This window comes from Lentzea sp. NPDC102401 (assembly GCF_044765805.1).
Lineage (GTDB): Bacteria > Actinomycetota > Actinomycetes > Mycobacteriales > Pseudonocardiaceae > Lentzea > Lentzea sokolovensis.
Window position 1 is genome coordinate 951,074 of record NZ_JBIWKS010000001.1, and the last position, 55,140, is coordinate 1,006,213.

The 55,140-nt window shown below is 70.1% G+C and carries 59 protein-coding genes (2 of these 59 only partly in view); 29 read left to right on the forward strand and 30 right to left on the reverse strand.

Going from position 1 to position 55,140, the window contains the following annotated elements; genetic code table 11:
* Positions 1–494 carry the 5' portion of a helix-turn-helix domain-containing protein gene (locus ACIRG5_RS04165; RefSeq protein WP_402899848.1) on the reverse strand. Its footprint begins 1,618 nt before the window's first position, so 494 of the gene's 2,112 nt are visible here — the first part of the coding sequence; it begins with the start codon at positions 492–494; the stop codon falls past the left edge of the window.
* A gap of 88 nt (positions 495–582) precedes the next feature.
* Here ACIRG5_RS04165 and ACIRG5_RS04170 point away from each other — a divergent pair, with 88 nt between their 5' ends.
* Positions 583–1,182, forward strand: coding sequence for a DedA family protein (locus ACIRG5_RS04170; RefSeq protein ID WP_402899851.1), 600 nt, complete (start codon positions 583–585; stop codon positions 1,180–1,182).
* Here the strand turns inward: ACIRG5_RS04170 and ACIRG5_RS04175 are convergent.
* Positions 1,145–1,864 carry an SDR family oxidoreductase gene (locus ACIRG5_RS04175; RefSeq protein ID WP_330274618.1) on the reverse strand — a complete coding sequence of 240 codons (720 nt, stop codon included), beginning with the start codon at positions 1,862–1,864 and terminating at the stop codon, positions 1,145–1,147. The genes ACIRG5_RS04170 and ACIRG5_RS04175 overlap by 38 nt on opposite strands.
* 109 nt (positions 1,865–1,973) lie before the next feature.
* Here ACIRG5_RS04175 and ACIRG5_RS04180 point away from each other — a divergent pair, with 109 nt between their 5' ends.
* Positions 1,974–2,816, forward strand: a complete 843-nt coding sequence (locus tag ACIRG5_RS04180) for an alpha/beta fold hydrolase (protein WP_402899854.1) — start codon at positions 1,974–1,976, stop codon at positions 2,814–2,816.
* Here the strand turns inward: ACIRG5_RS04180 and ACIRG5_RS04185 are convergent.
* The 4 genes from ACIRG5_RS04185 to ACIRG5_RS04200 are packed head-to-tail and all read right to left on the reverse strand — an operon-like array spanning position 2,791 to position 6,782.
* Positions 2,791–3,894, reverse strand: a complete 1,104-nt coding sequence (locus tag ACIRG5_RS04185; RefSeq protein WP_402899857.1) for a macrolide family glycosyltransferase — start codon at positions 3,892–3,894, stop codon at positions 2,791–2,793. The two genes, ACIRG5_RS04180 and ACIRG5_RS04185, sit on opposite strands and share 26 nt — an antisense overlap.
* Positions 3,895–3,917: 23 nt before the next feature.
* Complete coding sequence (locus ACIRG5_RS04190; protein ID WP_402899860.1) at positions 3,918–4,838, reverse strand: Gfo/Idh/MocA family protein; 921 nt, start codon at positions 4,836–4,838, stop codon at positions 3,918–3,920.
* Positions 4,839–4,843: 5 nt separating this feature from the next.
* Complete coding sequence (locus ACIRG5_RS04195; protein WP_402899863.1) at positions 4,844–5,911, reverse strand: ABC transporter permease; 1,068 nt, start codon at positions 5,909–5,911, stop codon at positions 4,844–4,846.
* 1 nt (position 5,912) lies between these two features.
* On the reverse strand, positions 5,913–6,782 hold the full coding sequence (locus tag ACIRG5_RS04200; RefSeq protein WP_402899866.1) for an ABC transporter ATP-binding protein: 870 nt from the start codon (positions 6,780–6,782) through the stop codon (positions 5,913–5,915).
* Between the two features lie 90 nt (positions 6,783–6,872).
* Between ACIRG5_RS04200 and ACIRG5_RS04205 the strand changes: the two genes are divergently transcribed.
* On the forward strand, positions 6,873–7,346 hold the full coding sequence (locus ACIRG5_RS04205; RefSeq protein WP_402899868.1) for an NUDIX hydrolase: 474 nt from the start codon (positions 6,873–6,875) through the stop codon (positions 7,344–7,346).
* On the opposite strand, the gene fdhD is transcribed toward ACIRG5_RS04205, so the two are convergent.
* Together fdhD and ACIRG5_RS04215 are read right to left on the reverse strand one after the other, a co-directional pair.
* The gene (gene fdhD / locus ACIRG5_RS04210; protein ID WP_402899871.1) at positions 7,343–8,182 is read right to left on the reverse strand and encodes a formate dehydrogenase accessory sulfurtransferase FdhD; all 840 of its coding nucleotides are present in this window, start codon (positions 8,180–8,182) and stop codon (positions 7,343–7,345) included. The two genes, ACIRG5_RS04205 and fdhD, sit on opposite strands and share 4 nt — an antisense overlap.
* A 390-nt stretch (positions 8,183–8,572) precedes the next feature.
* Positions 8,573–9,814 (reverse strand): MFS transporter, encoded by a 1,242-nt coding sequence (locus ACIRG5_RS04215; RefSeq protein ID WP_402899874.1) that lies wholly within the window; start codon positions 9,812–9,814, stop codon positions 8,573–8,575.
* A 62-nt stretch (positions 9,815–9,876) separates the two neighbouring features.
* On the opposite strand from ACIRG5_RS04215, the gene ACIRG5_RS04220 reads away from it, so the two are divergent.
* Positions 9,877–11,004, forward strand: coding sequence for a molybdopterin molybdotransferase MoeA (locus tag ACIRG5_RS04220; protein ID WP_402899876.1), 1,128 nt, complete (start codon positions 9,877–9,879; stop codon positions 11,002–11,004).
* On the opposite strand, the gene ACIRG5_RS04225 is transcribed toward ACIRG5_RS04220, so the two are convergent.
* From ACIRG5_RS04225 to pcaH, 6 genes are read right to left on the reverse strand one after another with little or no spacing between them, the layout of a single operon-like run.
* Positions 10,993–12,081: a winged helix DNA-binding domain-containing protein gene (locus tag ACIRG5_RS04225; RefSeq protein WP_402899879.1), complete on the reverse strand. Its 1,089-nt coding sequence runs from the start codon at positions 12,079–12,081 to the stop codon at positions 10,993–10,995. The two genes, ACIRG5_RS04220 and ACIRG5_RS04225, sit on opposite strands and share 12 nt — an antisense overlap.
* Positions 12,082–12,115: 34 nt before the next feature.
* Positions 12,116–13,285, reverse strand: coding sequence for a 4-hydroxybenzoate 3-monooxygenase (locus ACIRG5_RS04230; RefSeq protein ID WP_402899882.1), 1,170 nt, complete (start codon positions 13,283–13,285; stop codon positions 12,116–12,118).
* A 14-nt stretch (positions 13,286–13,299) separates the two neighbouring features.
* The gene (gene pcaC / locus ACIRG5_RS04235; RefSeq protein ID WP_402899885.1) at positions 13,300–13,695 is read right to left on the reverse strand and encodes a 4-carboxymuconolactone decarboxylase; all 396 of its coding nucleotides are present in this window, start codon (positions 13,693–13,695) and stop codon (positions 13,300–13,302) included.
* Positions 13,685–14,806 carry a lyase family protein gene (locus tag ACIRG5_RS04240; RefSeq protein ID WP_402899888.1) on the reverse strand — a complete coding sequence of 374 codons (1,122 nt, stop codon included), beginning with the start codon at positions 14,804–14,806 and terminating at the stop codon, positions 13,685–13,687. The genes pcaC and ACIRG5_RS04240 overlap by 11 nt, the downstream gene beginning before the upstream one ends.
* A complete protein-coding gene (locus ACIRG5_RS04245) occupies positions 14,803–15,297 on the reverse strand; it encodes a protocatechuate 3,4-dioxygenase subunit alpha (RefSeq protein WP_402899891.1) in 495 nt (164 codons plus the stop codon). Before ACIRG5_RS04245 ends, ACIRG5_RS04240 begins: the two co-directional genes overlap by 4 nt.
* Entirely contained in the window at positions 15,290–16,027 is a 738-nt protein-coding gene (gene pcaH / locus ACIRG5_RS04250; RefSeq protein WP_402899894.1) for a protocatechuate 3,4-dioxygenase subunit beta, read from the reverse strand. Before pcaH ends, ACIRG5_RS04245 begins: the two co-directional genes overlap by 8 nt.
* Positions 16,028–16,135: 108 nt before the next feature.
* Here pcaH and ACIRG5_RS04255 point away from each other — a divergent pair, with 108 nt between their 5' ends.
* Positions 16,136–16,708 (forward strand): TetR/AcrR family transcriptional regulator, encoded by a 573-nt coding sequence (locus ACIRG5_RS04255; RefSeq protein ID WP_402899897.1) that lies wholly within the window; start codon positions 16,136–16,138, stop codon positions 16,706–16,708.
* 68 nt (positions 16,709–16,776) lie between these two features.
* Complete coding sequence (locus tag ACIRG5_RS04260; protein WP_402899900.1) at positions 16,777–17,589, forward strand: alpha/beta fold hydrolase; 813 nt, start codon at positions 16,777–16,779, stop codon at positions 17,587–17,589.
* Here ACIRG5_RS04260 and ACIRG5_RS04265 read toward each other — a convergent pair.
* Positions 17,586–18,407, reverse strand: a complete 822-nt coding sequence (locus tag ACIRG5_RS04265; protein WP_402899902.1) for a cellulose binding domain-containing protein — start codon at positions 18,405–18,407, stop codon at positions 17,586–17,588. The genes ACIRG5_RS04260 and ACIRG5_RS04265 overlap by 4 nt on opposite strands.
* Positions 18,408–18,630: 223 nt before the next feature.
* On the opposite strand from ACIRG5_RS04265, the gene ACIRG5_RS04270 reads away from it, so the two are divergent.
* A complete protein-coding gene (locus tag ACIRG5_RS04270) occupies positions 18,631–19,044 on the forward strand; it encodes a ribonuclease domain-containing protein (protein WP_402899905.1) in 414 nt (137 codons plus the stop codon).
* A 4-nt stretch (positions 19,045–19,048) separates the two neighbouring features.
* On the opposite strand, the gene ACIRG5_RS04275 is transcribed toward ACIRG5_RS04270, so the two are convergent.
* Positions 19,049–20,179, reverse strand: coding sequence for a helix-turn-helix domain-containing protein (locus tag ACIRG5_RS04275; protein ID WP_402899907.1), 1,131 nt, complete (start codon positions 20,177–20,179; stop codon positions 19,049–19,051).
* Between the two features lie 162 nt (positions 20,180–20,341).
* Here ACIRG5_RS04275 and ACIRG5_RS04280 point away from each other — a divergent pair, with 162 nt between their 5' ends.
* Positions 20,342–20,566, forward strand: a complete 225-nt coding sequence (locus tag ACIRG5_RS04280) for a hypothetical protein (RefSeq protein WP_402900917.1) — start codon at positions 20,342–20,344, stop codon at positions 20,564–20,566.
* Here the strand turns inward: ACIRG5_RS04280 and ACIRG5_RS04285 are convergent.
* Positions 20,563–21,165 carry an AAA family ATPase gene (locus ACIRG5_RS04285; RefSeq protein ID WP_402899909.1) on the reverse strand — a complete coding sequence of 201 codons (603 nt, stop codon included), beginning with the start codon at positions 21,163–21,165 and terminating at the stop codon, positions 20,563–20,565. The two genes, ACIRG5_RS04280 and ACIRG5_RS04285, sit on opposite strands and share 4 nt — an antisense overlap.
* A gap of 292 nt (positions 21,166–21,457) precedes the next feature.
* On the opposite strand from ACIRG5_RS04285, the gene ACIRG5_RS04290 reads away from it, so the two are divergent.
* The 7 genes from ACIRG5_RS04290 (at position 21,458) to ACIRG5_RS04320 (ending at position 27,855) form a co-directional block, all read left to right on the forward strand.
* Complete coding sequence (locus ACIRG5_RS04290; protein ID WP_402899911.1) at positions 21,458–21,739, forward strand: metal-sensitive transcriptional regulator; 282 nt, start codon at positions 21,458–21,460, stop codon at positions 21,737–21,739.
* 18 nt (positions 21,740–21,757) lie between these two features.
* A complete protein-coding gene (locus tag ACIRG5_RS04295; protein ID WP_402899913.1) occupies positions 21,758–21,964 on the forward strand; it encodes a heavy-metal-associated domain-containing protein in 207 nt (68 codons plus the stop codon).
* Between the two features lie 3 nt (positions 21,965–21,967).
* Positions 21,968–22,807, forward strand: coding sequence for a hypothetical protein (locus ACIRG5_RS04300; protein ID WP_402899915.1), 840 nt, complete (start codon positions 21,968–21,970; stop codon positions 22,805–22,807).
* Entirely contained in the window at positions 22,797–24,989 is a 2,193-nt protein-coding gene (locus ACIRG5_RS04305; RefSeq protein ID WP_402899917.1) for a heavy metal translocating P-type ATPase, read from the forward strand. Before ACIRG5_RS04300 ends, ACIRG5_RS04305 begins: the two co-directional genes overlap by 11 nt.
* A 63-nt stretch (positions 24,990–25,052) precedes the next feature.
* Positions 25,053–25,895: an SGNH/GDSL hydrolase family protein gene (locus ACIRG5_RS04310; RefSeq protein ID WP_402899920.1), complete on the forward strand. Its 843-nt coding sequence runs from the start codon at positions 25,053–25,055 to the stop codon at positions 25,893–25,895.
* A 67-nt stretch (positions 25,896–25,962) separates the two neighbouring features.
* Complete coding sequence (locus ACIRG5_RS04315; protein ID WP_402899923.1) at positions 25,963–26,793, forward strand: SGNH/GDSL hydrolase family protein; 831 nt, start codon at positions 25,963–25,965, stop codon at positions 26,791–26,793.
* Between the two features lie 105 nt (positions 26,794–26,898).
* On the forward strand, positions 26,899–27,855 hold the full coding sequence (locus ACIRG5_RS04320) for a class I SAM-dependent methyltransferase (RefSeq protein WP_402899925.1): 957 nt from the start codon (positions 26,899–26,901) through the stop codon (positions 27,853–27,855).
* 15 nt (positions 27,856–27,870) lie between these two features.
* Here the strand turns inward: ACIRG5_RS04320 and ACIRG5_RS04325 are convergent, their stop codons facing one another.
* Positions 27,871–28,482, reverse strand: a complete 612-nt coding sequence (locus tag ACIRG5_RS04325; protein WP_402899928.1) for a TetR/AcrR family transcriptional regulator — start codon at positions 28,480–28,482, stop codon at positions 27,871–27,873.
* A gap of 71 nt (positions 28,483–28,553) precedes the next feature.
* On the opposite strand from ACIRG5_RS04325, the gene ACIRG5_RS04330 reads away from it, so the two are divergent.
* The 3 genes from ACIRG5_RS04330 to ACIRG5_RS04340 are packed head-to-tail and all read left to right on the forward strand — an operon-like array spanning position 28,554 to position 31,979.
* Positions 28,554–29,411, forward strand: coding sequence for a metal-dependent hydrolase (locus ACIRG5_RS04330; protein WP_402899931.1), 858 nt, complete (start codon positions 28,554–28,556; stop codon positions 29,409–29,411).
* A 55-nt stretch (positions 29,412–29,466) separates the two neighbouring features.
* Positions 29,467–30,363: a PDR/VanB family oxidoreductase gene (locus ACIRG5_RS04335; protein ID WP_402899934.1), complete on the forward strand. Its 897-nt coding sequence runs from the start codon at positions 29,467–29,469 to the stop codon at positions 30,361–30,363.
* Between the two features lie 2 nt (positions 30,364–30,365).
* The gene (locus ACIRG5_RS04340; RefSeq protein ID WP_402899936.1) at positions 30,366–31,979 is read left to right on the forward strand and encodes an SDR family oxidoreductase; all 1,614 of its coding nucleotides are present in this window, start codon (positions 30,366–30,368) and stop codon (positions 31,977–31,979) included.
* On the opposite strand, the gene ACIRG5_RS04345 is transcribed toward ACIRG5_RS04340, so the two are convergent.
* The 7 genes from ACIRG5_RS04345 to ACIRG5_RS04375 form a co-directional block, all read right to left on the reverse strand.
* A complete protein-coding gene (locus ACIRG5_RS04345; RefSeq protein WP_402899939.1) occupies positions 31,965–32,405 on the reverse strand; it encodes a tetratricopeptide repeat protein in 441 nt (146 codons plus the stop codon). The genes ACIRG5_RS04340 and ACIRG5_RS04345 overlap by 15 nt on opposite strands.
* Positions 32,406–32,489: 84 nt before the next feature.
* Positions 32,490–33,941, reverse strand: a complete 1,452-nt coding sequence (locus ACIRG5_RS04350; protein ID WP_402899942.1) for a carboxylesterase/lipase family protein — start codon at positions 33,939–33,941, stop codon at positions 32,490–32,492.
* Between the two features lie 56 nt (positions 33,942–33,997).
* Positions 33,998–34,966, reverse strand: coding sequence for an NAD(P)-dependent alcohol dehydrogenase (locus ACIRG5_RS04355; RefSeq protein WP_402899945.1), 969 nt, complete (start codon positions 34,964–34,966; stop codon positions 33,998–34,000).
* 66 nt (positions 34,967–35,032) lie between these two features.
* Positions 35,033–37,060 carry a hypothetical protein gene (locus ACIRG5_RS04360; RefSeq protein ID WP_402899948.1) on the reverse strand — a complete coding sequence of 676 codons (2,028 nt, stop codon included), beginning with the start codon at positions 37,058–37,060 and terminating at the stop codon, positions 35,033–35,035.
* 10 nt (positions 37,061–37,070) lie between these two features.
* Positions 37,071–37,667, reverse strand: a complete 597-nt coding sequence (locus ACIRG5_RS04365; protein ID WP_402899951.1) for a VOC family protein — start codon at positions 37,665–37,667, stop codon at positions 37,071–37,073.
* On the reverse strand, positions 37,664–39,007 hold the full coding sequence (locus ACIRG5_RS04370) for a dihydrolipoyl dehydrogenase family protein (protein WP_402899954.1): 1,344 nt from the start codon (positions 39,005–39,007) through the stop codon (positions 37,664–37,666). The genes ACIRG5_RS04365 and ACIRG5_RS04370 overlap by 4 nt, the downstream gene beginning before the upstream one ends.
* Positions 39,007–39,453 (reverse strand): VOC family protein, encoded by a 447-nt coding sequence (locus ACIRG5_RS04375; protein WP_402899957.1) that lies wholly within the window; start codon positions 39,451–39,453, stop codon positions 39,007–39,009. Before ACIRG5_RS04375 ends, ACIRG5_RS04370 begins: the two co-directional genes overlap by 1 nt.
* A gap of 107 nt (positions 39,454–39,560) precedes the next feature.
* Here ACIRG5_RS04375 and ACIRG5_RS04380 point away from each other — a divergent pair, with 107 nt between their 5' ends.
* A complete protein-coding gene (locus ACIRG5_RS04380; protein ID WP_402899960.1) occupies positions 39,561–42,233 on the forward strand; it encodes an AAA family ATPase in 2,673 nt (890 codons plus the stop codon).
* 7 nt (positions 42,234–42,240) lie between these two features.
* Here the strand turns inward: ACIRG5_RS04380 and ACIRG5_RS04385 are convergent, their stop codons facing one another.
* From ACIRG5_RS04385 to ACIRG5_RS04400, 4 genes are all read right to left on the reverse strand, one after another.
* Positions 42,241–43,506: a hypothetical protein gene (locus tag ACIRG5_RS04385; protein WP_402899963.1), complete on the reverse strand. Its 1,266-nt coding sequence runs from the start codon at positions 43,504–43,506 to the stop codon at positions 42,241–42,243.
* Positions 43,507–43,590: 84 nt separating this feature from the next.
* Entirely contained in the window at positions 43,591–44,337 is a 747-nt protein-coding gene (locus tag ACIRG5_RS04390) for an SDR family oxidoreductase (RefSeq protein ID WP_402899965.1), read from the reverse strand.
* A gap of 79 nt (positions 44,338–44,416) precedes the next feature.
* Positions 44,417–45,283 (reverse strand): RNA polymerase sigma-70 factor, encoded by an 867-nt coding sequence (locus ACIRG5_RS04395; RefSeq protein ID WP_402899968.1) that lies wholly within the window; start codon positions 45,281–45,283, stop codon positions 44,417–44,419.
* Between the two features lie 72 nt (positions 45,284–45,355).
* Positions 45,356–46,330 (reverse strand): hypothetical protein, encoded by a 975-nt coding sequence (locus tag ACIRG5_RS04400; protein ID WP_402899971.1) that lies wholly within the window; start codon positions 46,328–46,330, stop codon positions 45,356–45,358.
* 123 nt (positions 46,331–46,453) lie between these two features.
* On the opposite strand from ACIRG5_RS04400, the gene ACIRG5_RS04405 reads away from it, so the two are divergent.
* The 4 genes from ACIRG5_RS04405 (at position 46,454) to ACIRG5_RS04420 (ending at position 48,703) form a co-directional block, all read left to right on the forward strand.
* Entirely contained in the window at positions 46,454–46,960 is a 507-nt protein-coding gene (locus ACIRG5_RS04405) for a DinB family protein (protein WP_402899974.1), read from the forward strand.
* Positions 46,961–47,254: 294 nt separating this feature from the next.
* Positions 47,255–47,542 (forward strand): muconolactone Delta-isomerase, encoded by a 288-nt coding sequence (catC, locus tag ACIRG5_RS04410; RefSeq protein WP_330274567.1) that lies wholly within the window; start codon positions 47,255–47,257, stop codon positions 47,540–47,542.
* Positions 47,543–47,580: 38 nt separating this feature from the next.
* Complete coding sequence (locus tag ACIRG5_RS04415; protein ID WP_402899978.1) at positions 47,581–47,994, forward strand: hypothetical protein; 414 nt, start codon at positions 47,581–47,583, stop codon at positions 47,992–47,994.
* Between the two features lie 82 nt (positions 47,995–48,076).
* Positions 48,077–48,703 (forward strand): MsnO8 family LLM class oxidoreductase, encoded by a 627-nt coding sequence (locus ACIRG5_RS04420; RefSeq protein ID WP_402899981.1) that lies wholly within the window; start codon positions 48,077–48,079, stop codon positions 48,701–48,703.
* A 144-nt stretch (positions 48,704–48,847) separates the two neighbouring features.
* On the opposite strand, the gene ACIRG5_RS04425 is transcribed toward ACIRG5_RS04420, so the two are convergent.
* Complete coding sequence (locus ACIRG5_RS04425) at positions 48,848–49,765, reverse strand: trypsin-like serine peptidase (protein WP_402899983.1); 918 nt, start codon at positions 49,763–49,765, stop codon at positions 48,848–48,850.
* A gap of 97 nt (positions 49,766–49,862) precedes the next feature.
* Between ACIRG5_RS04425 and ACIRG5_RS04430 the strand changes: the two genes are divergently transcribed.
* The 6 genes in view from ACIRG5_RS04430 to ACIRG5_RS04455 are tightly spaced (at most 40 nt apart) and all read left to right on the forward strand, a layout consistent with a single transcriptional unit that may run on beyond the window.
* Complete coding sequence (locus ACIRG5_RS04430; protein ID WP_402900904.1) at positions 49,863–50,543, forward strand: response regulator transcription factor; 681 nt, start codon at positions 49,863–49,865, stop codon at positions 50,541–50,543.
* Positions 50,536–52,221, forward strand: a complete 1,686-nt coding sequence (locus ACIRG5_RS04435; protein WP_402899985.1) for a sensor histidine kinase — start codon at positions 50,536–50,538, stop codon at positions 52,219–52,221. The genes ACIRG5_RS04430 and ACIRG5_RS04435 overlap by 8 nt, the downstream gene beginning before the upstream one ends.
* A 40-nt stretch (positions 52,222–52,261) precedes the next feature.
* Positions 52,262–52,786 carry a hypothetical protein gene (locus ACIRG5_RS04440; RefSeq protein ID WP_402899988.1) on the forward strand — a complete coding sequence of 175 codons (525 nt, stop codon included), beginning with the start codon at positions 52,262–52,264 and terminating at the stop codon, positions 52,784–52,786.
* Positions 52,783–53,808, forward strand: a complete 1,026-nt coding sequence (locus tag ACIRG5_RS04445; RefSeq protein ID WP_402899991.1) for a peptidoglycan-binding protein — start codon at positions 52,783–52,785, stop codon at positions 53,806–53,808. The genes ACIRG5_RS04440 and ACIRG5_RS04445 overlap by 4 nt, the downstream gene beginning before the upstream one ends.
* Entirely contained in the window at positions 53,805–54,479 is a 675-nt protein-coding gene (locus ACIRG5_RS04450) for an ABC transporter ATP-binding protein (protein WP_402899994.1), read from the forward strand. The genes ACIRG5_RS04445 and ACIRG5_RS04450 overlap by 4 nt, the downstream gene beginning before the upstream one ends.
* Positions 54,476–55,140, forward strand: the 5' portion of a protein-coding gene (locus ACIRG5_RS04455; RefSeq protein WP_402899997.1) for an ABC transporter permease. 562 nt of this gene lie beyond the right edge of the window; 665 of the gene's 1,227 nt are visible here — the first part of the coding sequence; the start codon lies at positions 54,476–54,478; its stop codon lies beyond the right edge, outside the window. Before ACIRG5_RS04450 ends, ACIRG5_RS04455 begins: the two co-directional genes overlap by 4 nt.

A 55,140-nucleotide genomic window follows, 5' to 3' on the forward strand; every position in this document is an offset into this window, starting at 1 on the left:
CCCAGCACCACCAGCCGCCGCGACCCGATCCCGCGATACACCTCGACGACCTGGTCCAGCCGTCCCCCGAGCGCCGCCTCGCCGCCGATGTTGAGCCAGCTGTCCATCAACGGCGCGGGCGCCGCGTCCCACCGCACCGGCAGCGGCACGGGGTCGTGGATCTGCCGCTGCTCCTCCTCGCGCCGCCACCGCGCCTCGATCGCGACCTTCAACGTCTCGACGGCCTCGTGCAGCGGATCGAACCGCACGGGCTCCACGGCAGCCATGGGTTCATCGCGTCCGGCGGCGGAGAACAGCTCCGTGCGTTCGGCTCCGGTGAGCTCCAGAGCGTCGGCCAACGCGCGCACGGTGCCCATGCGTGGATCGGTCCGTTCGCCGGTCTCCAGCCCACGCACCGTACGAATGCCCACGGCAGCGCGCTGAGCGAGCGCCTCCTGGCTCAAGCCCGCTCGCTGCCGCCACTGACGCAGCAGTAAGCCGAACTGGCTCGCCACAACCGCCCCCTCGTCCTGATGATCAGCAGGGTACCGAGACGGCCGTGTCTCGTGGCCGATCCCATCCGGTTGGAGGAAGATCACGGATGTGCTGACCGAGTGGCTCCACACCGTTCCACCGCTGCTGGTCTACGTCGTCGTAGGCCTGGTGGTCGGTGTCGAGAGCATGGGAATCCCGCTGCCGGGCGAGGTCGTGCTCGTCGCGGCGGCGCTGATGGCCTCGCACCACGACGGCATCTCACCGCTGTGGGTCGGCATCGCCGCGTCCGCCGGGGCGATCATCGGCGACAGCGTCGGGTATGCGCTGGGCAAGCGGTTCGGGCAGCGGATCTTCGGCTGGGCGGGTGAGAAGTTCCCCAGCCACTTCAGTCCCGACAAGGTCGGCCGCGCCCAGGCGCTGTTCGAGCGCTACGGCGCCTGGGCGGTCTTCTTCGGCCGGTTCGTGGCGCTGCTGCGGATCCTGTCCGGTCCGCTCGCGGCCACGATGGGCATGCACTACGGGAAGTTCCTGCTGGCCAACGCGGCTGGCGGCATCGCGTGGGCCGGCGGCACGACAGCGGCTGTCTACTTCGTCGGAGAAGCCGCCGAGCACTACCTCGCGGAGTTCTCGTGGATCGCGCTCGTCGTCGTGCTGGTCGCGGTCATCGGGTTCAGCGTCCGAGGCCGGCTCCGCCGTTCACCCCGATGACCTGCGCGGTGATGTGCCCGGCCTCCGGTGAGGTCAGGAACGCGATCGTCGCGGCCACGTCGGCCGGGGTGCCCGCGCGGCCGTTCGCCGGGTTGCCCACGAGCTTCTTGCGCCGCTCCTCACTCAGGGTGCCGCCGAAGAACTCGGTGTCCTCGACGACACCCGGCGACACGACGTTGACCGTGATCCCCCTCGCCCCCAGCGCGAACGCGAGATCCGCCGTCCACGCCTCCACCGCGGACTTGGCCGCGCCGTAGGCACCCGAACCCCGCCTGCCCGCGATCGAGCCGAGCGTCACCACCCGCGCGTTGTCGGCCAGGCGCGGTTCCAGCGCGGTCGTCACGAGGACGGCGCTGACCACGTTGGACTCGTAGTTCGCGAGCCACAGGTTCCGCACGTCGGTGAGGTTCTGCGGCGCGGGCAGGCGGCGGGTCATGTTGCCGCCCGCGTTGTTCACGAGGACGTCCACTGAGGACGGCAGGTCGTTCAGCGCGGCCTCGACCGACTCCGGGTCCGCCGCGTCGAACACGACCGCCCGTGCGCCGATCTCCCCCGCCGCTGCCTTGAGCACGTCCTCGCGCCTGCCCGTGATCACCACGTCCAGGCCCTGCTCGGCGAGCCTGGCGGCCACCGCCCTGCCGATGCCGGTGCCGCCGCCGGTCACCACTGCTGTTCGTGTCATGCGATCTTTGATAACAGGGGAATACATGCAGGTCGATCGGCCTGTTAGCCCATCGGGGTTCACGTCTGTGACTAGGCTGCTCAGACCCGACTCCACTGGGGAGAACCTGATGAGATCCCACGTTCTGGAAACCGACGAAGCGGCCATCACCTACGACGTGAGCGGCGAGGGCGGCCGTCCGTTGATGATGATCGGCCAGCCGATGGACGCGAGCGGCTTCGTGGCGTTGCGCGAGCAGTTCCCCGACCGCACGGTGATCACCTACGACCCGCGCGGACTCGGCCGCAGCACCCGTTCGGACGCTCGCACCGACAACACGCCCGAAACCCAGGCGGCGGACGTGCACGCGGTGATCGAGGCCGTGGGCGGTCCGGTCGACCTGTTCGCGTCCAGCGGTGGCGCGGTCACGGCCCTCGAACTGGTCGCCGCCTACCCGGACGACGTCGTCACGCTCGTCGCGCACGAGCCGCCGATCATCGACGTGCTGCCGGACGCGGCCGCCGCCCGCCGGGCCCGTGATGGGTTCATGAACGCGTACCAGGCCGGCGGTGGGGGCGCGGGCATGGCCGCGTTCATCCAGATGAGCTCGTGGCAGGGCGAGTACACCGACGAGTACTTCGCGCTGCCGCTGCCGGATCCCGCGCAGTTCGGGATGCCGGCCGAGGACGACGGCAAGCGCGACGACCCGTTGCTCGGGACCGCCTCGCTCGCCATCACCGACTACTACCCGCGGGTGCAGGCGCTGGCCGCCGCGCCCACGCGCATCGTGATCGCCGTGGGCGAGGAGACGGGCGACGCGTTCACCGGACGCACGGCCGTCCACACGGCACGCCTGCTCGGCCAGGAAGCCACCGTGTTCCCCAGCCACCACGGCGGTTTCCTCGGCGGCGAGTTCGGTTACGCGGGCAAGCCGGAGGAGTTCGGCGTCAAGCTGCGCGAGGTGCTCGGCTGAGGATGATCTCGGCGGCCTTCGCGGCGCCGCCGCCGTGAGCGATGGCGGCACGCATCCGGTCGAGGTTCCGCCGGATCGTGCCGCTGGCCGCCACCCGTTCGACCGCCGCCCGCAGGTCCGCGCGGTCGTCGACCCGTTCGCCCAGGCCGAGTTCGGTCACGCGGTCGGCGTTCGCGGCCTGTTCCGGTGTCTGCGGCACGACGACCAGAGGCACGCCCTGGTGCAGCGCCTCCATCGTGGAGTTTATGCCGCCGTGGCTGATGAACGCCTTGGCGTGCTTCAACACCGCGGGCTGCGGGAACCACGGCTGGACGTCGATGTCGTCCGTGCCCTCCACGTCCTTGGCGGTCATCGCGACCTGCCAGGCGCCGTCGCCGAACTGCTCGGTGCAGGCCCGGTAGAAGTCGGCGTCGCTCATGATCGAGCCGAGCGAGACGAACAGCAGCGGCACGTCGTCGCGACGCGGTGACCACTCCTCGTCCAGCCTGCTGCCCAGCACCGGGCCGACGAAGTGGAACGACTCGTCGAACGTCTCCTCGTAAGGCTGGAACTCCCGTGGCACGAACACGATGCTGCACGCTTCGGGTGCCTCGATCGTGCTCGGGATGTCGAGCTCCACGTCGTAGTGACTGGTGAACTTCGCCAGGTCGTCGGCGATATAGCGCGCCAGGCTCGCGTCCATGAGGTTGTAATGCGCATTGGATGCAGTGTGCGGCACCGTGCGTACAGCCGGTATACCGAGTGCGTGCGCCACCAGCCTGGCCGGCCAGTTCGTGGAGTCGTAGCAGATCAGGTCGGGTGCGGCGGTCCGGCAGTGGTCGAGCAGGAGCGGGTAGGTCGCGCTCATCGCCCGGAAGTAGTGCGGAAACCACTCGTCGATCGGGTTGGCGGTGACAGGCCGGAAGTCGGGCAGCGCGGGGAGTTCCACCCACCGCGCGCCCGCTCCGATCACCGCCTCGGCGTGCTCGGCGCCGGTCGCGTAGTCGACCTCGGCGCCGCGTCTGGTCAGCTCCTCGACGACCGCGAGCGTCGGTGTGACGTGACCATGGCCTGAGAGTGTGACGAACAAGATCCCCATTGGCCCGATCCTGCCGAACGGGGTCAAGCGGTTTGTCGCAGGAAGGCCTCGATCACCTCGGCCACGCGCAGCCCACTGGCGAAGTCCGCCAGGTCACGCGGGCGCTCGCCGCGCACAGCCTGCGCGAACAGCGTGAGCCGCGAGTAGTCGGACCCGGTCTGCTCCAGCGGCACGGGTTCCCACGCGCCGCCGTCCGAAGTGGACAGCAGGGCCCACTGGTCGAGGCGCAGCGACCGTTCGGTGCCCCACGCGGTCCACTCGTAGATCTCGGGCCCGGCGAGTCCGGAGAACGCCGACACGTGCACCGGTACGCCACTGCCCCGAAGCACACCGCGTGCCGCCACCTCGGCCGCACCGGGTTCGGGGAAGTCCGACGACACCGACTCGACCGTGAGCGGCCCGAGCATCCGGTCCGTCAGATAGACGAAGTGGGACAACACCTCACGGACGAACCCGCCCTGCTCCGACCTCGACAGCCAGGTCGCCTCCGCCTGGAACGCCCTGGGCCAGCGCGGGAACTGCAGCCGGATCTCCACGCCCCGCAGCGTGCCCAGTTCGGGCAGCCGCCGTTCGATCTCGACCGTCGCCACCATGTCGGACAACGCGAAGTTCACCGCGTTCGGCCGTCCCTGGGCGGCTTCGGCCATCGTGCGGGCCTCCGCGAGGTCGACGGCGAGGGGCTTCTCGCAGAACACCGCCTTGCCGGCCTGGAACGCCTTCGTCGTCAGCTCGGCGTGCGAGGCGGGCGGCGTCGAGACGTACACCGCGTCCACATCGGACAGCACGTCGTCCAGGTTCGTGACGACCGGGACGTCGAGCGTGCGGGGTGCGACGTCGACGCCCGCGACCACGGTGAAGTCGGGATGTGCCAGCGCCGCCGTCAGCATCCGGGTGCCCATGGCTCCCAGGCCGACGACGGCGAGGCGAATCGGATCAGCGATCATGCGCCCTATTCTGCAGGTGCCCAGGCCTTGGAGAGCTTCACCCGGCCGCCGGTCTGCAGCAAGGAGCCGGTGTAGAGCCGCGACGCGACCAGCAGGATCACCACGACGGTCACCGCGAGGATGCCGAGGGAAAGGATCGCCTCCCACGCCGCGGCCTGTTCGGAGAACAACCGGACCGGCATCGCGACGCCGGCCGTGAAGGGCACGAACGACATCCACTTGAGCACGACGGGGTTCTCGTAGAAGAACTGCACGCCGAAGTACGGTCCCATGACCGCGATCATGACCAGGCCCATCGTCGAGCCGAGGTCCTCCTGACGGCTGACGAGCGCGCCCGCCACGGCCCACATGGACGAGATCAGCACGAACCCGAGCATCAGGAACGGGATGAACCAGCCGAGCGCGGGCGCCACCACCCCCAGCAGTTCGCCGAGTCCCGCGACCCGCAACGCGATCGGTGCCACGAGCGCCAGGACGACGACCTGGAGGAGCGTCAGGATCGTGTGCCCGAGGATCTTGCCGGCGAGCAGTGCCCGCACCGGCACGGTCGACACGAGGATCTCCACGATCCGCGTCTGCTTCTCGGTCACGGTGCTCTGCGCGATGGCCGCGCCGCCCATGCCGAACATCAGGAACACCAGCCCGAACACGATCACCGTGACGGATCGCTGGCCGGACGTCACCGCCGAGGCCTCGAGCAACTCCACCGGGGGCGACTCGACGAGCTGGCGGATCACGCTGTTGGGCGGGCTGTTGAGCGCGAGGACCTTGATCCCGGCGCCGTCCGGCACGATCGCGGCGTCGACGTCGTCAGCCCTGACCAGGTCGGCGGCCTCCTGGACGCTGCCGACCTCCTGCACGTCGAGTGCCTTGCCCTGCAGCACCTGCACGGCCGACCCGACTGCGGCGACCTTGGGGTCGTCGCCCCCGAACACCGTCGGCAGGATCGTGAGCGCGAACAACCCGACGACCGTGAAGAGGAAGCCGATCCAGAAACCCTTGGTGCCGACCAGGGTCTTCATCTCACGTTCGGCGACGAGCCACGTCGCCTGGCTGAAGGAGGCGCGAGCCATGTCAGATCACTTCCCTGAAGATCTCGTCCAGCGTGGGCACGACCGGCGTGAACGAGCGGACCTCGCCGCGGTTCAGAGCCGCCCTGAGCACCTGCTGGGGTTCCGCCTCGAACACCGCGCGCGGCCCGTCGAGCTCCAGGATCCTGGCGCCGGGCACGTCGCGCACCCAGCCCGCGTCCTCCTGCACGACGATCTCGTAGCGCTCCCCCGCGTGCCGGGCGCGCAGTTCCTCGCGTGACCCGTTGGCCACGATCCGTCCCTTTGAGATGATCACGACGTCGTCGCAGAGCCGTTCCACGATCGCCAGCTGGTGACTGGAGAACAGCACCGGCACCCCGTTCGCCGCCCGCTTGCGCAGCACGTCCAGCACGGTCTCGACGGCGATCGGGTCGAGGCCGGAGAACGGCTCGTCCAGGATCAGCACGGCCGGGTCGTGCACCAGCGCCGCCGCGATCTGCACGCGCTGCTGGTTGCCGAGCGACAGCTCCTCGAGCCGGTCCCCGGCCCGTTCGGTCAGCTCCAGGTCCGCCAGCAGCGCGTCGGTGTTGCGCTGCGCGGTCTCCCGGTCGACGCCGTGCAGCCGCGCCAGCCACGTGATCTGGTCACGCACCTTCATCTTCGGGTAGAGCCCGCGCTCCTCCGGCATGTAACCGAAGTCGGGCCGGTTCTGCGGCCCGACCTCGGTCCCCTGCCAGCTCACCGTTCCCCCGTGAGCGGCGAGCACCCCCAGCACGATCCGCATCGTGGTCGTCTTGCCCGACCCGTTGGCGCCCAGGAAGCCCGTCATCCGGCCGGGCCGGACGTCGAAGCTCACCTCGTCGAGCACCCTGTGATCGCCGAAGCTCCGGCCGATCCCCCTGACAGTCAACATGGGGAGAACGGTAGGTCGTGGCTTTCAAGATCGCGTCCGCCGTGCGGCATCATCCTCGCGGAGGACCCCTTACGGGCTAACGTGCCCCGCATGACGACCTTCCGGCTGGCCGCCTACGCCGTGAGCATCGAGAACGACCGCGTGCTGCTCGTTCGTTGTACATCAGCGTTCGACGAAGGCCATTGGTCGCTGCCCGGTGGTGCCGTGGAGCACGGCGAGGATCCGTTCGACGCCGTGGTCCGGGAGGTCGCCGAGGAGACCGGGTGCGACGGCGAGGTCGAACGTCTGCTGGGCGTGGACTCCCGGTTCATCCCCGCGGCCGAGCGGCACATGCCGGAGAAGGGGCCGCACCAGAACATCGGCGTCTTCTACCGCGTCCGGATCACCGGCGAGCCGCGGCCGGAGCCGAACGGGGCGACCGTCGATCCTGTGTGGACACCGCTGGCCGTTGTCGCGGGTCTGCGCCGGGCGGCGCTGGTCGACGTCGGTCTCGCGCTCGCCCTGGAAATGCCGTCGACCGGGCACGTCGCCGCGGTCCCGGTCGGCGGCTTGGTCCTGCACTAGCGAGCAGCGGCGGTGACTCCCAGCCGGTGCCCGCCGGTGTAGACGTTCATCGACGTTCCGCGCAGGAACCCGACCAGCGTCACGCCCATCTCCTCCGCCAGGTCGGCGGCGAGCGACGACGGCGCGGACACCGCCGTGAGCACCGGAATCCCAGCCATGACCGCCTTCTGCACCAGTTCGAACGACGCCCGGCCGCTCACCATCAGCACGGTGCTGGTCAGCGGCAGCCGCCCACCGCGGGTGGCCCAGCCGACGACCTTGTCGACCGCGTTGTGCCGGCCGACGTCCTCACGCAGGCACAGCAGGTTGCCCAGGGCGTCGAACAACCCGGCCGCGTGCAGGCCGCCCGTGCGGTCGAAGACCCGTTGCGCGGCACGGAGTTTCGTCGGGAACTCGGTGACCATCCTCGGGTCGAGGCGGATCGGGTCGGCCGCGACCTGCCAGGACGCTGTGGTGCGCACGGCGTCCAGGCTCGCCTTGCCGCACAGGCCACACGACGAGGTGGTGTAGAAGTTGCGTTCGATCGACGGGTCCGGCGGCGCGACGCCATCCGCGAGACCGACGTCGAGGACGTTGTAGGTGTTGCTCCCGTCCGCCGTGGCGCCCGCGCAGTAGCGGATCGACGCGATGTCGGACGGCGCGCGCACCACGCCCTCGCTGACCAGGAAGCCCGCGGCGAGGTCGAAGTCGTCACCCGGCGTGCGCATGGTCACGGCGAGGGACTTGCCCCGCACGCGGATCTCCAGGGGTTCCTCGACCGCCAGTGTGTCCGGCCGCACGGTGACCGCGTCGTCCACCAGCCGCACCACACGCCGCCTGCTCGTCACTCGTCCCATGCCTTGCCTCCCAGCAGATCGCGACGCACTCGTCGAGCAGGCGCCGCAACACCTCGTCCCCGGACATCGCCCTGACGGCCTTGGCCACGACCCAGTTGCGCGGCCACCACTTCGGCGCGACGATCCCGGCCCTGCGCGTGCAGTGCGCGACCAGACGTTCGGCGGGTGCCTTCCGCGTCCCGATCACCTTGGTGACGAACGGAAGGAGCCTCTGGCGTCCGTCGTCTGTGGACTGATCGTTGACGCACCGCGCCACGCACGACAGCACCGGGTGCACGCAGGCGGGCCGGTCCGACCACACCTCGCCCGCGAGCACCGACGTCAGTTCCATCAGGCAACAGCCGTCCGCGGGCGTCTCGTGCCAGCCTTTCGAGAGCCGCGGCAGGCGGCTCACAGGCGGGGCCTTCCCGGTTGCGACAGGTGCCCGGTGAGCACCGCGCCCGCCAGGCCGAGCACACCCGCCGCGATGAACGCGAACGTGGGCCCTTGCGACGCAAGGACAATCGCGGCGATCAACGCCCCGGCGGCTTTAGCGGTGTAGAGGACGCCGAAGTTCTGCGCGCCGTTCGTCTCGCCGAAGTACTCCCTCGTGACGCCGACCAGCAACGAGTAGCAGCACCCGGTGCCGAGGCCTGCGAGCATGGCGCCGATGAGCAGCCCTGTGACGTTCTGGGAGTACAGCAGCACGAACTGCGCCAGCCCTCCCGTCGCCAGCGTCCAGACCAGCGCCTTCCGCCGCCCGACCCGGTCGGAGATCCACCCGACCAGCACGCGTCCGGTGCCCGTCGCCGCGGCCAGCGTCGCCAGCGCGACGGCCCCGAGCACCTCGTCGCCGACGAACAGCGGCAGATAGGCCAGGTCGTAAAGGGACACGGCCGCCGCGAACGCCACACCGCCGTACAGCCACCAGAACGTGCCGCACCGCATGGCCTCGTGGGTCCGGAACTCCTTGAGAGCAGACCGGTTCGGCACCCGCGCGCGGTCGAGCGCCCACTCCCGTGGCGGGATGTGCGGCGGCCACCAGTGCTCGGGCGGATCCTTCATGACCGCGCCCGCCACCGCCACGACCACGGCGATCGCGATCCCGGCCTGCGCGAGGAACCCGCTGCCGAAGAAGATCCCGGCGGCCAGCACGAACGGCACCGACCCGTACGCGAACGCCCCGCTGACGAACGCGACCTTCCTGGTCACCCGCTCCGGATACCAGCGGACGACCGTGCCCAGACACGTCGCGTAGACCAGCCCCGCACCGACGCCGCCAAGAACGGCGTATCCGACCAACTGTCCCTGCCCGAGCGTCAGAAGCCCTGCGCCGCAGAGGATCGCGCCGATCCACATCGCGCCGGTGGACGTCAGCCTCTTCTGTTCTCTGAGCCAGGCCACCGGAAACGCCGTGCCCGCCTGGCAGACGGTCCACAACGCCAGTGCCCAGAACAACTCCGGCACACTCCACCGGTCCTGCAACTGAGGGATCAGCGCCCCGAACCCGTACTGCCCGATGCCGGCCGCGAGCATCGCCGCCCACGCGGCCCACAGCACCGTGCGGCGCGAGCGCCCCGACGCCTCGACGTCGGTCTCCCCCACCCGGTAGAGCCTGCCGACGTGATCACGGACGTAAGTCGCGACCGACATGCCCTTCACCCCGTCCCGAGGATTGCATACAGTATTCGGTAGGCTATACCACGGGAGCCCTGATGAACATGCCCTGGACGCTCGCCCGCCAGACGGCACGCGACGCCGCCAAGCCACTGGACGCGGCCGAACTCGCCCTGCCCGACGCCCTGGGCCTCGCACTCGCCTCGGCCGTGCGGGCCCTCACCAGCCAGCCGACCTGCGACACCTCGGCCATGGACGGCTACGCGGTTTCCGGCCCCGGCCCGTGGACCGTCGTGGGACGAGTGGCCGCCGGGGACCCGGTGCCCGCTCTGTCGCCAGGGGCCGGGGAGGCGTTCGGGGTGGCGACGGGCGCGCCGGTCCCGGACGGCTCGGACGCGGTCGTCCCGGTCGAGCTCTGTTCACTGGACGAATCCCTGCTGATCGCCGACGCCGTGCCCGGCAAACACATCCGCCGCCGAGGCGAGGACTGGTCAGCGGGCGACGAGTTGATCCCCGCCGGTTCCCTGATCTCCCCCGCCGTCCTGGGTCTCGCCGCCGCGGCAGGCCACGACACCCTCCTGGCCCACCGCCGCCCGCGAGTGGCCGTGATCGTCACCGGCGACGAACTCCTCCACACCGGCCCACCCAGGCCGGGCCGGGTCCGCGACGCCATCGGCCCGATGCTCCCCGGCCTGCTCACCAGAGCGGACCTGATCGGCACCACCCACCTGCGCGACGACCCGTCCGCCCTCACAGACGCCCTCAAGCAGGATCAGGCCGACGTCCTCGTCACCTGCGGCGCCACTTCGGTGGGCCCGGCCGACCACCTGCGCGCGGTGTTGACCGACCTCGACGCCGAGATCCTGGTCAGCGGCGTCGCCTGCCGACCGGGCCACCCGATGCTGCTCGCCGTCCTGCCCGACGGCCGCTGCGTCGTCGGCCTGCCCGGCAACCCGCTCGCCGCCCTGGCCGCGGTCCTGACCCTGCTCCACCCGCTGCTCGACACCCTCGGCGGCCACACTGCTCGTCCGCCGGTCACGGCCCGGCTGGGCGATGTGAACGCTCACCCCCGCGACACGCGCCTGATCCCGGTCACCAGGTCCGGCGGCACAGCCGTCCCCGCCGGCCACGACCGGCCCGGTTCGCTCTGGGGCGCGGCGCTGGCGGACGCACTCGCGGTCGTCCCGCCCGGCCATCAGTACGGTGAGGTGGAGCTACTTGCGTGAACGCCAGCTGACCTTCGACGAACCGGTCTCGGGCGGGTCCTTCACGACGGTCCGCACCGGCAGTCCGAGGAAGTCGCCGAACCGCGCGGTGTGCTCGGCGAGCCGGTCGACGTCGAAGCCCGGCAGCGGCCGCAGTTCCACGTCCACCGAGGTCTTCTTCATGACCCGCCGCCACAGTCCCGCGATCTGGCCGTCCTCGATGATCGTCGCGTAGAACATGCCGTTGTACGTGGAGATCGGGATCTCGTCGTACCGGGTGAAGTACGCGCTCCGGTCCTTGTAGCCGATCACCAGCTCGTCGTACGCGGGCAGCACGAACGCGCCCGAGCCCGGCGTGAGGTCCGGCGGCAGCCAGTACTCCTTGCCGTCGAACGTCTCGCACACCAGCTCGTGCTTCACCGCCTCCAGGCCGCGGGAGGCCTCGCGCACGCCGATGCCGCACCAGTTCGCGAAGTCCGCGAGCGTCGCCGGGCCGTGACTGCCGAAGAACCGCGACGCCAGCACGGCCATCGCCTCGTCGCCCTCCAGTGAACGCTGCTGAGGCGCCCATTCGTCCAGCAGCACGAAGGTCTGTTCCTTGCCGCGCGGCGGTCCCGGCACCACCAGGCCCTCCTGGGCGAGGTGGATGAACGTGAAGTAGCTCTGCTGCCGATCGTCCGGGATGCCGACGCCCGCCATCAGGTCGATCATCTCGCGCCGGGTGAGACAGCCCCCTCCGGTCAGCGCCTCCACGAACGTCTTGCGCGCCAACGACATCAGCTCGGGCGTCATGTGGTGGTACTGCCAGGCCTTGGGGGTGAGCCTGGCGAGGTCGCGGGCACCGAACAGGCCCAGCATCCACCGGACGTCCTCGGCCAGGACGTAGTGGATCGTGCCGCGCATCAGCCACGTGCGGACGACGCGTCCGGTCCGCAGCGCTTCCTCGACGTCGGCGATCCTGGCATCCGCCGTGCGCAGGCCGATCGCCCACAGCGACTGGCCGTAGTCCTGGCCCTGCATGGCTCCGAGCGAGCGGACGACGTCCTCCGCCGACTGAAGCCGCCCGATGTTGCCGAGGCGCAGCGCCGCGATGTCCATCAGGACAGTCTGGCGGGCCGCGCTCCAGTCCCGCTCAAGCGGGCCAGCAGCCCGTGTACCCCTCGGCCAGGAACCTCGATCCCGCCTCCGACCCGACCACCGAGCGCAGCTCGCCGAGTTGCCTGCGCACGTCGAAGTCCGTCGCACCGGGCAGGGCGTGCAGCATCGTGGTCATCCAGTACGAGAAGTGCTGCGCCTTCCACACCCGGTCCAGCGCACGCGGCCCGTACTCGTCCAGCGCATCGTCGTCGTTCTTGAGCAACGCGCGTTCGATCACCTCGGCGAGCACCCGGACGTCCTGCAACGCCAGGTTCAGGCCCTTCGCGCCGGTCGGCGGCACGGTGTGGGCGGCGTCGCCGGCGAGCAGCAACTTGCCGTGGCGCATGGGTTCCGCGACGAACGACCGGAAGCGCAGCACGGTCTTCTCGGTGATCGGTCCTTCCTCGAGCGTGAACCCGTCCGGCCCGGCGACCCGTGCCTGCAGCTCCTCCCAGATCTGGTCGGCTGACCACGCCGCGGGATCGGTCTCCGGGTCGCACTGGAAGTACATGCGCTGATGCGTCTCGGTGCGCTGGCTGATCAACGCGAACCCGCGCGGCGAGTGCGCGTAGATCAGCTCTGGTGCGCTGCGCGGCGCCTCGGTGATGATGCCGAACCAGGCGAACGGGTACTCGCGGAAGCTGTGCGTGCGCAGGGCTTCCGGCACCTGGGCGCGGCAGATCGAACGGGAGCCGTCCGCGCCGACGAGCAGGTCGCAGCGCACCTCCTGGCGCACGCCGTCGCTGTCGACGAACCGGATCGCGGGCTCGGTGATGTCGACCGACGTGTCGCCGACGCCGAACCGCACGTCGCCGCCGTCGCGTTCGCGGGCGTTCGCCAGATCCACGAACACGTCGGTCTGCGGGTAGAGCCAGACCGACTCGCCGACCAGCGCGCGGAAGTCGACGCGATGGCTCTCACCACCGAACCGCAGGTCGATGCCCTCGTGCGGATGCCCGTCGCGCAGCACCCGGTCCGACACCCCGGTCTCGGCCAGCAACCGCGCGCTGTCGGCTTCCAGGATGCCGGCGCGGACCGTGTTCTCGATCTCCAGGCGCGTCCTGTTGTCGACAACAACGCTGTCGATCCCGTTGAGGGACAACAGATGCGACAACATCAGCCCGGCCGGTCCCGCTCCGACGATGCCGACCTGGGTGCGCGTCATGACAGCCCCTTCGTTCACACGTCCTCCTTCAGCACCGACCGCGCCACCGAGAACGCGTGATTGGCCGCGGGAACCCCGCAGTAGATCGCGCTCTGCAGGATCACCTCGCCGATCTCGTCCTTGGTCAACCCGTTGCGCACCGCCGCCGCGACGTGCAGCTTCAACTCGTCCCAATGCCCGCGCGCGATCAACGCCGTGAGCGTGATCGCACTGCGCGTCCGGCGGTCGAGTCCGGGCCGCGTCCAGATCTCACCCCACGCGTACTTCGTGATGAACTCCTGGAAGTCGCGCGTGAACTCGTCCGGCGCCGCCCGGTCCACGTGCGCGTCCCCGAGCACCTCACGCCGAACCTTCATGCCGTCGTCGTAGGACACCGCATCTCCTCCAGCCCCTGTCCGCTCAACGGACATCGCGCCCCTCCCACCGCTTCAGCGCCTCGTCCACGAACACCTCGGCAGCCCCGAGATACGAGCCGGGATCATCACCACCGCCGCGCTCCGCCAGCAGTTCCGGCGCCGCTTCACGAGCTCGCCGCGCCATCACGTCGACGTGCACCTCCAAGCCCTCCACCAACTCCGCGGCCTGCGAAGCCGCCACCACCGCCAGCTCCAGCAACGCCCGCAATGCAGGCCACTCCGCGTGCCACGCCCCGTCCGGTCGCTCGTCCACCGCCCGCGCCGCGCACAGGTGCAACCGCGCCCCCAGCCCGGGAGCCTGCAGCGCCGCGCTGTTCACCAGCACCGACAGCACCGGGTTCCGCTTGTGCGGCATGGTCGACGACCCACCCCGCCCCTGCACGAAACCCTCACGGATCTCGCCGATCTCCGGCCGTCCCAGCGTCAGCAGATCCGCCGCCATCACCCCGAGCGCGTCGCAACACCGCACCACCGCGTCACCGAGCCGGGTGACCGGCGCGCGATAGGTGTGCCAGGGCATTCCCGGCCACACCAGCCCGAGATGACCTGCGAAAGCCGACGCGGAAGCAACCGGATCCGCGACACGCGACAACGTCCCCGCCGCACCTCCGCACTGCGCCGGCAGGTTTCGCGCCACGACCTCCAGCTCGCTCAACGAGTCCAGCACTCCGGCGAGCCACCGCGCGGCCTTGAGCCCGAACGTGATCGGCACGGCGTACTGCGTCAACGTCCGCCCGGCCATCACGCTCGACCGGTGCTCGCCGGCCAGCCGGGCCAGCGCGACGCCAACCCGTCCCAAATCCGCCGACACGCGCTCCAAAGCCCCGCGCGCCAGCAACATCAGCGCGGAGTCGAGCACGTCCTGACTGGTCAGTCCAGTGTGGACAGGCGAGGAAACCCTTGCGCGCAAAGCGGACACCAGCGGCAACACCGGATTGCCAGCCGCCTCGACCTCGACCGGGTCCAGCACGGGAACCCAGTCGCCCAACGAGAGCGGGGTCCCCAGCACGCGGGCCCAGGCGACCTCGACCTCCAGCATCGCGCGCACCAGCGCGGCATCGTCGACGAGGCCCGCGGCGCGATGAGAACCGGGCAGCACGATCACGTCCGCGGGAACTTGAAGAACACCGTCTCGGACGGCCCCTGCAGGTGAAGGTCGAACCGCAACCGGCCGTCCTCCTCCCGCTCCGCGACCAGTCCCTCCACGGCGTCGGCGGCTCCTGGCAGGTAGATGCGGGTGAACAACCGGTCGAGCAGTCCGCGCGCGAACACCGTCACCGCGAAGAACGGCAGCCCTGGCTCGACGGTGCTGAACCAGTAGTGCCCGGCTCCGTCGGTGCAGGACCGGCCCCAGCCCGTGAACGCGGCCCCGCGCCGCCGCAACGACCCGCCGATCCGCGGCACCACACCGGCGGCGTCGGACTGGCGGATCTCGATCATCGCGTCCGGCACGGGATCGCCCGCGCCGTCGTGGACGTAGCCGTGCAGCACCACGGATCCGGCCGAGCCGAACGGCACCAGTTCGGAGTCGCCGGGAAACGCCAGCGCGTGGTGGAAGAACGGCCCGACGGTCTGGCCGGGCGTCGAGTCAGTCATCGGACGGCTCCAGGTAGGTCGCATGGCTGCCGGTCAACACGATGTCCCAGCGGTAGCCCAGCAACCACTCGTGCTCGGACTGCGCGTGGTCGTACGACGCGATGAGCCGGGCGAGGGCGGCGGGATCGGTGATCGACTGCGCGATCGGGTCCAGCGCCAGCAGCTGATCCCCCGGGAAGTACATCTGCGTGATCAGCCGCTGGGTGAAGTCCGTGCCGAACAACGAGAAGTGGATGTGCGCGGGCCGCCAGGCGTTGTGGTGGTTGCGCCACGGATAGGGGCCCGGCTTGATCGACGTGAACGAGTACCAGCCGTCGTCGTCGGTCAGGCAACGGCCGACCCCGGTAAAGTTCGGGTCCAGCGGCGCCGGGTGCTGGTCGCCCTGGTGCGAGTAGCGGCCGGCGGCGTTGGCCTGCCAGACCTCGACGAGCTGCCGGCGCACCGGACGGCCGTCGCCGTCGAGCACGCGGCCGTGCACCCGGATGCGTTCGCCGATCGGCTCACCTCCGCGCTGCAAGGTCAGGTCCGCTTCGACGGCGTCGACGTCGGAGTGGCCGAAGACGGGCGCGAGCAGTTCGGCGCCCTCGGGGTCGACGTGCAGCGGTTCCTTGGTGGGGTGGCGCAACGTCGTGCTGCGGTACGGCGCGAAGTCCAGCAGCGGCGCACCACCCGGTGAGTCGGCCTGGATCTTCGCGATCTCGTCGCTGATCTCGTGCTGGCTGGTCGTCACGTCATCGAACGCTAGGCAAGCGCCTCGCCGGAGTCGACCGCGGCTTTCCACTGAACGGAAGCCGTGCACCAACTTGACGACTCCGAGACGACCGCTCATATTGGGAGTATGCCCAGGGCAAGTGTGCGAGAGCAGATCGTCGACGCCGCGTTCGAACAGTTCCACAAGCACGGCTACAACGCGTGTGGCGTCAAGCTGATCACCGACAGCGCGGGCGTGCCCAAGGGCTCGTTCTACAACCACTTCGAGAGCAAGGAAGCGCTCGCCCTCGTCGTGATGGACCGCTACGGCCAGACACGCCACTTGGACAAGCTCCAAACTCCGAAGACCGCACCGCTCACCCGGCTGCGCGACCACTTCGACGCGCTGGCGCAGGACATCGTCGACTTCGGCTACGAACGCGGCTGCGTCTACGGCAACTTCAGCGTCGAGGCCGCGGACCACATCCCCGCGATCCGCGACGGGGTCAGGACCGCCTTCGACCTCTGGGGGAACGCGATCGCCGCCGTGATCCGCGAGGCGCAGGACGCCGGCGACGTGACGAACACCCAGAGCCCCGAGACCCTGGCCAGGTTCCTGCTCAACTCATGGGAAGGCGCCATCGTCGGCGAGCGTGCGACCAAGGACGGGTCGTCGTTCGCCGCGTTCTTCACGGCCGCCTTCGAGGTCGTCCTGCACTGAGACCCACCTCGGCATGACCGACCGTCTTGTCCCTTGACGAACTTAAGACGACCGGTCATATTGGATTCATGAGCGACATCCGACCGAGGTTCCGCACCATCGATGGCCTGTCCATCCGCTACGCCGTGAGCGCTCACAGCAAACCGGCCGCGTTGCTGCTCAGCCCGTGGCCCGAGAGCCTCTACGCCTACGACCCGACGTGGACGAGACTCGCCGAGCACGCGAGCCTGGTCGCGGTCGACCTGCCCGGCTTCGGGCACTCCGACCTGCGCGAGGACCTGTTGTCCCCCAAGGCCATGGGCGAGTTCCTCGTACGCATCGCCGACGCGTTCGACCTCGACCAGCCCCACGTCGTCGGCCCCGACATCGGCACCAGCGCCGCACTGTTCGCCGCGGCGAAGGCGCCGGAGAGGTTCCGCAGCGTCGTGATCGGCGGCGGCGGCGCGGTGTCACCGACGGAGCTGGGCACCCCGCTGCACGAGTGGGTGCACGACGAGGACCTCTCGCCGTACCGGGCACTCGGCCCCAAGGACGTCGTGAACGTCGCCATGGACGCCATCCGGGGCTACGAGCTGCCGGACGAGGTGCGGCAGGACTACCTCGCCGGCTACCAGGGCCAGCGGTTCGTCGAACAGATGGCGTACGTGCGCGCGTACCCGGCAGAGCTGCTGGAACTGAGCAAGCTCCTACCGGGTATCACCACACCCGTCCAGCTGATCAACGGCAAGCACGACACGGTGGTGCCGGTCTCCAACGCGGAGTACCTGCACGAGCGGTTGCCGAACAGCAGGCTGGACGTCGTGGACGCCGCGCACTTCGTGTGGGAGGAGAACGCGGACGAGTACGCCCGCATCGTCACGAACTGGTGGCAGCAGCACTAACCCGTGGTGCAGGCCGCGCCGTTGACGCTGAACGAGGTCGGCGGCGAACTGGGACCGGTGATGGAGCCGTTGAAACCGAACGACACCGAGCCGTCCATGACGATCAGCGCGTTGTAGTCGGCATTGGTCACGCTCACATCCGCGCCGGACTGGGCGACCGTGCCGTTCCACAGCTGCGTCACGGTCTCCCCGCCGGCGAACCGCCAGCGCACCGTCCAGCCCTGGACCAACGCGCCGCTGACGTTGCGAATGGTCACCTCACCCTGGAACGCACCGGGCCACTGGTTGGTGATCCGGTAGACCACGACGCAGGGCGCTCCGGGCGTGACGGCGGCGGTCGAAGAAGGCGGCGGGACGGTCGACGCGGGACAGTCCCGCGCCCACAGACCGAGTTTCGCTTGAGAGGCCTTGGTCTCCGCCTCGACCAGCGGGCCGCCGTCCACACCCGCGGTGCGCAGGATGCCGTACTGCACGGCCAGCAACGCGTAGTCGGTGCCGTCGGGCAGCGCCAGCGAGACCTCGCCGGGGGTGATGCTGGTCACCCGGACTTCCTTGTCCAGCAACGTCTTCGTGGCGAAGTCGAGGGCGGCCGCCGCGGCGCATGCCGGCGGTTCGGCCAGGCGCGCGATGCGGGCGCGCGTGCCGTCGGCCAACTCGACGGTGCGGCCGTCCACAACGGCACGCACCTTTGTGGACGGCTCTTTCTCCACTGCGGAAGAAGAAACGCGTGGTGCGGGGAAAGGTCTGCCGTCCTGCGGGGCCGTGCACCCGGCCACGAGCAAGGTCAACAGCACCACCAAGTGCTTCCGTGCTGTCATTGGACAAACTTATCGCCGGTGGCAGCGTGCGCAATCCACTGTTCGGAGTTGATCAACTCCGGCGTTCAGAGTCGTGGGCGGTCCAAGCCTCGCGGGCCGACGCCCGGTGTGCGAGCGTGGAGAGGCCACAGTTGCGCGGATGGTTCCCTGCCGTTCATCGGCTCGTGGTGATCAACAGCCAGGATCAGGACGTTCCCTCGTTCCCTGCCGATGGAGGTCTGAAGTGCAAACCCTGCAACCGCACCGGACACGTCGTCTCTTCGCCGCTCTCGCCATCGTCGCGTCCGTGCTCGGTGTGACCACGGCCGTCGCACCCGCCGCCGGCGCCGCGGTCTACAACTCCTGCACGCAGTCGCGCTGTTCCGCGGCCGTCTCGGCCAACAAGACGTGGCAGCAGAAGGGCTACCCGAGCACGCGCGGGTGGGTCAGCAACTGGTCGGGCAGCCAGTGCAACTACGCCGGTGGCGTCCACCAGAACCGCGAGGGCCAGCTGCCCGCGGGCCACTACTACCTGGAGTTCGACGTCTACCCGCGTGCCTGCGGCGCGTCCCGGGACGCGTACCGGATCATCGTCGACCGCACCGCCGGCGCGGTCTACTTCTCCCCGGACCACTACGCGAACTTCTACCGTCTCTGAAGCCTCACCGGGCGCTGCGGTCGATCCACGACCGCAGCGCCCACCAGGTGTGCAGCGTGGTCAGCACGTGTGAACGTCCCGCGGCAGGGTTCTCGCCGAGGTCGGCCAGGGTCAGCTCCACCAGCCGGTCGAGCCGGTACCGCACGGTGTTCGCGTGGACGTGCAACGCCGACGCCGTCGCGCTGAGCCGGCCGCCGTTGTCCAGGTAGCACAACGCCGTCACGACCATCTCGTGGTGGAACGTGCTCTTCGGATCCAGCCGGCCGAGCAGCGAGTCGGCGAGCGTGTCCGCCAGCGCCGGGACCGCTGCGAGAGCGGTCTCACCAGCGAGATCGGTCAGCAGCCGCACACCCGGAGAAGCTCCTGCGGCCGCCAGCGCCTGCGCGCACAGGGAGTACGTGCCCCGCAACGACCTCAGCGCGGTCGCCGGTGACACCACGAGCAGGTCGTCCGACCACGACGGCGGCACGGGCGTCAGCCCGGCGAGCCGGCCCTCGACCAGCCCGTACACGCCGCCGAACGTGTGCAGCCGCTGTTCCAGCGTCCGCGCGTGACTCGGGTCGGTCACCCCGGACACCACGCAGTGGTAGCGGCCATCGGGACGCAGACCGGTGCGAGCGAGTTCGGACGCGTCCGGGAACTCACCGGAGACCAGCAGCCGCCGCAGCACCTGGGCGTTCAGATCGCGGGCCGTGCGGGACAGCTGCAGTTCTGCGGTGTGATAGCCGCTGATGATGTGCCGCTCGACCGCGCCGACGTAGTGGTCCAGGTCGATCATGAAGTCGAGGATCGTGCCGTCGGCGACGCCCAGCGACCGCGCGAGTTCGACGCTCGCCCTGATCAGCTCGGTGCGCCCGGCGTGCACGCCGCGCAGCAGCCCCGCCATCGACACGCCCTGAGCGGCGCGGTCGGCCCCCAGCGACAACGCGGCGGAGAAGTCGCCGTCGTCGGGCGAGCCACCGCGTTCGAGGTGCGAGATCCCTTCGGCGAGCAGGAAGGCGATGTGCCTGCGGTTCTCCTCCGCTGGCAGCCTGGCGACCTCCGGCGAGTTGCCCCGAGCGGCGTCGACGACGCGTTCGACCACCTTCTCGTCGGCGGCGACGGCTTCGAGCACCCGGCGGACCATCGCGGACATACCCGGCACAGCACCTCCCGAACACCACGTTGTATGACGGCCACAACACAGCCGTCGCCGTTTGGTGACGGGCCCCTATCCCCCGCTCTCCGGTTACTGGTTAGTTGCTTAACGCGAGAGTAATTCGCGTTGGCGCCACCCTTCAACGTGGAAGGCCCTGGGATGCCGGACCGGAACATCAACCGCCGCAACCTGCTTGCCGAGGCGGCGCCGCGAGTCGACGCGGACGTGATCGTCATCGGGCACGGCCTGTACGCGGCGGGCGAGGTCGCCGGCTTCGGTGGCGGCGGCGTGCACGGCTACCGCGCGCTGGAAGGCACGTTCCTCGGCGGCTGCCTGTTCCCCGGACGCGCGGCAGGCCGTGCGGCAGCAGCGGAAAGCGCCTAACGCCCCAAGATCACGGGGTCTGCGGTCTCCCCTGTTGACCGCAGGCCCCGCACCACCTCCAGGACGCGCTCCAGCGAGCTGTCCGGAGTCTCGACGGCCGAGTCGAGCACCAGGTGGTCGTCCTCCCACGGCTCCCACAGGCCACGCATGCGCTGGACGTGCTGCCACGGAACCGTTGCGTGCCAACCAGGAATCCCCCGGTCGCGGCCTTCGAGCCGCTCCCGATGCAGGACTTCGTCCGAACAGACGCACTCGACGCCGACGAACACGCCCCCAAGCCGTTCGACGAGCTCACGCCACTGGTCACGCTCCTCGCGGGTGTGCCCGGTGGCGTCCACGATCACGTCGATCCCCAGCTGGACGTGCCGGGCCACGGAGGCGCGGAGCTGCAGATCGCCCACCTCGTAAGCGTTCTCCTCGGTGACCGCGCGACCCAGCACCAGCGCCCCCATCACCCAGTCCACGGAGAAGATCGGCGTGCGCAGGCGACGGGCCAACAACTCCGCGAGTGTGCTCTTGCCCGCCCCGGGAATCCCCGCGACCAGCACGACCACGGGCCTCTCGGCCGTCGGTGCCAGTTCCAGATAGAGATCCGTCATCGTTCTACCTAAACATCGATGTGCGCCCTCATGATCACTGTTCGCTCTCGGGGCAATCCGAAGTGCTCGGCCGCGTCGGCCGTGATGCAGGACGTCGCCACAGGCCACCCGCGAAGCCGAAGCCGAGCCGCCCTCACCCCACCGCCAACGCAAGCTGGCCGCCCGCAAGCCAGGGAGCGCGAGCGGCATCCTTTGACATACCCATACCCCCCTAGGGTATAAATGGCGGCAGAGCCCACCGCTCCCCCGGCATGACCATCCGGCCGCGCGGTGGCCGGAGAAGGAGCGAGACATGCCCGGCTACGCCAACACGAAGGCCTCCCACCTGCGCCGCCTCCGCCGAATCGAGGGCCAGGTCCGCGGCTTGCAGCGGATGATCGAAACCGACGAGTACTGCATCGACGTGCTCACCCAGATCTCCGCGGCCACCAAGGCGTTGCAGGCGGTCTCACTGGGGCTGCTCGACGAGCACCTCAAGCACTGCGTGAGCCAGGCCATCACCGAGGGCGGCACCACGGCGGACGCGAAGATCGCGGAAGCCAGTGACGCCATCGCCCGCCTGGTCCGCTCCTGAACCGCGAGGAGAAGACCCATGAGCGAGTCAGTCCACACCGTCACCGGCATGACCTGCGGCCACTGCGCGAGCAGTGTGACCGAGGAACTCACCAGGATCGACGGCGTGCAGAACGTGGCAGTCGACCTGCCCACCGGCAAGGTCACGATCACCAGCACCACCCCGGTCTCCCTGGACGACGTGCGCACCGCCGTCGCCGAGGCCGGCTACGAACTGGCGGGCTGACCGATGAAGACCGGATACAAGGTCGCTCTCTACGGCACCGCACTAGCCGTGATCTTCGGCGGAACCTGGGCAGCGGGCGCGGCGACCGGCCCACCCGAAACACCGCCGGCGCACGCTGAAGAAGCCTCGCACGGCGGCACCCACGACGAGACGCAGTCCAAGCTCCCACCTGGACTGTCCGTGTCGGACAACGGCTACACGTTACGACTGGACGAGAACAGGTCGCTGGCCTTCCAGATCGAAGGCCCGGACGGGCTCCCGATCACGAAGTTCGCCGTAGAACACGAAAAACGCCTGCACCTGATCATCGTCCGCCGCGACGGCTCGAACTTCCAGCACGTCCACCCGGACATGGCCCCGGACGGCACGTGGTCGATACCTCTGACCCTCACGCAGGCAGGCAGCTACCGGGTGTTCGCCGACTTCAAGCCGGAGGACGGCCCCAAGACCACACTGGGCGCGGACATCCAGGTAGCGGGCGACTACCGCCCCCAGAACCACATCAACAGCAGCACGTTCACCGTGGACGGCTACGAGGTGTCCCTGACCGGAGAACTCAACGCGGGCAAGGCGTCGACCGTCACCATGGAGATCACCAAGAACGGCACGAAGGTGACAGACCTCCAGAACTACCTGGGCGCCAAGGGCCACCTGGTCGCGCTGCGGGCATCCGATCTGGCCTACCTGCACGTGCACCCCGAACAAGGCGACCAGGTGAAGTTCGCGGTCGAGGTGCCGACAGCCGGAAAGTACCGGCTGTTCCTGGACTTCCAGCACGACGACGTGGTCCGCACGGCGGAGTTCACGCTCACCACCCACGGGGAGGGCGGTCATGGCCACTGACACCATCGAACTCTCGATCGGCGGCATGACCTGCGCTTCCTGCGCGGCGCGGATCGAGCGCAAGCTCAACAAGCTGGACGGCGTCGAGGCATCGGTCAACTACGCGACCGAGAAGGCGCGTGTCAGCTACGCGGGCGACCTCACGCCCGCCGACCTGGTGAAGGTCGTCGAGGACACCGGCTACACCGCCGAACTCCCAGCCGCGCCGACTCAAAAGTCCGAGGACGACCCGACGAAGACGCTGCGGCAACGGCTGATCACGTCCGCCTTGCTGTCGATTCCGGTGATCGCGCTGGCGATGGTCCCGGCGCTGCAGTTCACGTACTGGCAGTGGTTGTCGCTGGCTCTCGCCGGACCGGTCGTCACCTACGCCGCGTGGCCGTTCCACAAGGCGGCGTGGACGAACCTCAAGCACGGCGCCGCCACGATGGACACGCTGATCTCGATCGGCGTGGGCTCGGCGTTCCTGTGGTCGCTCTACGCGCTGTTCCTGGGCACCGCGGGCACTCCCGGCATGACGCACGGGTTCACGTTCACCATCGAACGGATGGCCGGGACCGGCAACATCTACCTCGAGGTCGCGGCGGGCGTCACGACGTTCATCCTGGCCGGGCGGTACTTCGAGGCGCGGTCCAAGCGGCGCGCGGGCGCGGCGTTGACGGCGTTGCTCGAACTCGGCGCCAAGGACGTCGCGATCATCAGGAACGAACGCGAAGTCCGCATCCCGACCAGCGAACTCGAGGTCGGCGACCGGTTCGTCGTCCGGCCTGGCGAGAAGATCGCCACCGACGGCGTCGTCGAGGAAGGCAGCTCCGCGGTCGACGCGAGCATGCTCACCGGCGAGTCGGTGCCGGTCGAGGTGCGGCCCGGCGACGCGGTGGCGGGCGCGACGGTCAACGCGGGCGGGCGGCTCGTCGTGCGGGCAACGCGGATCGGGTCGGACACGCAGCTCGCACAGATGGCGAGGCTGGTCGAGGAGGCGCAGAACGGCAAGGCCGAGGTGCAGCGCCTCGCGGACCGGATCTCCGCCGTGTTCGTGCCGATCGTGATCGCACTCGCCGTGGGCACGCTGGGCTTCTGGCTCGGCACGGGTGGCGGTGCGGGGGCGGCGTTCACGGCGGCGGTGACGGTGCTGATCATCGCCTGCCCGTGCGCACTGGGCCTGGCCACGCCGACCGCGTTGCTCGTCGGCACCGGGCGGGGAGCCCAGCTCGGCATCCTGATCAAGGGGCCGGAGGTGCTGGAGTCCACCCGCCGGGTCGACACCGTGGTGCTCGACAAGACCGGCACCGTGACGACCGGGCAGATGAGCCTGGTGAGCGTTCACACCGCGGAAGGCGAGGACGAGGACGAGGTCCTGAAGCTCGCCGGGGCGCTGGAGAACGCGTCCGAACACCCGATCGCCAGGGCCGTCGCCCAGGCAGCGGGAGACGTGCCGCCCGTCGAGGACTTCCAGAACGTCGAAGGCCTTGGCGTGCAAGGGGTGGTGAACGCTCACGCGGTTCTCGTCGGCCGGGAACGCCTGCTGAACGACTGGAGCGTCAAGCTCGACGCACGCCTGACCGAGGCCAAGGAAGCCGCTGAACGGCAGGGGCGCACGGCGGTCCTGGTCGCGTGGGACGGCAAGGCCCGCGGCGTGCTGGTGGTCGCGGACACGGTGAAGCCCACGTCGAAGGAGGCCGTCGAGGGCCTCCGCAGGCTCGGGCTGCGTCCGGTGCTGCTGACCGGCGACAACAGGGCGGCGGCGGAAGCCGTGGCCGCCGAGGTCGGCATCGACGAGGTCATCGCGGAGGTGCTGCCGGCCGACAAGGCCGACGTCGTGAAGCGCCTGCAGGGCGAGGGGCGCGTCGTGGCGATGGTCGGCGACGGCGTGAACGACGCCGCCGCGCTCGCCCAGGCCGACCTGGGCCTCGCGATGGGCACCGGCACGGACGTCGCGATCGAGGCCAGCGATCTCACGCTGGTGCGCGGCGACCTGCGGGCCGCCGTGGACGCGATCAGGCTGGCACGGCGCACGCTCACAACGATCAAGGGCAACCTGTTCTGGGCGTTCGCGTACAACGTCGCCGCGCTGCCGTTGGCGGCGCTGGGCCTGCTCAACCCGATGATCGCGGGTGCGGCGATGGCGTTCTCGTCGGTGTTCGTGGTGAGCAACAGCCTGCGGTTGCGCGGCTTCCGCTGACAGGACCCACACGGGCGGTTCCGTAGCCTCGGTACATCAGCCTCCGAAGAACAGGAGTCAGGTGTGCCGAGGTTCGCCCTGGTCGCGGCGTTGCTCGTAACGCTGACGGCGTGCACCTCGACGCCGCCCGCGACCACTCCCGCGCCCGCGTCCAGCAGCAGCGCCCCACCACCGGCCGAGCAGGTCTACGTGTCGATCGGCGACTCCTACGCGACCGGCTTCGGGCCGAGCGGCACGAGCGAGAGCTTCGCCCAGATCGTCGCGAAGCAGTCCGGCCTCAAGCTGATCAACCTGGCCTGCAACGGCGCCACGTCGGCCGATCTCGCCTCGAAGCCCGCCTGCGGGGCCGACGCCGGTGGCAGGACCCAGCTCGACGCCGCGGTGGAGGCGTTGCGCGGCAAGAAGGCGGGCCTGGTCACGGTGGTGATCGGTGGCAACGACCTGGCGCCGTGCGCGCTGTCGCAGGAACCGCTGGAGTGCGCGACCAGGACGGTCGCCGACATCCAGACCAACGTCGCCGGCACGCTCACCGAGCTGCGCGAGGCCGCGCCGGACGTGAAGATCGTCGGACTGACCTACCCGGACGTGTTCCTCGGCGCGTGGGTGAACCCGTCGTTCCCCAACGGCAAGAACCTCGCCCGGTTGTCGGTCACGATGTTCCAGGACTTCAACACCAAGATCGCGGCCCAGTACGGCAGGTTCGGCGCCGAGTTCGCGGACGTCACGAACTCCACCGGCGGCTACGGCGCGCTGACCGAGCTGACCCAGGACCCGAAGTACGGCCAGATCCCCGCCTCCGTGGCCAAGGTGTGCGCGCTCACCTACTTCTGCGACCGCACCGACGTGCACCCGACGCCCGCCGGTCATCAGGCGATCGCGGAGGCCGTCACCACCGCGGGTCGTTGATCACGACGGCCTCACGGAAGATCTCGTACCCTCGGCACGTCGGTTCGCACAGGGACGAGGAGCAGGTGTGCAGAGGTTCTCGCTGGTCCTGACCTCTGCGTTGACGCTGCTGGTGGCCTCGTGTTCCACGAGCGCACCTTCCGCGACCAGCACCTTTCCGGCCGGGCAACGGCTGTACGTGTCGCTCGGCGACTCCTACGCCACCGGGCTCGGGCCGAACGGCACCGGCGAGAGCTTCGCCCAGATCGTCGCCAGGCAGTCCGGTCTCGGGCTGGTCAGCGTCGCCTGCAACGGCGCCACCTCCGCCGACCTGCTCTCCTCGCAGGCGTGCGACCCGGAGGCAGGCGACCGGACCCAGGTCGACGTCACCGTCGACACGCTGCGCACCGGCCAGGTCGACCTGGTCACGATGGTGATCGGCAGCAACGACCTGCTGGAACCGTGCGCGGTGGCCCAGGACCCGGCCGAGTGCGCGACCTCGGCGATCACCGACACCAGGATCAACATCGCCACCGCGCTGACCAGGTTCCGCGACGTGGCGCCGGACGTGCGGATCGTCGGTCTGGGCTACCCGGACGTGTTCCTCGGCGCGTGGGTGAACCCCGCGCTCCCGAACGGCGAGGACCTCGCGCGCACGTCGGTCACGTTGTACGAGGACTTCAACAGCGAGATCGCGGCGGAGTACGCGAAGTTCGGCGCGAAGTTCATCGACGTCACCGGCACGACCGGCGGCTACGGGGCGCTGACCGAGCTGACCGAGGACCCGAAGTACGGCCAGATCCCGGTCTCGGTCGCCGAGGTGTGCACGCTCACCTACATCTGCGAGGACACGGACGTGCACCCGACGCCGGCAGGCCATCAGGCGATCGCGGACGCCATCACCGCCGCGGGCCGCTGAACGCGAACCGGAGCACCACCGGCCGCGTATTACCCGAAAGACTCTGTTGATCAGCGTCCGCGCCTGACAAGCTCTCGAACCGTTGCCGCACCGAGGAAGTGTTCGATGACCGTGCTCCCGCACACCACAGACGTCCTGCACCGGCTCAGCGACGCCGTTGACGGTTTCCTGCGCAGTGAGAGGGAGTTCAACCTCACCGACCCGTCGACGCACATGCTGGTCGGAGGCCGGTTGCGCACGCTCGGCGCGCAGATCGGCGCCGGCGTGGCCGCGGGCATCCCGGACGAGGACATCGCCGCCATCGTCCAGCCCGCGCGGTCGGCGTGTTCACGCTCACCCTTCATGCGCGACGAGAACGAGTGGGCACGCGGCTACCCCAGCGACTTCAAGCTGGTGGAGCACGTGATGGCACAGGCCAACGAGGCCGCGCCGGGCACGCTCGGCTGGCACGTCGAGACGAACCTGCAGAACTCGGCGATCACCCAGCAGCAGCGCAACCGGGTGATGCACCAGGCCCGGCTGATCAGCGACACCCTCACCGCACCGCGCAACGGCCCTCGTTCGATCCTGGTGATCGCCTCCGGTGCCGCGCCCGACCTGAGGCTCATCCCGCCCGGCATCGTGCGGCCCGGCGACAGGTTCGTGCTCACCGACGTCGACCCGGACGCGCTGGAACTGGCCGAGAAGCGACTCGGGCCGCTCAACGACGTCACGACCTCGGTCTCCGGCAACGTGTTCCGCGCGCTCCCGAAACTCGCCGAGCTCGGCCCGTTCGACCTCGTGCTCGTCAACGGCCTGTACGACTACCTCAACGACCGCGCGGCCGTCCGGCTGACCGAGGCCGTGCTGACCAGGCTCTGCCGTCCCGGTGGCACGTTCTACTTCTCCAGCATCACCTCCGGGAACCCGTTCCGGTGGTCGCTGGAGTACCTGATGGACTGGTCGGTGATCGAACGCGACGAGCCCGCCGTGCGCGCGTTGCTGCCGGGCTACGACGTGTCGGTCGGTCACGACCCGACCGGACTGGCGCTGCTCACGCACGTCCGCACGAGGCGGGGCTGACGGCCCGGCCGCAGCTCAGCGCAGACCGTGCGCGATCCGGGTCACGAAGGCCGCAAGCCGGTCCGGCGTGAACTTCTCCGGGTCGGTGAGCACCAGGCGGCCCGACATCTCGGCCAGGGCGAGCATCGCGTGGCCGAGCAGGGCCGAGTCCAGGTCGTCCAGGCGGCCCAGTTCCTTGAGGCCCAGCGCGGCCAGGTCCTCGATCTGGGCCAGCACGCCCGCTCGCACCAGCTCCACCTGAGCGCGGAACTCGTGGGGAGTGCCCTCGGGCGGGAGGAGCACGAGGCGCCAGCGGTCGGGGGCCTCCACGACCGCGTTCACGAAGGCTCGGACGGCGTCGGCGAAGGCGTCGTCCGGTGAGCGCGTGGCGAAGTCGGTGGGCAGGGCGGCGATGACCTGTTCGGTCGCGCGGCCCGCCTCGCGGTCGAGCAGGGCGCTGATGAGTTCGCCCCTGTTCGCGAACAGGTCGTACAGCACGGGCTTGGTGACCTGGGCTTCTTTGGCGACCGACTCCATCGTCACGGTGTCGAAGCCCGCCGGGATGAGGCTCAGCGCGGCGTCCAGCAGCTGCTCGCGGCGCTGCTCGGGCGGCAGGCGGCGGGCGTACTTGCGACGCGTTGTGCTCACGGGACCATATTGCTACGGTGGCGTAGCTTTCACAAAGCTACGCTGGCGTAGTAATTGGCGGAGGTACTGCGATGGAGCCGGACAACCTCGTTCTGCAGCCGCGTGACGTGCAGTTCGACTGGTCGACGCTGCCGATGCACTGGGTCCCGGACGAGCCGGTGACCACGCACGTCATGAACGTCCTGCACCTGTTGCTGCCCGAGGGCGAGCGGTGGTTCGTGCGGACGTTCCAGCAGGCGGTGCCGCTGATCACCGACGACACGTTGCGCGAGGACGTGCTCGGGTTCATCGGGCAGGAGGCCATGCACGCCGAGGCGCACAGCGAGGTCCTCGACCACCTGCTGGCCAACGGGCTGGATCCCCGGCCGTTCACGCGGCAGATGGAGCACGTGTTCCAGCGGATCCTCGCGCCCACACCGGGACTGAGCGAGGAGCGGGCGCGGGACCAGCTGCTCGAACGGGTCGCGATCGTCGCCGCCGTCGAACACTTCACCGCCTACCTGGGCGACTGGATGCTGAACGCCGACGCGCTCGACAAGGCCGGCATCCACCCGGTGATGCTGGACCTGTTGCGCTGGCACGCGGCCGAGGAGGTCGAGCACCGCAGCGTCGCGTACGACCTGATGTGTCACCTCGACCGCCGATATGTGCGGCGTGCGCGCACGATGTTGCTCGTCGCGCCGGTGCTGTTCTGGCTGTGGGTGCGCGGGGCGCGGTTCATGGTGCGCGCGGACAAGACCACGAGGGTGCGGCTGACCTGGCGCGAGTCCATGCGGGCCGGGCGGCGCGGGTTGCTGCCGAAGCTGTCGGAGATCTTCCGGGCGTTCCTGCGGTACTTCCACCCCGCCTACCACCCGAAGCAGGAAGGCTCGACGACGCAGGCGATCGCGTACCTCGCCTCCTCCCCTGCCGCCCGTGAGGCGCACTGATGCGCCGCGACTCGACCGGCGCCGCCCACTCCACGCCGCGCGGAGAGGCGGTTCGATGCTGAACGGTCTCACTCGGTTCGGCACCCTTTACGACGCCGCGGTCACCCGGTTCGGTGGCCGGGCCCGGCCCGGCATCGCACGGGATGCGTTGTGGCTCAACGTTGTCGAACGCTCACAGGTAGCGGACGGGGTGGTGAGCCTCCGGTTCGGAGGGACCGCGCTGCCCGCCTGGCAGCCGGGGTGCCACCTCGACCTGCACCTGCCGTCCGGACTGCGCCGCCAGTACTCGCTGTGCGGCGATCCCGGCGAGAGCACCTACCGAATCGCGGTGCGCGAGGTCGGCGCCGGTTCGCGCGAGGTGCAGGCTCTGCGGGTGGGCGACCGGATCCAGGTGCGCGGGCCGCGCAACGCCTTCCCGTTCGCCGGGCTCGGGCCCGTCGTGTTCGTGGCGGGCGGCATCGGGATCACCGCGATCCTGCCGATGGTGCACGCGGCCGCACGGGCAGGTCTCGACTGGCGGCTCGTGTACTGCGGGCGGTCGATGGCGGCGATGCCGTTCCTGGACGAGTTGCCCGTCGGCCGCGTCGACGTGCGGATCGGCCGGGGCGAGGCGCTGCTCGGCGACGCATCTCCTCGTGGCGCGGTGTACTGCTGCGGGCCGGCGTCGATGCTCGAACAGGTGCGGGCCGAGTTCTCGTCGCGCTGGCTGCACTTCGAACGCTTCAGCCCGCCGCCGGTCGTCGACGGACGGCCGTTCACGGTCGAACTGGGCCGCAGCGGGGTGTCCCTCGACGTGCCGGCCGACCGTTCGGCGCTGGACGTGATCAGGGACTTCCGGCCGTCGGTCGCCTACTCGTGCCGGCAGGGGTTCTGCGGCACGTGCGACGTCGGCGGTGTGCGGATCTGCGTGGACAGGCCATCCGGTGACCGGCTGATCTTGGAGGAACTGTGAAGGTGCGTTCCGGGGAAGTCGAACTCGCCGTGCAGGTGCGCGGCACGTCCGGCCCGACCGTGGTCCTGGTGCACGGGTATCCGGACACGCACGAGGTCTGGGACCGCGTGGCCGTGTTGCTGGAGAAGGACTTCCGCGTCGTGACCTACGACGTGCGGGGTGCCGGCGAGTCGACGCCGCCGTCCACTGAGGACGGTTACCGGCTCGAGCGGCTGGCCGCCGACCTGTTCGCGGTGATCGACGCGGTCAGCCCCGACGAACCGGTCCACCTCGTCGGCCACGACTGGGGCTCGATCCAGTCCTGGGAGGCCGTGACCACGCCCGGCGCGCGGATCGCCACGTTCACCTCGATCTCCGGGCCGTGCCTCGACCACATGGGGCACTGGTCGCGGAAGGGCCTGTCGATCGCTCACATCAGGCAGTTCCTGCGGTCCTGGTACATCGGCGCGTTCCAGTTGCCGGTGCTCGCGCCGTTGTTCTGGCGGCTGTACCTCGGACCGCGCTGGGGCGGCGTGCTGCAACGGCTGGAGGGCGTGAAGGTCAAGCCCGCGCGCACGATCACCTCGGACGCGGTGCGCGGGATCTCGTTGTACCGGGCCAACATCCGGCAGGTCATGCGCGCGCCGCGGCAACGTCTCGCTTCCATGCCGGTACAGGTGATCCAGCCGACTCGTGACCGGTACATCCGCACCGAACCACTGGACCTCGAACGCTGGGTGCCGTCGCTGACGCGCCGGAAGATCGCCGCAGGACACTGGGCGCCCCTGAGCCACCCGGCACCGCTCGCCCGGATGATCAGCGAGTTCGTCACCGACTCCACTCCCCCGCGCGAGCTCGTCGTGATCACGGGCGGTGGCAGCGGCATCGGCAGGGCGACGGCGGTGGCGTTCGCCAGGACCGGCGCGAAGGTCGTGGTGTCCGATGTGGACTTCACCGCCGCCGAGGAGACCGCCGGCATGATCGACGGCCACGCCTACGAGGTCGACGTGCGCTCCGAGCAGGCGGTACGGGCCTGGGCGCGGCAGGTCGCGGACGAGCACGGCGTGCCCGATGTGGTCGTGAACAACGCCGGCATCGGCCACTCCGGGTCGTTCCTGTCGACCTCGACCGAGCAGTGGCAACGGGTGCTGGACGTCAACCTGTGGGGTGTCGTGCACGGCTGCCGGGTGTTCGGTGAGCTGATGGTGGAACGCGGTGAGGGCGGCCACATCGTGAACCTGTCCTCGGCGGCGGCCTATCTGCCGTCGAAGATCCTCTCCGCGTACGCCACCAGCAAGGCGGCGGTGTTCATGCTCTCGGACTGCCTGCGGGCCGAGCTGGCGCCGCACGCCATCGGCGTCAGCGCCATCTGCCCTGGGGTCGTGAACACGAACATCACCGCGACCACGACGTTCTCCGGCGTCAGCTCCGAGGAGGAACGCCGCAAGCAGGACCGTGCGTCCCGGATCTACGCCCGGCGCGGCTTCGGTCCGGAGGGCGTGGCCACCCAGATCGTGCGTGCCGTGCGGCGCAACAAGCCCGTCGTGCCGGTGACGGCCGAGGCCAGGGCGGCCCGGCTCGCCAGCCGGGTCGCACCGGGCCTGTTGCGCACGTTCGCCAAGCTAGACGTCGGCTAGTTCGCCACCGAACGCGGCGGCGAGCCGGAGCCAGGGCGCGGCCTCCTCAGGCCGGCCCTGCCGCTCCAGGGTGCGTCCGAGGAGCAGGTGGGCGTAGTGCTCGACCGGGTCGCGGTCCACGATCACGCGGAGCTGTGCCTCGGCCTTGCCGAGCTGTGCCGAGTGGTAGTAGGCGCGGGAGAGCAGCAGGTGCAGGTCCGTCTGGAACGGCACCTCGCCGACGACCTCCGCCAGCAGCTGCGCGGCCTTGATGTAGTCGCGGGACTCGAACAGCAGCTGCGCGCGCTCCCACTTGTCAGCGGGAGTCTCGACGTAATCGGCGTCGAACAGGTGCCTCACGGTCGCCCAGCGATCTGCGGCCACCTCACCGTTGGGCTGGTAGCTGTTGAAGCCGGTGCTGTCGTGCACCGAGAACTCGTTGTTCATCGATCCTCCCTTCCGGCGCGTACAACGCCTTCCGGGAGCAGGTATTCCCCACCGGCCCAGGACCGGCCGACGCGCACCGCGGGATCACTGTTGCGGATCGAGCGAAAGCGCGCGGAAAGCGTGGTTCCGCCAGATCATCCGCGAGACCTCTTCCGGGTAGGCGGTCACCTCGTCCTCCACTCCGAACACTCGCGTGAGCCGGTTCGTTGTGTCGTAGGCCGGCCAGGGATCGCCGTGGATCGCGAACCCGCTCCACGCCGTCCGCATCCGCGCCGACACCTCCTCGGTCTCCGCCGTGACGTCGCCCAGGATCGCGGCGGTCCCCCCGACGCCGAGGTTGCCGAACACCAGCGGCACGTCCAGCCCGTGGCACGCCCCGAACCGGTCGGCCGGCGCCCACGTCACCTCGAAGACGTGCGCGCGACCGCCACCCGCGACCTGGGCCTCCGCGAGGTGCAGCGACGGCATGCGGAACACCCAGTCCGAGCACACCACCTCGAACAGCTCCTCCGGCGGCAGATCCGGATACGTCAGGCCGGGCGCGAACACCTCCAACGCCCACGCGGCCTGTTCCGCGGTCACCTGGCCGAGCATTCCTTCCAACGCGGTGAGCAGTCGTTGCTCGTCCCGCGTGTGCCCGGCGATCAGCTCGACATCGCGCCCCGCACCCGCCTCCAACGCCTCCCACGGCGTCATCGGCAGGACCTCGCCGTCCACCACGGCCGCGAACGGGATCTTCTTGTGCGCGGCCTGCCCCCACCGGGCGAACTGGCCGATCTTGGCCATGACCTCGTCGCCCGCGACCGTCAGCAGCTCCGGCTCCACAGTGGACAGATCGGCCACGGTGGGGCGCAACCCGAGTTCGGCGGCGCACGCGACGGCGATGTCCGCGGCCAGATCCGGCGCGAAGAACGCCACCGGCACGCTGCTCGCGATCGCGCGGTGGAACAGGCCCTTGGCTCGCGGCATGGCGAGCAACGCCGCCACCGAACCCCCGCCCGCCGACTCGCCGAAGATCGTCACGCGGGCCGGATCACCGCCGAACGCGCGGATGTTCGCGCTCACCCACTCCAGCGCCGCGACCTGATCCAGCAGACCGCGGTTCGCCGGAGCCCCCTCGATGAGCGCGAAACCCTCGATGCCGACGCGGTAGTTGAACGTCACCACGACGACACCGTCCGACGCCAGCCGCGTGCCGTCGTACTCGGGCAGCCCGGACATGCCGATCATGTAGGCGCCACCCTGGATCCACACCATCACCGGCAGGTCCCCTGCCAGGTCGGGCGACCAGACGTTCACGGTCAGCCAGTCGTCGCCGGCGACCCCGGCACCGTCCCTGCCGAACACCCCGGCCTGCGGTGGCGGCGGCCCGAACGCCAGTGCCTCCCGCACGCCGTCCCACGCCACCACAGGCTGCGGTGCGGCGAACCGCGCCGCACCGACCGGTGGCGCGGCGAACGGGATGCCGCGGAACACCGCCATTCCCGCCTCGGAAGCGCCCCGAACCGTTCCACCGCTGACTCGAACCTCGACCATGGCCGAATCGTCGGCGCACCGCTCCCGAAATAGCCAGGCATTTACCGCTGAGCGGTTCAGGCCGTGACGACGACCTTCGCCCGCGCGTGCTCCGACTCGACGTGCCGGATCGCGTCCGGCGCGTCGGTCAGCGGGTAGGTCCGCTCGATCACCGGCACCAGCTGCCCCGACTCGGCCAGTTCCCGCAACGCGGCCAGGTTCTCCTTGCTGGGCTTGGCCTCCAGCACCACGAGCCGCTGCCGCGAGAACGACGCGAGCAGCCTGCCCTGGATGATCAGCCGGTACGGGCCGAACAACGCCCCTCCGCTGAAGCTGCCACCACCGGACAGCACCAGCGTGCCGTCCGGGGTGAGCAACGCCCGCAACTCCCCCATCGACCTGTTCCCCACCAGGTCGAAGACGACGTCGTAGTGCTGCCCGGTGCGGGTGAAGTCCGTGGTCCTGTAGTCGATGACGTGGTCGGCCCCGACCGAACGCACCTGCTCGACGTTGCGCGTGCTGCACACTGCGGTCACCGTCGCCTTGCGTGCCTTGGCGATCTGCACCGCCATCAGCCCGACCCCGCCGGACGCGCCGTTGATCAGCACCTTCTGCCCCGCCCGCAGATCGCGCAACCCCATCCACGCGGTGTTGCCCGCCAGCGGCAGCGTCGCCGTCTGCTCGAAGCTGAGGTTGGACGGCTTGTGCTCCACCAGGTTCGCGGGCACCCGGACGTACTCGGCGAAAGACCCCTCGACCTCGCCGAACACCTCGTCCCCGACCTGCACCATGCCGCCCACCCCAGGACCGACCTCCTCGACCACGCCCGCGAAGTCCATCCCCCTGATCCGCGTCTTCGGGCCCTTGAACCCGAGGAACAGCCGGGCGAAGTACGGGTCACCGCGCATGATGTGCCAGTCGGCGGCGTTCACCGACGACGCCCGCACCCGCACCAGCACCTCGCCGGCCGCGGGCACGGGCCGTTCGACCTCCTGCAGCTCCAACACGTCCGCGGACCCGTATCTGTCCTGCACGATCGCCTTCATCGCGGCCTCCCTGCCTTGCGAAGGAAGGTAAGCGGCGGCGACGTCCCCGCACATCAGGGACGACCCCTAGGGCGGCCACCCGATGTCGTCCGACGTCATCTTGCGGGCGAACTCCTCGGCGTCGGCGATGTCCTTCGCGTACTTGGCCATGCGTTCGGCGCGGAAGTCCTCCGTGGGCGGATCCGGATCCTGGTCCTCGTCCGGGAGGTACTCGAAGGGTTTGACGTGCGTGAGGAACGCGGCGAGTTCGGCTCGGCCGGTCCTGATCAGTTCTTCGTGCCGCTCAGCGGGAAACCCGCACGAGTAGCGGGCACCGTGGTAGGCGTCGATCACCCCGAGGTACAGCGCGTCCAGGTTCGGGAACGACTCCCGCGCCACGACCTCGGCCGGCAACGGCGCGCTGTCGCGGCGGTGGTGCGCGGTCCAGACGTCCTGTTCCAGGTCGAGTTCCAGCAACCGTTGCGCCGCACGGGAACGGGCCAGGTCGGTCAGGCCGTCGTCGCCGATCACGTTGTCGTGCAGGCCCAGTTTCCACAGCTGCGGCAGCACCGGCCACCCGGCGAGCACGCGGGCGCCGTCGGAGTCGATGTTGTTGTGCGAGAACGAGATGCTCTCCAGCAGCGGGGCTTCCGGCGGCAACGACGTCAGGTCGCCGAGAGCGCAGTCGTCCAGGTTCACCGTCCGCAGGGTGCGCCATGCGAATGCGTCCGGCACGGAAGGCAAGGCGCCCAACGGGTTTGCCGACACGGTCAACGACTCCAGCGGCAGATCCAGCACCGCGGCCAACCCGGCGGCGGTCAGTCCGGTCGCGGAGAGGTTCAACGACTTCAGGCGCTTCGACTCCGCGACGACTCGTGCGCCCACGTCCCCGATCGGCTGCACGTCCGACCGGCCGTAGTGCGGTGATCCACCCGTGCCGCCGCTCAGGTCGAGGTGTTCGAGCACGGGCAGGTGTGCGGCGAACAGCGTCCGCACGCCATCCGGGCCGAGGTGGTTCCCACCGAGGTCGAGGTGCCGCAACCGCGGGTACTCCGCGGCGAACGCGCCGCCGATGCGATCGGTCGCGACGAGGTTGGTCAGCACCATCTTCTCGATGATCGTGGCGTCGACGACGTCCAGCACGCCCGCGATCGTGTCGTCGCCGACGGGCAACGCCGCGAGGGTCAGTTCGGTCAGCTGTCCGAGCACGCCGCCGGCCATGATCGCAGCCAAGCCTCGCGCGCCGAGCCCTTCGCGGCCCATGCCCATTCTGGTGCCGTGCACCGTGAGACCGCGCAGGTTCGTGAACATCGCACGAGAGAAGAACTCCTCGCACGCGACGTCGTCCGCCTCGATGACGTTGCCGAAGTACTGCGCCCACAACGGCTGCTTGCCGTCCTTGCCGCAGCGGAACCCGATCTCCAGGTGTTCCAGCGCGGAGATTCCTCCGCACTCGGCCAGATCACGTGCGTCGGCGGCGTTCTCCACGAGCACGACCGCGGACCTCAGGTCCGGTGCGAGGCCGTTGCGCAGGAGGTGGATCAGGTCGGGCGCGAGCAGGGCGGCGTGCCGCAGCCGGGTCGGCCGGTCGATGCGCAGGGGCGGAATCCTGAAGTGCCACAGGTCTTCCGACACCCGCACCGTCGTCAGCGACTCGAGCCGGGTGACCGCCTCGCTCGCCGCGAACCGGTCGATCACCTTGCCGTCGAGCTCCGACAGGCCCGCGAACTCGACCGAGCGCAGGTGTTCCCAGTGATCGGCGGTCTCGGCCAGTGCCGCCACCTGGTCGTGGTCGTACCAGGCGAGCCGCAGGCCGGTCACCGCACGCACCTCGGGACGGACCCGCGGGTCCGGCAGCGCCAGGTCGCGCATCCCGTCGCGGGCGCTGCGCAGGTCGAGCGAACGGACGAGCGGCCAGGCCGTCGTGGCGAAACCGGAGTTCAGTGCGGCGATCCAGGAGTACGGCGCCTGACGTGTCTCATCGGGCCAGGAGGCGAGCTGTTCTTCGCACCACTCCAGGAGATCCTCACCAGATCTCGTCACGGCAGCACAAAGCGTGCGGAACGCCAAGGGGCTCGGCGTTCCGCGCAGCGCTCTTGCGATTTCCTCGTTCACCCGCCCGAACCTACTGCGGCAGCTGCTCACCCGTCTGCGCTTTGACCATGTACTCGGCGTACCAGTCGGGCCAGTTCTCGTCGTACTCGCCGCCGTTGCGCTTCTCGTGCTCACCATGGGCCACCGCGGCCCTGCGCAACGCCGCGGCCAGGTCGGCGATCGACGCGTAGGACGTGTCGTCGGCGTCGACGCGGCCGGGCAGACGGGTCGTGACCTCCTGCAGGATCCACGTGTTGCCGTCCGGGTCGGCGAACTCGGCGCGCGTGAAGTAGCTGCGGCGTTCGGGGTCGGCGCCCTCGACGGGACCGTCCGGTCCGCCGTGGAACAGCGGGCCGACCTTGACGCCGGCGGCGAGCAGGGCCTCGTGCGTCTCCACGATGTCCGAGACGATCAGGAAGTGCCTGCCGGAACCGGGTTCCGCGGTCGTCGCGCCCTCACCGAAGTGGATGGAGGCGTCCGATCCGCGAGGGGTGAACTGCACGACCCACGGCGGGGTGGCGTCCAGGCGCCAGCCGAGGCGGGAGTAGAACTCCTTGGCGCGCTCGACATCGCTCACGGGGATGACGGTGACTTCGAGCAACATGTCGATCTGGTCGAGGTTCTTCACTTCGCTACTTCCTTCGCGAGATCGCGGAGAGCGTTGAGGAACGCCTCCGAAAAGGTGGGGAACGGCTGGATGACGTCGAGCAGCACGGACAGCGGGACCTTCGCGCGGATCGCGACGGTGGCCTGCTGCAGCCACTCGCCCGCTTCCGGGCCGACGGCGTGTGCGCCGGTGAGGACTTCGCCGTCGGACACGAGGGTCAGGAATCCGGGCCGTGTGGCGTAGTCACGGGTGTAGGTGGCCGTGCGCGCGACACCGGACAGGTGGGCGGTCGCGGTGTACTTTCCTTCTGCCGCACCGACTGCGGCTACCTGCGGATCGGTGAACACGACCCGTGGCACGGCGTCGTAGTTGACGCTCGCTTTCTGGCCGAGGATGTTCGCGGCGGCCACCCGGCCCTGGTACTTGCCGACGTGGGTCAGGTTCCACTGACCCGTGACGTCGCCGACCGCCCAGATGCCGTCCGCCACGTTCATCCGCTCGTCGGTGGCGAGCCCACGCGGGTCCGGTTCGATGCCCACGGTGTCGAGCCCGATGCCGTCGACGCGCGGGCGCCTGCCGGTGGCGACGAGGAGCTTGTCGCCGCGCAACCGCGTGCCGTCCGAGAGGTCGAGGACGTACTCGCCGTCCTCGAACGAGGCCTTGTCGGCGCGCACACCCAGGTGGAGCTCGACCCCGTCCGCGGTCAACGCCTCGCCCAGTGCGTGGCCGGCCGCTTCGGGTTCGCGGGACAGCACCCGGTCGGCGCCGTCGACCAGCGCGACCGAGGCGCCGAGGTGCGTGAACGCCTGGGCCAGCTCGACTCCGGTCGGGCCGCCACCGAGGATCAGCAGCCGGCGCGGGATCTCCCGGACCCCGGTGGCCTCGCGGTTCGTCCACACGTCCAGGTCGCTCAGGCCGGGGATCGGCGGGATGAACGCCGCCGAGCCGGTGGCGATCACGACGTGGTCGGCCGTGTAGGTCCGGTCGCCCACCGCGACGGTGCCGGGGCCGGCGATCTTGCCCTCACCCCGCAGCACGTCGATTCCCGCGCTCTCGGCCCACTTCTGGCCGCCCATGTCGTCGTACGACGAGACCATGAAGTCGCGGTAGGCGAGCACGGCCTTCGTGTCGATCTCGCCGGTGACCGCTTCACGGGCGCCTGGCACCTGCCGGGCCGCCGCCACGGCCTCACCGGCACGCAGCAACGTCTTCGAGGGGATGCAGGCGTAGAACGAGCACTCCCCGCCGAGCAACTCGCGCTCGACCAGCGCCACCCGCAGCCCGCCCTCGGCGACGGCGGCGGCGAAGTGCTCGCCGGGTGAGCCGCCGCCGATGACGATCACGTCGTAGTGCGAGGTCATCACACACGTCCCGGAAGGCGCGTGGTGACCTCCTGCAGCACCCAGCCGTTGCCGTCCGGGTCGCTGAACGAGGCGAACGAGCCGTAGCTGGTGCGGGCGGCGTCCGGGCCGGCGACGCGGCCGGCCGTGCCGGCGTGGTGGAAGACGCCGGTCTTGTCGTGGAAGATCTCGCTGACGTCCACGCCGCGGCCGATCAGGTCCTCGCGGGCGGCCTCGACGTCGTCCACGATCAGGTGCATGCCCTCGGCGCTGCCCGGTTCCGCGTTCGAGACGCCGGTGCCGAAGATGATCGACGCGGGCGAGCCGGTCGGGGTGAACTGGACCAGGCGGTAGCCCTCGTCGTCGGCGAACTCCGCGTCGAAGCGCCAGCCCAGCGTCCGGTAGAAGTGCACGGCCCGGTCGACGTCGCTGACCGGGATGACGGTGACCTCGAACTTGTAGTCCATCGGGTCCAACTCCTTCGTTTTGTCGATGACATGAGACTGCTCCCGCCAGGGGCCCGTTCGAACCCGTGAAACCCCCTGGTCGATCCCTGGTGACTACGCTCGGACCCGTGTCGGACGAAGGTCTGCTGGGCAGACGCGCTGAGGGCGAGACGCTGGACCGGCTGCTCACGCGGGCGCGATCCGGCGCAGGTCAGGTGCTGGTCCTGCGGGGTGAGGCCGGGATCGGCAAGACCGCGCTGCTCGACCACGTGTCGACGCGCGCCGCCGGCTTCCGCGTGACGCGGGCCGCGGGCGTCGAGTCCGAGAGCGCGTTCCCGTACGCGGGGCTGCACCAGCTGTGCGTGCCGTTCCTCGACCGGCTCGACAAGCTGCCACCACCGCAGCGCGAGGCGCTCGGCACGGCGTTCGGCATGGCCACCGGACCCCGGCCGACGCGGTTCATGGTCGGGCTGGCGGTGCTGACGCTGCTCGCCGAGGTCGCCGACGAGCAGCCGCTGGTGTGCCTGGTCGACGACGCGCAGTGGCTCGACTCGATGTCGTCGGCGGTGCTCGGGTTCGTCGCCCGCAGGCTGCTCGCCGAACGGATCGCGCTGGTCTTCGTGCTGCGCGAGGGCAACGACTACCTCGACGGACTGCCGGAGCTGTTCGTGCGCGGCCTGGACGACGCCGACGCCCGCTCGTTGCTGGAGTCGGTGATCAAGGGGCCGGTGGACGGCCGGGTGCGCGACCGGATCGTCGCGGAGGCCCGCGGCAACCCGCTGGCGTTGCTGGAGCTGCCGCGCGCGTGGACGACCGCCGAACTGGCGGACGGACTGGACGGCGGGCCGCTGACCAGCCGCATCGAGGCCGGTTTCGTCCGGCAGATCGCGCCGCTGCCCGCCGACACCCGGCTGCTGATGCTGATCGCCGCCGCCGAACCGCTCGGGGACGCGACCCTGCTGTGGCAGGCCGCCGGTCTGCTCGGGCTGGGCGCGGACCCGGCAGCCGCGGCGCTGGGCACCGGGCTGATCGAGTTCGGCGCCCGCGTCCAGTTCCGGCATCCGCTGGTGCGGTCCGCCGTGTACCGGTCGGCGTCCACTGTGGACCGGATGCGGGTGCATCGGGCGCTGGCCGACGTGACCGATCCGGCCATCGACCCGGACCGCCGGGTGTGGCACCGGGCGCAGGGCACCGCCGCGCCGGACGAGGAGGTCGCCGCCGCGCTGGAGCATTCGGCCGGTCGCGCGCAGGCCCGTGGCGGGCTGCTGGCCGCGGCCGCGTTCCTCGAACAGGCCGCCGTGCTCACCCCCGAACCCGGCCGCCGGGCCTCCCGTGAACTCGCCGCCGCGCGGGCCAAGCGTGACGCGGGGGCGCTGGACGCGTCGTTGCGGCTGTTGTCAGCGGTCGAGGCCGGGCCACCGGACGAGCGCCGCAGCGCCGAGATCGAGCACCTGCGCGGCCACATCGCGTTCGACCAGCGCCGGGTCGCCGACGCCGCGCCGCTGCTGTTCAGCGCGGCCCGCCGGCTCACACCGTTCGACGCCGACCTGGCCCGCGAGACGCACCTGGAAGGCCTCTCGGCCGCGATCTGGGCCGGTGCGCCGCTGGCCGACGCCGCCCGCACCGCTCCCCCGGCGCGCACCCCGGCCTGTGCGTTGGACCTGGTGCTCGACGCTCTGACGACCCGCATCACGGCGGGGTACGCGGCGGCCGTTCCGCAGATGACGCGGGCGCTGGACGAGGTGCGGGCGCTGAAGGTCGGCGCCGACGACATCAGCCGGGTGCCGTGGCTGTTCGGCAACCGCGCGGGCGGGATCGTCGCGAGCGAGATGTGGGACTTCGACACGCGCCGCGCGTTCGCCCAGCAGCAGGTCCGGCTGTCCAGGGACGCCGGTGCGCTCGTGCAGCTGCAGTTCGCGCTGAACTTCCTGGCGGACAACGAACTCCTCGCCGGCGAACCGGCGGCCGCGCAGGCGTTGATCGAGGAGGACCAGCGCATCTCCGAGGTCACCGGCATCCCGCCGGTCGGCTACGCGGTACTGCTGCAGGCCGCCTACCGCGGCGAGGACGTGGCCACCACGGCGCGGGCGGGGGCACTGGCCGCGGGTCAGGGACGACTGGCCGTGATCGCCGACTGGACCGCCGCGATCCTCCACAACGGACTGGGCCGCCACGACCTCGCCCGGGACGCCGCGCTGCGCGTGTTCGCGTCGGACACCCTGGTGTACAGCTGCCTGATCGCGTCCGAACTGGCCGAGGCCGCCTCCCGCACCGGCGACACCGCTCTGGTCGCGGAGGCCCTGGAGCGTTCGAAGCCATGGGTCGACACGCACTGGTCGGCGGGCATCAAGGCCCGGCTGCGCGCGTTGAACGGCGACACCGCCGCGTTCGCCGAGTCGATCTCTTCCTTGGAGCGCACGGCTTTGCGCGGTGAACTCGGCCGGGCCCACCTGTTGTTCGGCGAGTGGCTTCGCCGCGAGGGCCAGCGGGTCGAGGCACGGGAGCATCTCCGCACCGCGCACGAGATCCTGACGGCCAGTGGCATGAAAGCGTTCGCTGACAGGGCTTTCCGCGAACTGCAGGCGACCGGTGAGACGGCTCGCAAGCGCACCGCCGAACCCACCGACGAACTGACCGCGCAGGAGTACCAGATCGCCCGGCTGGCCCGCGAGGGCTACTCGAACCCGGAGATCGGCACGCGCCTGTTCATCAGCCCGCGCACCGTGGAATGGCACCTGCGCAAGGTGTTCGGCAAGGTGGGCGTGACCTCGCGCCGCCAGCTGCGCGACGCGAGGTTCTAGCCGATGGTCAGCTGACGGTCCACTTGCAGGCCATCGCGCCTCCATGTCCGACGATCACGCCGGCGTTGTTGATGTCCCGCGGGTACGCGAACTGAGTGCCGCCGGGAAACCCGAGGTCGAGCTCCTCGCCCTCGTTGCTCCAGCGGTACGGGACGTTCTGGTTCGGGGTCGTGCTCCACCCGACCGCCACACCGTGGTCGTTGATGCTCCACGGCGTGAGGTTCGGGCCGAACTTGGTCATCGACCCGTCGAGGTTCCAGCGCACGCCGAAGGACCCCTCGTTCCAGAACTCCGCGGTGCCGACCACGTCACCGTTCCGGTTCACCGCCAGAGCCGCGGACTCGGCGCCGTCTTCCAGCCTTTGCAACGGGGTCACGGTGCCGCCGGGATTCCACCGCACCGCCAGGCGGTTCATGCCCGGCCCGGAGACCACCCCGGTCGCGTACCCGTTCGACGACGCGCCCGTCACGCGGCCCCAGGTGGCGCCCTCCGGCAACTTCAAGGCGGCGAGCACGCCGTTCGGCCGCCAGCGCACCGGGATCTCGCGATCGTTGTTGCGGCCCGCCGCGGTGCCGTAGACCGTGCCGGAGTCGTCGATCGCGACCGCTGCCGCGGACCAGAAGCCGAACGGCACGGACAGCTCCGCGTACGAACCGTCCGCGTTGTAGCGAAGGGCCCTGCCGCCGACGTCAGGACTGGTACCGGTGGCGGTGCCCGCGGCGAGACCGTTGTTGTTGATCGCTTCGAGCTGAGTGTGGCGATCGGCCGGTCCGGCGAGCTCGGTCACCCCGGCGCCGTCGAACTTCACCGGCCGGTTCAACCCAGCCCTGTTGGACGTCCCGACCGCGACGCCCGAGTCGTTGATCGCCGCGGCAACGCTGCCGGTGGAGCCCGGCAGGCCGCCCAGTTCGGTGATCGTCGTGGCGGCGTGAGCCTGTGGCGCGGCGATGACCGACGCCAGAAGTGCTGCGGACAAAGCGAAGGAGAGTCTTCGACTCATTCCCAATCCCCCAAGTTCGTGAGCCATGCGGTGGCCACGATATAGCGGAATGATCGGGTCAACCAGCCGCCCCGGTTCAACCGACGCCCCCTCCGGCAACTTCAGACCGGCGAGCACGCCGTCCGACCTCCAGCGCACCGGGATCTGGCGGCCGTCGTTGCTCGCGGCGATGCCGTAGGCGGTGCCCGAGTCGTTGATCGCCACCCCGTTCGCGTACTCGTAACCGAACGGCACGCTCAACACCGCGTGCGTCCCGACCGGGTTGAATCGCACGACCTGGTGCTGCCACTGGAGATGGTGGTGCCCGCGGAGGAACGGAGAGTGCGGCAAACGGCCGCACTCTCCCCGCAACGCAGGTCAGTTCCCGGCGTCCAGCCACTGCCGCAGGCTGGTCGGCTGCAGTTGCGCGCCCGCGTTCGGCACGAGCTGCTTGCCGGTCAGGAACGTGCCGAAGTACTTGGCCTGCGGGTCGCTCAAGACCTCGCGCTCGTCCTTGCGCCGCGTCAGCACCGTGCGGATCCAACCGTCCATTGTGAACTCTTCGGGCCCGCCGATCTCCAGCACGCCGTTCACCGGCTCGGTGGCGGCGGTCCTGGCGACCACCGCGGCGACGTCCGAGGCCGCGATCGGCTGGACGCCACCGTGCGGGAGGTGCACGGCGCCGTCCTGCTCGGCCGAGTTCGCGATGGCGCCCGCGAACTCGAAGAACTGGGTGGCGCGGATGATCGAGTACGTGAGGCCCGACTCGGTGATGAGCTTCTCCTGCGCCACCTTCGCGCGCAGGTAGCCGGACTCGGGCAGTTCGTCCGTGCCGACGATCGACAGCGCGACGTAGTGACCGGCTCCCGCGTCGGCGGCGGCCTTGGTCAGGTTCGTCGTGGCGGTGGTGAAGAAGTTCATGACGTCGTCGTCGGCGAACGACGGCGAGTTCGACACGTCGATCAGCACGTCGGCGCCCTGCAGCACCTCCTCGACGCCTTCTCCGGTCAGCGTGTTCACGCCGCTGTTCGGGGAGGCGGGCACGGCGTCGTGGCCGTGCTCGCCGAGCCGCTTCACGACCTGGCTGCCGATCAACCCGGTGCCGCCGATGACAACGATCCTCATGGGTCCGTCCCTCTCGTGAGCCCGCCGCGTGCGGGTGTTCACGAGCTAAGACAGGACAGCCCCCGAAGTTGTGACAGGCCTACTGGAACGCGGCCAGCTTCTCGGGGTTGACCAGCCACAACACCTGGTCGATGCCCTCGTCGGAGGCCGTCACGGTGATCACGGCGTAGGTGCCGGAGTCCCTGCGCAGCCGGATGGCGGTGAGCCCGTTCGCCTCCACGAACGACGCCTCGGCGCCGGCCCAGAACGACGGCGCCCACCACGAGATGATCTTCGCCAGGGAGGCCGCGCCGGCCAGCGGACGACCGGCCGCCCGGATCGCGCCGTTGCTGTCGGACCAGCTCACGACGTCCTGCGCGAACAGCTTCTCGAGTCCGGCGAGGTCACCGGCCTGTGCTGCCGCCACGAACGCCTCCAGCAGCTTGCGCTGGTCCGCGCGTCCGACGGGCACGCGGCGTTCGTCCGCGAGGTGCTTGCGCGCCCGGCTGACCAGCTGCCGCGTCGCGACCTCGCTGGTCTGCACGATCTCGGCGATCTCCCGGTACGGGTAGTCGAACGCCTCACGCAGCACGTACGCGGCCCGTTCGGTCGGAGTGAGCTTCTCCAGCAGCATCAGCACCGCGAGTTCCAGCACCGCGCCCTGTTCCGCACCGACCTGCGGGTCGGCGGAGGTGTCGACGGGCTCGGGCAGCCACGGCCCGACGTAGGTCTCGCGGCGGGCCCGCGCGGTCTGCGACTCGTTGATCGCGAGACGGGTGATGGCGGTGGCCAGGTACGCCTCGGGATTCAGCACGGCGGCGCGGTCCGCGAGCTGCCAGCGCACCCACACCTCCTGCACGAGGTCCTCGGCGTCGGCCACGCTGCCGGTCATGCGGTAGGCGATGCCGAACAGCCTCGGCCGGGCCGCCGCGAACACCGACTCGGCCTCGTCCAGCTGCTGCGTCATCCGCCACCCCTTCTCCCACCGGCCACCGTAGCGCCGATGGGAGAAAGCGGTGATGTGGCGCCTCACACGGAGTTACTCGCAGGTCCAGCGCAGGGGGCCGGAACCCGACTTGCTGAAGAGCGTTTCGTCGTCACCCGCCACGAACATCTCCGACACACCGGAAACCCCGCTCGGCAGCGGCAACTCGGTCTTGAAGGTGGTGTCGCGCCAGATCGCCGCCTTGCCCGTCAGCGACGACCGCTGACCGGTGACCAGACCGCCTCCGGTGATCGTGTACGCGGACGCGGCGCCCGCGATGCGCTTCACCACACCGTTGCCGTCCCACAGCAGGGCCTGCGCGTTCGGCCAGCCGCCCTCGAGCTGGTAGCCGACCACCTTGCCGCCCCGGATCGCCTGGACGTACTGCGGCTTGCCCTGGTGCTCAAGGGGCGTCACGACACCGTTGCGCCACAAGAGTCCACCGTTGCCGGTCGGGTGGCGCAGCAGCACCGTGCCGTCGTCGTCCAGGTCCTGAACCAGGCCGACGGACCGTTCGATGATCTGGGGCGCGGTCCCGGTCGCGGTCCACAGGACCGTCACTCCCTCGCCATCGGAGATCCGCGTGGCGCCGCCCAGCACGTCGCCGCGTTCGTTGAGCGCGACGGCGGGGTCGAGCCGGTAGCCCTCCGGAGCGGGGAGCTCGGTGATCGTGCCGGTGGCCTCGTGCGCGCCGGAGTACAGCAACACCGCCGCACGGTCCGGGAATCGGCCGAACAGCAGCACGGTGCCCGAGCGATTCTCGTCGGACACGTGCAGGTTCTTGAGGTTCTCCACCTCGCGGAGCACCCTCGGCTGTCCGCCGGTCCAGATCACGGCGTCGTACGAGTTGTCCGTCGAGCCCTGCCGGAGCGCGTTGCCCGAGTAGTTGCCGTTGCTGTCCGTGCCCTTCACCGTCGTGAAGCGGACGTCGTAGCCGGACGGCACCGGCACGTTCGACACGACCCACTCGCAGGCTGCCTGATCGGCGGCCGCCACCGCCGCCGGTGCCGTGAAAGCCGTGCACGCCAAGCCAATTGCAGCGACAAGCGCTGATCGACGCATCATTGATTCCCCCAGAACCACGTAGACGACGTGACAACACATACACCAAATCCGGATGCGCGAGACCCTCTTTGTGCTCAAACTGACGCCGTGACCACCGACCGCCCCAGCCCGCCGATGCAGGCGGGCGAACGCGAGACCCTGCGCGCGTTCCTCGACTTCCACCGCGCCACGCTCGCGATGAAGTGCGACGGCCTGTCCGACGACGACCTGCGCCGCCGCTCGATGCCGCCGTCCACGCTCACGTTGCTCAGCCTCGTCCGGCACATGGCCGAAGTGGAGCGCACCTGGTTCCGCAAGGTCATCAACGGCGAGGACATCCCGCTGGTGTGGTCGGACACGGGTGACTACCAGGTGGCGTACGACGCCTCGAAGTCCACGCGGTCAGAGGCGTTCGAGGCGTGGCAGGCCGAGGTCGAGCACTCCCGCCGGATCGAGCGCGAGGCCGAGTCGCTCGACGTCACGGGCTATCAGCCGCGCTGGGAGGAGCAGGTGTCGTTGCGGCTGGTGATGAACCACCTCTGCCACGAGTACGCCCGGCACAACGGCCACGCGGACTTCCTGCGCGAGGGCATCGACGGCGTCACAGGGGCATGAGGTTCCGCCGCCACGGCCGGGTCGCGCGGCGAGCAGATCAGCCAGTTCGTCGTCCAAACCGGACGCGGCGGCCACGCCGAGATCTCCGCCGGGTGCAACGCCTCCGGCGCGTCCAGGCCGATCCGCAACACGCAGGCGACAGTCCGTACGCGCGCAACGCCAGTGCGCGCACGTCGCTGTCACGGAGTGCGACCAGCAACTCCAGCTGCCGTCCCTGGGCCACCGCTCTCCACCCAAGGCGGTTCAGCTCCCGGTCGTGGCGGGTATTCCCCGTCACGACCCCAGGAGGTGACCGTGCTCTTCCACGTGCGGATGGACGTTTCCCTGCCCCACGACATGGACCCCAACGATCGCGCCGAGTTGGTCCGAGCCGAGAAGGACCGGGCGTTGGAACTGCAGAAGCTGGGCGTGTGGCCGCATCTGTGGCGCGTCGTAGGCCAGTACAGCAACATCAGCGTCTTCGACGTGCCGTCCAACGACGAGTTGCACGCGTTCCTGTCCTCGTTGCCGCTGTGGGAGTACATGCGGGTCGAGGTGACACCGCTGGCGACTCATCCCTCCGATCTGGCGGCACAACCGTGATTTACCGCTGACTAACCGGCCCGCGGCACCGTGGGGGCATGCGCAAAGTGATGTTGCTCCTGCCCGCCGTGGCGCTGACGGCGCTCGCCTCCGTCGGCACGGCCCAGGCCGAGTCGGCCCCCGGATGCGCCGGCACCGTGCAGATCGGCTCCACCGGGTACGTGAAGAAGAACGGCACGATCATCGCCTCGGTGAAGCAGTTCAAGGGCTGCGGCAAGAACTGGGCCTACACCTACGTGTGGGACTCCTACGCCGCGCAGCCCGGCAGCTTCAGCTCCAGCGCCGCCATGGTCGTGAACGGTTCGCGTGACTTCAACAGCAACGTCAACGGGACCAACAAGCAGGACGTCTGGTCCAAGGGCACCAACACGCTCACCAAGTGCACGCGTGCGTACGGCGAGGTGTGGGGCGACGGCAACGTCTACTGGGGACAGACCGACGAACGCTGCTGAGCCGTAACCTCCAGGGCATGGGGTTGCGGTTGTCGGTGCTGGACACGTCACCGATCGTGCAGGGTCGACGCCGCGCGAAGCGTTGCGCGACACGGTCGATCTCGCGGAACTGGCGGAAGAGCTGGGGTGTCACCGGTACTGGGTGCCGGAGCACCACGGCATGCGAGGGGTCGCCAGTTCCGCACCGGCCGTGCTCGTCGCGCACCTGGCGACCGTGACGTCCCGCCTGCGCGTGGGTTCCGGCGGTGTCCTGCTGCCCAACCACCCGCCGCTCGTGGTGGCCGAGCAGTTCGGCACGCTCGCGGCCCTGCATCCCGGCCGGATCGACCTCGGCGTCGGCCGTGCACCGGGCGGTCCGCCGTCTGTGGTCTCAGCCTTGCGCCGCACCGATCGGCCGTACCGCGATCAACTGCGAGACCTGCAGGCTGCCGGTCGAGGGCGGCAACCTGCCGGAACTGTGGTTGCTGGGCTCGTCTCCGAGCACGGTGACGCTGGCCGCCGAACTGGGCGTGCCGCTCGCGTTCGCTCGGCACCTCAGCCCGGAGCTGACCTGCGCGGCGGACCTGGTCAGCGTCTCGGTGTTCTGCGCCGAGGACGATCGACGGGCCGAGTGGCTCGCCGGGCCGATCAGGACGAAGGTGCGCGGCAGGCAGGAAGGCAACCGGATCCTGTTGCCCAGCCCGGAGGACGCGGCCACGCTCCCCGATGACGGCCGCGTCCTCGTCGGTGGCCCCGCGACGATCGCGCGCAAGCTCCAGGCGGTGCTCGACGAGACCGGCGCCGGAGTTATGAGCTGATCGCCGCCATCGCCGGCGAGCTCAAGACTGCCGGGTGAGGATCGCGGCCGCTCCGGCTAGCCTCGCTGCGCCCGCTGATACAGCGGAGCCGTGATCCTCCTGCTGAACCGGGCCCCGCCGAGGTGCCGCACGCCCTCACCGGGCGGGACCCACCGACCGTTCGCGTCCAGATGGAAGCTCTGGATGTTCACGCCCACAACGGCGTTGTCGCTGATCCTCGGCCCGCCGCTGGAGCCGCCGCCCATGTCGCACGGCACGCCCCACTGGTTCTCGTCCGCCTGCTGCTCGGGATGGCCGGGGTTGTGGACAGGCGTACCCCAGCACTGCGCCAGCCGCTGACCGGTGAACTCCGGCCTGCCCTGGTGGCCGGGCTGCCCGGCGGCGCGCGGGTAGCCGTACTCCCGTGCGAACCGGTCGGCGGGCCGGTCGAAGGCGATGTTCTCGCTCGCGCCGGACGGCTTGTCCAGCACCAGGAACGCCTGGTCGTGCTCGGACTGCTGGTCGTCGGTGATCCAGGTCCTGTTCACGATCGCCTTGCGCACCACGAACTCACCGAACGGCCGGGCGCCGTCGCGGAACCCCGGCACGAAGAGCATCTTGGAGTGCCACCGGGGGTCCTGGCCGATCAGGTTCGCCGTGTGGACACAGTGCCCGCCGGTCACCGCCGTGCGCCTGTTAACGCTCACCACGACGGTCGCCGTGCAACTCGAGTCCTCGCCGTCGCGGTCGACGAAGAACAGGCGGCCGATGGACCTGCTGTTCGGGGCCGGTGCACCGGTCGGATCGTCGACGGCGGGCGTTCCGGGTGGTGCGGACGGCCCGGTCGGCATCGCCGCGATCCGTTCCGGTGTCCAGTAGGCCGCCACACCGTCCGTGTCGAGATCGTGCACGACCACGTCGGAGCCGGAAGGAGAAGCCGCCGCCAGGCCCGGCACACCGAGGAGCAGCAACGCGACCACGCTGAGTATTCGCATGCGGCCGACCGTGGCAGTCAGTTGTGAGGATCCTGTGCGGAACGAGTCCTCATCCCGTGCGGCGGCGGCACGAGTGACTATGTTGCGACGCATGGGCATGTGCGTGCTGGTGGCCGAGGACAACGTGATGCAGGCCGACATGCTCGGGAGATACCTGCGCCAGGAGGGCTACCGGGTGCGGATCGTCCACGACGGATCCGCGGCGCTCGACGAGATCCGCCGCGACCCGCCGGATCTGCTCATCCTCGACGTGATGATGCCGAAGGTCGACGGGCTCGAAGTCGTGCGGACGTTGCGCAACGAGACCGAGATCCCGGTGCTCATGCTCACCGCGAAGTCCACTGAGGACGATCTGCTGCACGGGCTCGACCTCGGCGCCGACGACTACGTCACCAAGCCCTACAGCCCGCGCGAACTGATGGCCCGCGTGCGCACGTTGCTCAGGCGCGTCCAGCGCACGGCCGCGAACGACATCGCGCTCGGTGACCTCGTCATCGATCCCGACCGCCACGAGGTGCGGGTGCGCGGCGACGCGGCCGAGTGCACCGCGTCGGAGTTCCGGATCCTGCACACGATGGCGGCGAGCCCCGGCAGGGTGTTCAGCCGCGCGCAGTTGCTCAGCGCGGTGCACGGACTCGACGGGTACATCACCTCCCGCACCATCGACGCCCACGTCATGAACCTGCGCAAGAAGATCGAGGTCCTGCCGCGCAGGCCCGCGTACCTGCTGACCGTGCACGGCGTCGGCTACAAGCTGGTGGACGGGTCCGGTGCATAGCGTCCTGGCGCGGCTGCTGGCCGCGTCGGTGCTCGTCGCGCTCTGCTCGATCACCGCGACCGCGTGGCTCGCCGCCCAGAGCACGTCGACGTCGATCAGGCAGGAGCTCGGCGACGCGCTGGCGGGGGACGCCGCCACGTACCGGGAGCTGGTCACGTTCGCCGTCGAGCACCGCGACTGGAACGGCATCGCGCTCAAGCCCGGCAAGGGCCGGCTGATCCTCGCCACGGCCGATCGCAAGGTCATCTCCGACACCGGCACGAACCTCGACCCGGGCCAGCTGCCCGCCGTGCCGTCCGCGGTGATCGACCCGCTGGAGCTCGACCTCGCGCAGGCACCGGACTCCCCCGCCGACCGGGTCGACGCCAGGATCGCCGGCCCGTTCCAGCTCACCGACCGCGAGAAGGGCAGCCTGGCCCAGGACGCGGAGATCTACCGGACGCGCTGCCGGAATCCGGACGAGGCGGCGCAGGCGGAGACGACGCCGACGACCGCCTGGGGCCGTCCGATCGTGAACGTGGACAGGACGACCGCCGCCCCGGCCACGCCGTCCTGCACCGAGATCCAGACCCGGTTGACCACGCTCACCCTCGGGGAGTCCGCGGCGTTCAACGAGCTCGACCTCCTCGTCAACGACTGCCTGAAGCAGCGCGGCCTGCCCGCCGAGCGGATCAAGATGAACGCGTCGTGGCAGCCCACCGCCACGAACACCGAGTGCCTGGTGAACGCACGCCGGACCCAGCTGCGGCCCTACGTGGCGCCGCCCGCGCTCCTGTTCGTCACCGACCCCGCCGGCAGAACGACCCAGGCGACCGTCGTGAAGTTCGACGTCGGCCGGATCGTGCTGGTCGCCGCGATCGTGCTGGTCCTGACGGTCGGGGTCAGCGTGGTCGTCGCACTGCGCATGACCAGGCCGCTGCGCACGCTCACAGCCGCCGCCGAACGGTTGCGGCACGGCGACGACGCCCAGGTCGACATCCGGTCCCGCAGCGAGATCGGCCAGCTCGCACGGGCGTTCAACGACATGGCCGCGCACCGGGCCCGCACCGACGCTCAGCGCAAGGCCATGACCAGCGACATCTCGCACGAGCTGCGCAACCCGCTCGGCACGATCCGCAGCTGGCTGGAGGGCGCCCGCGACGGCATGGTCGAGCTGGACCGCCCGACGCTCACGTCGTTGCTCGACGAGGCCCTGGTGCTGCAGCGGCTCATCGACGACCTGCAGGACCTCGCGCTGGCCGACGCCGGCGAGTTGCGGCTGCATCCCGAGCCCGTCGACCTGCGGGACCTGTTCGACCAGCTCGTCGCCGCACATCCCGGGCTGATCGCGGAGGGTGGCGGGGTGGTGCACGCGGATCCGGTGCGGTTGCGGCAAGTGCTCACGAACCTCGTCACGAACGCCTTCCGCTACACGCCTTCGACCGGCATGGTCCGCCTCGCGGCACGAGATGGCCGAATCACCGTGAGCGACACGGGTTCCGGCATCTCCGCCGAGGACCTGCCGCACGTGTTCGACCGGTTCTGGCGCGCGGACCGCTCGCGCACCCGCGACACCGGCGGCAGCGGGCTCGGCCTGGCGATCGTGCACGCGATTGTGAGCGCTCACGGTGGCACGATCACCGTGGACAGCGCGGTCGGACGCGGGACGACGTTCACGATCACGCTGCCGGCACGCTGAGCGCATATTCTCCTCACAACCGCCCGGCAGCATCGCCGCCATGAATCCCAGGCTGTTGATCGGCGCCGCCGTGCTGCTGCTCTCCGCGTGCGCCCAAGCCGCGCCTCCGTCGTCCTCGAACGTCGCGTCCCTGCAGTCCTCCGGAGCCGGCACGCCCTCGTCCTCCACCGCCGCCACACCGAACGACGGTGAGCAGCCGCGGTTGCGCATGGACATGACCGAGGAGGAGAAGCAGCGGTTGCGCGACGCTCACACCGCCTGCCTGGCCGAGAAGGACCCGAACGCGAAGGGTGACATCCCCACCCGCAGGCAGTACAGCGAGGAGGCGTGGAAGGCGTGCGCGAAGAAGTGGCCGCTGCCGCCGTGGGAGATGGACTCGAAGAACCCGACCTTCGCGGACAACTGGCACAAGAACGTCCAGTGCCTCAACAGCCGTGGCATGAAGGTCATCGAGACCGAGCCCGGCAGCTGGACCTACGACGGCGAGCAGACCCTGCCGGAGGACCAGCGCCGCAAGATCGAGGAGGACTGCGAGCAGGAAGTGTTCGGCGGAGGACGTAGGTGAAGCGGTGGATCATCGCGGGCGTCGCCGCTCTCGTACTGGTCAGCGGGGTGTTGGCGCTCACCTGGACGCGCCGCGCGCCCGCCAGGTCCGCGCCACCACCGGCACCGCAGACCGTCGCCGTGGTGAAGACCGACCTGACCGACGTCCGGGAGTTCAAGGCCACCCTCGGTTTCGGTGCCTCGCAGGAGGTGACGGGACGGCGGGCGGGCACGCTCACCTGGCTCCCCGCCCCCGGCGCGACCGTCGATCGCGGCGCCGCCGCGTACAAAGTGGACAACCGCCCGGTGTGGTTGTTCTTCGGTGACACCCCGTTGTGGCGCAAGCTCGACAAGGCCGGCATCAAGGGCCCGGACGTGAAGATCGTGAAGGACAACCTGGGCGCTCTCGGCTACAAGCTCGGCGGGGCCCCGGACGAACTGACGCAGGCCACGATCGACGCGGTCAAGCGGTGGCAGAAGGCCGAGAAGGTCGAGGAGAGCGGTGCGCTGGATCCCGGTGACGTCGTCGTCCTGCCGGGCAAGGTGCGCGTCGAGTCGGTCACCGCGAAGCTGTCGGCGTCCGGCGAGGGCCCGCTGATGAGCGTGACCGCGACCGGCAAGGCCGTGGACGCCTCCGTCGACGCACGGCAGGCCGAAGTGTTCAAAAAGGACCTGAAGGTCACCGTCGTGCTGCCCAACGGCACCGAGACCGCCGGAACAGTGCGGTCGGTCAGCACCGACGCCAAGTCGGAGAAGAACGGCAACGGCGAGGAGACCCCGGTGATCGCCGTGGACATCGGTCTCGACGCCGAGGTCGGCGAGTTCGACTCGGGCCCGGTGCGGATCCGGCTGACCAGCACCGCGCGCCAGGGCGTGCTGGCCGTGCCGGTGACCGCGCTGCTGGCGTTGCGCGAGGGCGGGTACGCGGTTCAGACCGAGGAAGGCGGGCTCGTCGCGGTGAAGACCGGCCTGTTCGCGGGCGGGCTGGTCGAGATCAGCGGCGGTGGCCTCAGCGAGGGCATGCGGGTGGTGACGACGTCGTGACCCCGGTTCTCCAGGTCCTGGACGCCGTCAAGGAGTACGCGGGCGGTGTGCGCGCTCTCGACGGTGTTTCCCTGACGCTGCACGAAGGTGAGGCCGTCGCGATCGTCGGCCCGTCGGGTTCGGGCAAGTCGACGTTGCTCAACCTGCTCGGCACGCTGGACCGCCCGTCCAGCGGCACGGTGAGGCTGGACGGGCACGACATCTCCACGCTGTCGGACCGGCAGCTGTCGGCGTTGCGCGGGCGGCGGATCGGGTTCGTGTTCCAGCAGTTCCACCTCGCGGACGGCCTCACGGCCATCGACAACGTCGCGACCGGCCTGCTCTACGCGGGCACCCCGCGCAAGTGGCGCGCCGCGATGGCGACCGAGGCGCTGATCCGCGTGGGGCTGGGCCATCGACTTCGGCACCGGCCGCACGAGCTGTCCGGAGGTGAACGTCAACGCGTCGCCATCGCGCGTGCGGTGGTGAACCGGCCCGCGCTGGTGCTGGCCGACGAACCGACAGGTGCGCTGGACACGACGACCGGGCGTGCGGTGCTGGACCTGCTGCTCGACCTGAACAGCGAGGGCACGACGCTCGCGGTGATCACCCACGACCGGGAGGTGGCGGCGAGGCTGCCGCGCCAGGTGGAGATCAGGGACGGCCGCATCCGCGCGAAGGTGACAGCGTGAGCGTTCACATCGCACGCCGAGCCAAGTCCGCGAACCCTCGTGACGTCGAACCCACCCGGCTCAGCCTGGCCGATCTCCTGCTGCTCGGCCTGTCGCCGTTGCGGACCAGGCCGATGCGGGCCGTGCTGTCCGCGCTCGGCATCTCCATCGGCATCGCCACGCTCGTCGTGGTCACCGGCATCCCGGCGTCGAGCCGCGCCGCGCTGATGGAGGAGTTCGCCGCGCTGGGCACCAACCTGCTGCGGGCCGAGGCCGCCACCGGCACCGGCAACGAGGCCGCGTCACTGCCACCGGACTCCGTCGCGATGGTCGAGCGCATCGGACCGGCCGACCAGGTCAGCGCGGTCGCGAACACGCACGCCGTGATCCGCCGTTCCGACCGGATCCCGGACTCGGAGACGTCCGGGCTGACCGTGCTGGCCTCGAAGCTCAACCTCCTGGACACGCTCAACGGCCAGGTCCGGACCGGCACGTTCCTCAACGAGACCACCTCAAAGTTCCCGGCCGTCGTGCTGGGCGACATCGCCGCGGCCAGGCTCGGCATCACCGCCCCGGACACCCAGGTCAGGATCAACGACACGTGGTTCACGGTGATCGGGATCCTCGCTCCCCTGCCGCTCGCGCCGGAGATCGAACGGTCGGCGCTGGTCGGCTGGGAGTC

Bases quoted from the DNA above. Each gene is read 5' to 3' on its own strand.
- pcaC (WP_402899885.1), bottom strand. From the start codon at position 13,695: ATGTCCGTTGAGCGGACAGGGGCTGGAGGAGATGCGGTGTCCTACGAC.
- ACIRG5_RS04375 (WP_402899957.1), bottom strand. From the start codon at position 39,453: ATGGACTACAAGTTCGAGGTCACCGTCATCCCGGTCAGCGACGTCGAC.
- fdhD (WP_402899871.1), bottom strand. From the start codon at position 8,182: ATGGGACGAGTGACGAGCAGGCGGCGTGTGGTGCGGCTGGTGGACGAC.
- ACIRG5_RS04225 (WP_402899879.1), bottom strand. From the start codon at position 12,081: ATGGACATCGCGGCGCTGCGCCTCGGCAACATCGGGCGGCTTCAGTCG.
- ACIRG5_RS04215 (WP_402899874.1), bottom strand. From the start codon at position 9,814: ATGTCGGTCGCGACTTACGTCCGTGATCACGTCGGCAGGCTCTACCGG.
- ACIRG5_RS04265 (WP_402899902.1), bottom strand. From the start codon at position 18,407: ATGACAGCACGGAAGCACTTGGTGGTGCTGTTGACCTTGCTCGTGGCC.
- ACIRG5_RS04280 (WP_402900917.1), top strand. From the start codon at position 20,342: ATGCCGGACCGGAACATCAACCGCCGCAACCTGCTTGCCGAGGCGGCG.
- ACIRG5_RS04300 (WP_402899915.1), top strand. From the start codon at position 21,968: ATGAAGACCGGATACAAGGTCGCTCTCTACGGCACCGCACTAGCCGTG.
- ACIRG5_RS04185 (WP_402899857.1), bottom strand. From the start codon at position 3,894: ATGGGGATCTTGTTCGTCACACTCTCAGGCCATGGTCACGTCACACCG.
- ACIRG5_RS04425 (WP_402899983.1), bottom strand. From the start codon at position 49,765: ATGCGAATACTCAGCGTGGTCGCGTTGCTGCTCCTCGGTGTGCCGGGC.
- ACIRG5_RS04390 (WP_402899965.1), bottom strand. From the start codon at position 44,337: ATGAGGATCGTTGTCATCGGCGGCACCGGGTTGATCGGCAGCCAGGTC.
- ACIRG5_RS04220 (WP_402899876.1), top strand. From the start codon at position 9,877: ATGAACATGCCCTGGACGCTCGCCCGCCAGACGGCACGCGACGCCGCC.
- ACIRG5_RS04275 (WP_402899907.1), bottom strand. From the start codon at position 20,179: ATGTCCGCGATGGTCCGCCGGGTGCTCGAAGCCGTCGCCGCCGACGAG.
- ACIRG5_RS04260 (WP_402899900.1), top strand. From the start codon at position 16,777: ATGAGCGACATCCGACCGAGGTTCCGCACCATCGATGGCCTGTCCATC.
- ACIRG5_RS04330 (WP_402899931.1), top strand. From the start codon at position 28,554: ATGGAGCCGGACAACCTCGTTCTGCAGCCGCGTGACGTGCAGTTCGAC.
- ACIRG5_RS04320 (WP_402899925.1), top strand. From the start codon at position 26,899: ATGACCGTGCTCCCGCACACCACAGACGTCCTGCACCGGCTCAGCGAC.
- ACIRG5_RS04335 (WP_402899934.1), top strand. From the start codon at position 29,467: ATGCTGAACGGTCTCACTCGGTTCGGCACCCTTTACGACGCCGCGGTC.
- ACIRG5_RS04180 (WP_402899854.1), top strand. From the start codon at position 1,974: ATGAGATCCCACGTTCTGGAAACCGACGAAGCGGCCATCACCTACGAC.
- ACIRG5_RS04200 (WP_402899866.1), bottom strand. From the start codon at position 6,782: ATGTTGACTGTCAGGGGGATCGGCCGGAGCTTCGGCGATCACAGGGTG.
- ACIRG5_RS04295 (WP_402899913.1), top strand. From the start codon at position 21,758: ATGAGCGAGTCAGTCCACACCGTCACCGGCATGACCTGCGGCCACTGC.
- ACIRG5_RS04370 (WP_402899954.1), bottom strand. From the start codon at position 39,007: ATGACCTCGCACTACGACGTGATCGTCATCGGCGGCGGCTCACCCGGC.
- ACIRG5_RS04245 (WP_402899891.1), bottom strand. From the start codon at position 15,297: ATGACTGACTCGACGCCCGGCCAGACCGTCGGGCCGTTCTTCCACCAC.
- ACIRG5_RS04230 (WP_402899882.1), bottom strand. From the start codon at position 13,285: ATGACGCGCACCCAGGTCGGCATCGTCGGAGCGGGACCGGCCGGGCTG.
- ACIRG5_RS04395 (WP_402899968.1), bottom strand. From the start codon at position 45,283: ATGACGCAGCAGCTGGACGAGGCCGAGTCGGTGTTCGCGGCGGCCCGG.
- ACIRG5_RS04175 (WP_330274618.1), bottom strand. From the start codon at position 1,864: ATGACACGAACAGCAGTGGTGACCGGCGGCGGCACCGGCATCGGCAGG.
- ACIRG5_RS04440 (WP_402899988.1), top strand. From the start codon at position 52,262: ATGAATCCCAGGCTGTTGATCGGCGCCGCCGTGCTGCTGCTCTCCGCG.
- ACIRG5_RS04430 (WP_402900904.1), top strand. From the start codon at position 49,863: ATGTGCGTGCTGGTGGCCGAGGACAACGTGATGCAGGCCGACATGCTC.
- ACIRG5_RS04190 (WP_402899860.1), bottom strand. From the start codon at position 4,838: ATGATCGCTGATCCGATTCGCCTCGCCGTCGTCGGCCTGGGAGCCATG.
- ACIRG5_RS04205 (WP_402899868.1), top strand. From the start codon at position 6,873: ATGACGACCTTCCGGCTGGCCGCCTACGCCGTGAGCATCGAGAACGAC.
- ACIRG5_RS04285 (WP_402899909.1), bottom strand. From the start codon at position 21,165: ATGACGGATCTCTATCTGGAACTGGCACCGACGGCCGAGAGGCCCGTG.
- ACIRG5_RS04355 (WP_402899945.1), bottom strand. From the start codon at position 34,966: ATGAAGGCGATCGTGCAGGACAGATACGGGTCCGCGGACGTGTTGGAG.
- ACIRG5_RS04255 (WP_402899897.1), top strand. From the start codon at position 16,136: ATGCCCAGGGCAAGTGTGCGAGAGCAGATCGTCGACGCCGCGTTCGAA.
- ACIRG5_RS04290 (WP_402899911.1), top strand. From the start codon at position 21,458: ATGCCCGGCTACGCCAACACGAAGGCCTCCCACCTGCGCCGCCTCCGC.
- ACIRG5_RS04195 (WP_402899863.1), bottom strand. From the start codon at position 5,911: ATGGCTCGCGCCTCCTTCAGCCAGGCGACGTGGCTCGTCGCCGAACGT.
- ACIRG5_RS04350 (WP_402899942.1), bottom strand. From the start codon at position 33,941: ATGGTCGAGGTTCGAGTCAGCGGTGGAACGGTTCGGGGCGCTTCCGAG.
- ACIRG5_RS04415 (WP_402899978.1), top strand. From the start codon at position 47,581: ATGCGCAAAGTGATGTTGCTCCTGCCCGCCGTGGCGCTGACGGCGCTC.
- ACIRG5_RS04345 (WP_402899939.1), bottom strand. From the start codon at position 32,405: ATGAACAACGAGTTCTCGGTGCACGACAGCACCGGCTTCAACAGCTAC.
- ACIRG5_RS04305 (WP_402899917.1), top strand. From the start codon at position 22,797: ATGGCCACTGACACCATCGAACTCTCGATCGGCGGCATGACCTGCGCT.